This is a genomic window from Mycolicibacillus koreensis (genome assembly GCF_002104795.1).
Classification (GTDB): Bacteria; Actinomycetota; Actinomycetes; order Mycobacteriales; family Mycobacteriaceae; genus Mycobacterium; species Mycobacterium koreense.
In genome coordinates, this window is sequence record NZ_NCXO01000008.1 from 1 (window position 1) to 52,361 (window position 52,361).

Consider the following 52,361-nt stretch of genomic DNA (forward strand, 5'->3'; position numbering starts at 1 on the left):
TTGCCATGGGGACATCCTTCCAGCCCGCCCATCGTGGGCAAGCCAACTCAGATGTCACCTGATCGTGCAGCAGACCCATTGGAAACCGAAAGGCAACTCATGACTGCTGACAATCTGCGACCGGGCCGCGGTCACGTCCCGAACCTGACGCGTCTCAACGACGCCCGCCAGCTGGTCGCCACGGTTACCGACCTGGGCGGCACGGTGCCGGAAGCGCTCTCGCATCTCATCGCCGCTTCCGATGCTCTCACCGCAGCGCCGAAGCCGGTCGACCCGCTGGCCGAACTGCTGGACCACGCTGCTGCCGGCAAGCTCACTGCGAAGAAGTTCGAGGAAACAGCGAGCGCGTCGGCCCAGGCTCATGTAGCTGCCGCACACCGCAATGAGCTTGCGGCGCGGGCCGAGTCTGGTCTTGTCGAGCGGTTCGGCAAGACGCTATTGGACGGCGCCGCCGACGAGATCCTCAACTCGCTGCGACCTCAATTCGACAAGGCGGCAAAGGTCGTCACAGACACCCTGCGCGGCGTGAACTTCGACCAGGCGCACGCCGAGTTCGTCGACACCGCGACGCCTGAACAGCTGAGCGCTTTCCAAAAGTGCAAGGCCGCAACGGCGACCATCGACCGCATCGTTGATCTTGCGGGCGAGTTCGGGGTCGTCGGTCACTGGCCTCTGATCGCCAAGCCGGAAGCCGCGCTGGTGGGCGACCCGCTGCCGATCTCGGCGAAGAGCTTGTTCACCCACGACGCCGCGCCGGCCAGTCTTGAGCAGGATTCCCAGCGGCATCGCGACTTCACCCAGGCGGTCGCCAGCCAACGGTCAATACAGCCGCGGCACCTCGGGATGCGATTCAGTCGATGGTTGGTGCCCGGTCTCGAACTGGTCAGCGTCGCGAAGGCTCGCGAGAACCTGCGCGAGTGGGCCGAGCAGCGCTGGGACAGCCGCAACGTCGACTCCGTGAAAGCGCGCATGGCGAACCCATACGCGGCTGAAGAACTCACCACCGAGACTCAAAAGGGCTGAGTCACATGGTGAACTCCACTCCGCGCCGCGCGATCCTGGCGCAGCGGCGCGAGTGGCGGCTCTGGCTGCGTTGGCAGATGGCGCAGACCGGAGCGGGGCGGTGGCGTGGATGCTCGGCGGCGCTGCGCCACCGCCCACTTAGCGAGAAGAGGAGCAGGAACATGAGCCGCTGGGGTCAAGGGACTGGCGCATCACACGCCGTTCGGCGGCGCGTGCTGGAGCGTGCGAATCACCAGTGCGAGATCCGCGACAAGACTTGCGTCGGCACCGCGACGATCGCAGACCACATCATCCCCGTTGCGCGCCTCGGTGTAGAGCGTGCCGACGCCAACTCCGACAGCCTCTTCCAGGCTGCGTGCAAACCCTGTCACGACCGCAAGACTCAACGCGAGGCTGCGGAAGGTTTGCGCGCCCACCACGCTCGCCGGCGCGCACGCCTACGCCTACCGCAGCAACCGCACCCCGGCGAGTAGCAAACATGAACATCAACTCGATTGCGCTCTCCAGCAAACACCATCGAACAGATGTGCAACGCGCTGACCTGCGACGATGCAACACGCGCACATGGTCACAACCGGTCGAATCGGCACAGCAAAGCGATAAACATGCTCTGACCTGCGGGGGAGCTCTCCCAGCAACGATTTGCGCCGTACCCAAACGATATAGCGTCTACCGCTGGCTACGGGTTACAGGGCCAATTCGACTCGATTCAGCAAAGAGGAAGGTCGTCTGATGGCCTCTAAGAAACGCTCCCTCTCCGATGTCTTCGTCGGCGTGATTCCCGAGACCTCGCAGATCGCCGAACGGCTCAGCGCGGCGTTCCGTGAGGTCGACCCGAAGGCGCGCGAGGCCGGTAAGCGGTGGGGTCGCGAGATTCAGCAGGGTCTCGGTGACATCGACGTTGATCTGGACACCAGGCAGGCGCAGGCCAAGGTCGACAAGCTGTCCTCCGATGTGGAGGACCACGACCGCGAGATGCCGGTCGATGCGGACACTTCGAGTGCGCGCCGGTCGGTCGATGCTCTCGATGCCCGCATCGAGGGTCGCACCCGCACGATGCGCGTCGATGTGGATCGCACCGCATTGAGTCGTCTCGGCGGCTCCCTGGGCTCGACGGGTGCGCTGAAAACCAACGCCTACGCATTGGCCGCCGCGAGTCTGCCCGCGCTGACGACCGGCCTGACGCAGGTGCTCGGCGGTGTTCAGCAGATCGCGCAGGCGGGTCTGGCGATGCCAGGTATCTTCACCGCCGCCGCATCATCCATCGGCACCGCGGTTCTCGGATTCCAGGGTGTCGGTGACGCGATCACGACGATGTGGGACGCCGCAGCATCCGGTGACCCCAAGGACTTGGAGAAGGCGCAGGCGGCGCTACAGGGCTTGGCACCCGCCGCGCGTGAGGTTGTCGGCGCCGTTGCTGAGCTTCGACCGCAACTCATGGGACTCAAGGCCACCGCGCAGCAGCACATCTTCGCGGGCCTGTCCGATGACCTGACTCACTTCGCCAACTCGGTGCTGCCCACGGTCAACACGGGCCTGGCGAAGATGGCCGACTCGTGGAACGCGACGTTCTCGGAGATGATGCGCGTCGGCGGTCTGGATTCGACCAAGGGCATGTTCGCCCGCATCTTCGGCGACTCGGCTCAGGCGCAGCAGATCGTCAACGGTGCCATCGAGCCGCTGACCAACGCACTCGGCAAGCTCAGTGTTGCCGGCGCCGATGCGCTGCCACGGATCGCCAGCGGTGTGGTGTCCCTGTCGCAGCGGTTCTCCTCGGCCATCGACCAGTGGTCCGCGAGCGGTCAACTCGGCAAATGGATTAATGAGGGTCTGACCGGTCTGACCGAGTTGGGTAACGCGTTCATCAACGTCGGCAGGATCATCAACAGTCTCACCACTGCGGCGGGCGGCGGGAAGTTCCTGCAATGGCTGGAGACCGCGACCGACAAGCTCGCCAACTTCATGGCGCTGCCGTCGACACAAGCCACGATGCAGAACTTCTTCCGTCAGGGTGCTGATGACCTGCGCCAGTGGGGCGACCTGCTCAAGGCGCTACTGCCGGTGCTACAAGGCGTTCTCGACGGCGCGCACCGATGGGGACAGGTGCTGCTGCCGATCCTGACCGATGTCGCCAACGTGCTCGGACAGATGCCCGGACTCATCAGCGCCGTGGTGACCGCGTTCCTGGCATGGCGCACCATCTCGGGCGTCAATTCGCTGATGTCGAAGTTGACCGGAGTCGGCACCGCGTTGACCGGTCTTCCCGGTAAGGCGACGTTTGCCGCCAACGGCATCAGCAAGGCGCTGTCGCTGATCGTCGTTCCCGAGATCGGCAAGATGCTCAACGACCAACTCGACCAGTGGCTCAAGGACAACCATCCGACGCTGGACAAGCTGAACCACACCGGCACCCCCGGAAACCTCGGCAAGAGCGCCCGCGACTGGGTTAACGAGCACGCGCCGTGGATCGGCAAACATCTCCCCGGCTACAAGGCTCCCCAATCGGACTCGGATTCCTCGAATGCGCTCGACTGGTACAAGTCGATGTATCCGGGTCTGGCGGATGACAACGCGACCCCGAGCGGGTTACCGGCCCCGAACACCAAGGGCATCACCAAGTCGAATCCGCTGCCGGTGACAATCGCCGACGCGCCGGCCATCCCGCAGAGTGTCGTCACGCCCTCGGTGTCGATTCCTGCAATTCCGGCCGCTGCATCAGCGGTGACGGTTCCGGCCACGTCGGCAGTACGCGGACCGGGCATGAAAGCTGTGCCGATCCCTGGCATGGCGGGCGGCCCCGCGGTCGGCGCGGGCGACGCGATCTACTTCGCCAAGTCCCGAGGCGATGGACGGCCTTACCTGTTCGGCGGCATCGGTCCCTACTACGACTGCTCGGGCTACATCTCGGGCATCTATGCCGCCATCACAGGGAAGAACACCCATCACCGATATTTCAGCACCGACACCAACTTCGAGGCGCTGGGCTTCGAGCCCGGACTGGTTCCGGGCGGATTCAACATCGGTGTGCATCGTGGCGGTCCCGGTGGCGGTCACATGGCGGCCACCCTGCCCAACGGCGTCAACGTCGAGTCCGGTGGCGTACATGACTCCACGCTCTACGGCGGTTCGGCTGTCGGCGCGGCGAACTCTGAGTTTGAACTCAAATATCACCTGCCTAAGTCGCTGTGGCTCGGTGGCGCGAACAACAAGCGCACCGTTCATTCCAAGAACCTGATAGGCACCAAGAGCAACCCGATGTACACACTGCCCGCCGGCGCACAGGCCGCCATGGGTGGTGCTGGAACTGCCGCGACCGCCGCGACCGCCGGATCGGCCAAGGGCATGTCACAGGGCGAACAACTGGGTCGCGGCATCGGCAAGGGCCTGCTGCAGTTGTTCGGATTCGACGGCTCAGTGTTCGGCGACCCGTCTCAGTTCGGACTGACCAAGACCCTCGGCGCGATCAGCAAGGTCAAGGTTCACGTCGGCAATCAGACGTTCGGCATGTTCGGACCCCAGGGGGGCGCCGGCGGTGGCATCAGTGGCCTCGGTGGCGCGCTCAACATGATCTCAAACATCCCCAAGCCGTTCGGCGACCTGGCGATCGGCAAGCAGCAGGAAGCCCCGGCGCCGTTCATGCCTGCGCTGCCCGCGAGCACGTCGGTCAACCTGCCGTCTCCGAAGGCACCCGGCGCACCGCAGCAGCAGGCGCCGCAGCAGCGCGGAGGAAACCAGATGACCGTGAATCAGACGTTCAACGGCGTCACGCCCGACGAGGCAATGCAGCGAGGCCGCGAGAAGATGCAGGGTCCGGCGCGCGCGATGCTGAACTCGATGCCGCGATAGGGCGTCGAGATCGGCTACGGGTTGTAGGTCAAATACGGGTTGGACGGATTATGCGCCTGGTCCGATTCCCCTACGAGTACGAGAAAAGCCCCCAGCGCGAGCCGGGGGCCGTTCTCTGCCGTCGAGGGCTATTCGTTGTCGCGCTGCGCCACCGCCGGACCACGCCACGGCCCATACAGGGTCGACGGGCAGTACGTGAACGGACTCGTCCGCATCGAGCCGCCGTCCCCATTCGGGCAGAAACAGGGCACCTCGCCGCCGACCTGGCACAACGTCACGCCACCCGGGTCAGCGTGAGCAGTGGCGACCGGAGTCGCCAGCCCGATCCCCAGCACCGCAGCGACACCGGCTACCAACATCGCGATCTTGGTCATCGTGACCATCTCCTTCAATTCCAGACGTTACGAGACTGGTCTGACACGCCGCTCACTTCTCCGACTCCTGAATTGCATCCAGTTCGTCGGCGACCTCAAACAGGGCCTCGGCCACGGAGCGCGCGGTCGGGGCGATCATTTCGTCGGTGTTGTACGCGACGATCCAACGTTCCGTGACCACACCGTCGCCACGCTGGAAGCCATGGACCGACACCCCCGCATTCTGCCCGCACTCGATCAGCGTTCCCCAAAAGTGGCGCTCGGGCAGCTCGCCACCGTTGTCCTCCCAGTCATGCACCTCGCGTGCGTCAGCCGGAGGCGGTACATGCGCGTACTTGGCGTCCAGTTCGGCGTGCTCGGCGTCGGTGGCGGCGATCAGCCGATCCAGGTCCTCGTTGGGGATGGAGCCCATCGTGGGGCGGGTGGAGTCGACGGGGTGGGTGGTGTTGGCGGTCATGGCGGCAACCTTCCGTGTTGCCAGACCGTCAATCCGTCGATTGGGCATTTTTTGGGCACGAGGCCCGTTCTCTACCCCTAAAACCGCTGGTCAAACGTGGTGCGCGATACTGGGATTGAACCAGTGACCTCTTCCGTGTCAGGGAAGCGCTCTCCCACTGAGCTAATCGCGCCGGGAGACGAACGTGGAGGTGGAGACGGGAATCGAACCCGTGTGCACGGCTTTGCAGGCCGTTGCCTCACCACTCGGCCACTCCACCGTTGGGGTTGATGCCAGTTGCACCCTCCGAGCGGATGACGGGATTCGAACCCGCGACCCTCACCTTGGCAAGGTGATGCGCTACCAACTGCGCTACATCCGCGCGCCACGGTCGAGATCGTCGTCCGTCGCGAAGCACGACATTAGTCCACTCGAGCGGGCCTGCACAAATCCCGCGGTGATGGTGGCGCGGGTGTGTCGCAAGCGAGTGTCGGTGGGTGCCCATGCCGCCCGTGGTGCTGCGGCTTTCGGCTGGGTGTCCGGTTCGTGCTAACCTTCGACCTCGTTCCACCTCGGTGAAACGGTCTCGTAGCTCAGCGGGAGAGCGTCCGCCTCACACGCGGAAGGTCACTGGTTCGATCCCAGTCGGGACCACCGGAAAAGCGCAGGTCAGAGATCATTTACCGGTTTCGGCGGGAATGACCGATGACCCAGAGTGACCCATTCGGGATTTAATCGCCCACGGCCCGGCGGTGCGTGACCCACCGATGACCCACCGATGACCCACGGCCGCTACGCGCCACCGTTGGAGCGGGGCCGGTCGGTGGCGGTGCCGGTGAACGTGGCCGCTGCGGCGGCCAGGGCCTCGTTGGTGGAGTGGGCATAGGTGGCCAGTGTGAAGCGCGCGTCGGTGTGACCCAACCACGCGGCGATCACCACCGCGGGTACCCCGCGCATGTGCATCAAGGTGGCGCAGGAGTGCCGGGCGTCGTGCAGCCGCACATGGGGTAGACCGGCCGCGGCCAGAGCCTTTCCCCACGCCTTCGTCACCGTGTCCGGATAGGGCGGCTGGCCGAGTGCGTCGACGACCACCAACTCGCTTCCGGGCCACATCTCACCGAGCTGCAGCTGCACCTCGTTCTGGCGGGTGCGCTCGCGGCGCAGCGCCGCCGTCAAGTCCGGCGGCATCGGCAGCGTGCGCACGCTGCTGGGTGTCTTCGGCACTCCGGTGGTCGCCTTCCCGGCGGTGGCGACCCGCGACGCGTCGATCGTCACCGTCTCGGCGTCGAAGTCGACCGCGTCCCACCGCAGCGCCAGAATCTCTCCGCGGCGCAACCCGTAGCTGGCCAATAGCCAGGCGACGTGGAAGGGGTCGTCGCGAGTGGATTCCAGCAGCGCGGCCATGTCGTCGGCGCTCAGCGTGGTCAGTACCGGCTTCTGGCCCGGCAGGGCCTTGACCAAGGCGGCCGGGTTGCGGGCCACGACGCCCTGCGCCATGAGGTCGGCGAAGATCGACCGCGCCCGTGCCAGCATCGGGTTGATCGACGCAGGAGACCAGGGCGCGCGGGTCTTCTTCGCGGCCTTCGGCAGCTTCGTCGGCGCGTGCCAGGTGCCCATCGCCGAGGTTCCGTTCAGCAGAGCCTGCACCACGGCCTCGATGTCGGCCTTGGTGACCTTCTGCACCGGCTTGCCGCCGAGCGCGTCGACCAGCGGCCGCAGCGCGGTGATGTAGGCGCTGCGCGTCTTCGGGCGTATGCGCTGCCCGGCCAGCCAGGCGTCGGCGGCCTGCTGCAGTGTCATCTCACTGGGCGCGGCGTGGGTGCCGTGCGCCAGCTCGGAAGTCACCGTGGAGCGCCACTTCACCGCCTCGTCGACGGTGCGGAACCGCTTCTTGTGCTGGAATCGAGTGCCGTCGGGGCGAGTTCCGTGCACTCGCACCTCGTAGCGGCGACCCGCCGCGGTCTCGACGGGCTTCACCCATTCGGGCCTGCGTGCCATGGGACTATCATGGACGTTGTCACGTCCTTGCACTTCGCCGGTGCATAATTCCTTCCGGCGTGTCGTGCCGACTCGTTTGTGGCCGCCGCCAGATCAGGGCACTCTTGAAGCCATGACCTCGCCCGACACCGACGCCTTGACCGCCGCGGTGGCTGCGCTGGTAGCGGCCGTGCGCCCCGAGACGAAGGCCGCCGAGCCGACGACGCGTCGGCTGCTGACCGTTCCCGAGGCCGCTGACGCGCTGCGGGTGGGCCGCACCATGGTCTACGCCATGCTGCGCGACGGGCGACTGTCCGGGGTGAAGATCGGGAGGCGTCGCCTGGTGCCCGCCGCGGAGATCGACCGGCTGATCGCCTCGGGCGGCGTGGCCGCCTGACGACTATGGTCGCGCGACCGGCCCCGACTCAGTCGCTCCACCGCCGCCGCCCGGCCCGCCCGGCGAAGCCGTCCAACGCGGCGAGGACTTCCGGCGCGCGCCAGGCGCGGTTGCGGGTGCGGTCGGTGAACTCCACGACGATCCCGGCATCGACCAGCGGGTCGATGTAGCGGCGCGCGTTGCCGGTGGCGATACCCAGCTCGTGGCGCAGTAGCGCGGCATTGAACACCGGACGCTTGACCAGCAAGTCGACCACCTTCCAGACCGCGGAGTCGCGGCGGGCGGTCACGCGCGTGGCCCACCCGGCGCGGATGTCGCGCAGCTCGGTCACCAGACGGCGGCCGTTGGCCACTGCGAGCAAGGCCGCCTGCGACAGCTGCTCGGCGATCGGCGCGGCCTCACCGTCGCGGTAGGCGTTCAGCGCGGCGAAATAGGCGTCGGTGTTGGTGAGCAGACCAGCGGAGACCGGCACGGTGACATGGCGGGTCAGGCCCTTTCTGCGCAACATCGCCTGCACCAGGGCGCGGCCGGTGCGCCCGTTGCCGTCGGTGAACGGGTGGATGGACTCGAACTGCGCATGGGCGATGGCGATCTGCACCAGCGCGGGAACGTCGAGGCGATGGGTGAAGGCGATCAGGTCGTCGATCGCCGCGGGGACGCGGCGGTGGTGTGGGGCGATGTAGTCCGCGCCGCGGGGGCCGAACGGGCCGCCGCCGATCCACACCTGTTCGTCGCGCCATCTGCCCGCCGCTGCGGGTGTGCTGGTGTGCATGAGGGCGTGGTGCATGTCGAGAATCGCGGCGGCGTCGATGCGGTCGGCCAACGCGACGGCGGCCTGCATGGCTGCGGTGTTGGCCACGATGATCGCGGCGTTACGCCGCGTGGGGCCGCCGAGGGATTCGGCTTCGGCGATGGCACGCGCCGAGGCGGTGAGGTTTTCGATGTTGGAGCTGGCCGCCGACTCCGACCGCAGCAGCACCGCGGCGAACGGGGCGATCTCGTCGCCCAGCTCGGAGTCGAAGCGTGCGATCTCGCGGCTGGCGTCCTCGGCGGCGGCCAGCACGGCGGAGGGCAGCGCCACCTGCAGCTCGGCGATGTCGGCGGTGACGGCGGCTTGGTAGGTGCCGGACTGTCGGATCGCAACGCGCTGGTCGGCGAGACTGTATCCCGCCTGGGCGGAGGGCTCCCAGGTGAGGGTTTCAAGGCCGACGGCGGGGCTAAGTGATGCCACCACCGCACGATAGCATCACTTAGCGACACAAGTGATGTTATTGCCGCGCGCAGCTATCAGTTACGCGCTGCTGCTCGGTGCCTGGGCTCGTTCAAACTATAGTTGGCATTATCCAACTTTAGTTGCGAGTGGAGGGCGCCGCGATGCAGCTCAACCGGTCGTTCGCCACGGTGACGCCCACCCTTGACGGTGACGTGCTCGCGGTCCTGGCCAGTGCCGACGCCACGTTCACGATTCCCCAGATTCAGCGCATCCTGGCCACGGCTTCCGGCGAAGGCATCCGCAAGGTGCTCACCCGCCTCTCCGGCCAGGGTGTGGTGCTACGAGACCAGGTGGGCAGAACCAACACCTACCGGCTCAACTGCGAGCACCTGGCGTCCGAACCTATCCGGGCGCTCGCACAGTTGACGTCGACCTCCCTACGTCGCCTCGAAGACCACCTTGCGCAGTGGGGCGGTGACGTCGTCTACGCCGCGGTGTTCGGTTCAGCGGCCACAGGGAAGATGAGGCTCGACAGCGACCTCGACCTGCTGCTGGTGCGCGCTGCCGACGCGGAACCCGAGGCGTGGGAGCAGCGAGTGACCGAACTGTCCCGGCTGGTCACTGCGTGGACCGGCAACGACGCTCGCGTCGTCGAGTACACCGAGGACGAATTGCGCGCCGCGGCCGCCGCCGACGAGCCACTTCTTCGTGACGTGGCCACGCGGGGGCTGACCGTCGCGGGGGAGCGGTCCTGGCTCTACTGGCAGCTGCGCAACCACAGCGGTCTGCAGGAGCAGCGCCAACACGACCGCCGTGAACTCGCCGAACGCTTCGCATCGGCAGAGAAGACGCGGCACGCCGCCACCGACGAGATCGCCGAACTGCTCTAGTTGACCCCCGCATCGACGGTGCGGGGCCGGTGCCCGAAGAACGATCCCTACTCGCTGCCCAGCGCCGGGATGCCGAGCGCCTCGTGCGTGACGAGCGGCAGGTACCGCACGCCGCGACCCTCCAGTGCGGCCGCAGCCGCATCGCCGCGATCCACCACCGGTATCGCCGCCGACGCAACCGCCCCGGCGGCCTCCACGGCGTCCAGCGCCCGCAGCGTGGACCCGCCCGTGCTGACGACGTCATCGACCAGCAGGACACGGTCACCCGCGCCCAGCTGCGCGCCCTCGATGCTGCGGGCATGGCCGCGTCCCTTGGCCTCCTTGCGCACCGAGAACCACGGAACACCCGACGCCAGGGACACCGCGACCGCTACGGCGTCCGCGCCCATCGTGAGTCCGCCCACCGCGGTGAAGGTGACGCCCTCGCGACGGGCGAGCGCCACGATCGCGGAGCTGATCTCCTGCAAAACGGCCGGGCGGCACAGGGCGGCCTTCACGTCGACGTAGTAGTGGCTCGTCGCTCCGCTGGCGAGCTGGAACGGGCCGTCACGATAGGTGACGGCGTATTCAGTGAGAGCGCGGACGGTTACGGATGGGGTCACAAAGTGCCTCCGGGCGAGTCGAGGTGAGTGGGGCGCTCGACGTCCGAGATCAGTGAAAGTACCCGCACGCATCCACGTTCGCGGATGTGGGCCACTGGGCCACCATAGGGCGCGGCAAGCCAGCGCCGGAGAGCGCGATCTTCGGCATCTGCGAGGGGGTACCTCCACAGTGCGACACTGGAGCCATGGCTGAGCCGACACCGGAGACTATCGACCGGATCAACGACCGCGGCCCGGACGCTCCGGCCATACGGGCAGCCGCCGACGCGGTGGCCACCGCGGTGGAGAACCTGGCCGGTGAGTACGCGGCGGGCGCGCCGGAGGCGTACCCCGGTACCGCGAGTTTCACCGTGTCTATCGGCCGCATCGACGACGAGCCGGAGACGCTGACCTTCCTGTCGGGCGACCAACGCTAGCCCGACACCCTCCCGGCCGCTTCTGAACGAGGGGGTGCGGTGGCCGTCACGTGGCCACCGACTGCGCTTCCGCCTCCTCGGCGGCGGCGGCCTCGGCGATGCGCGCCACGGTGGAGCGGTGCAGCCCGGTGGCCGCCGCTGCTGCCCGGTAGCTGTCACCGGCGTCCAGAGCGGCCAGGGCGGCGGCCACCGCGCCCACCTCCGCTTTGACGCGGCCGTCGGCCACCAGCCGCCCGGCCGTCCGGCGGTGTCCGTCTCGGTGGCCACCCTGGTCGCCATGGCCGTCCACACTGTCATCGTCACTGGTCACGGCGGTGGCTGCCGGGTGACCGCCGGTGGCCGTGGCGTGGTCGTCGGCAGCCACCAGGTGCAGCGAGGTGGCCGCTGCGGGATCGGCAGCATCCCGCGGTGTGGCCGCCGAGTGGTCGCCGGTGGCTGCCGGTGTGGCTGCCGCGGCAACCGCAGTGGCCGGGTCGGCGACCAGCGCGACGGCCGCGGCCGCCGCCATCGTGTCCACGGTGACCGGCAGCAGCCACGCGATCCAGCCGCGGTGGCCAGCGGCGGCCGCCAGGGTGGCCAGCGCATCGAAGCTGAGCACGAACGCCGTGGCGGCCACCACTGCCACCGCGGCGATCACCACGGCCCGGATCGCCCCACCCAGCTGGGCAGCCACGGGCACGGAGTGCACGGCGACCGGCAGCGCGAGCGGAGCCACCGCGGCGACCGCGATCACCACCCAGGAGACCAAGTCCACGCTGTCGTGCTGGACCAGCAGCGCAGCCGTGACGTTGCCCGCGAGCGACGTGGCCGTGGCCGCGATCAGCACACCGGCGAACCAGCGGCGAGGGCTCATGCGGCGGGGTGGGGTAGCGGCCATGGTGGACCTCCTGGGTCGGGCAATGCCGTCGACGATGCCACCCGCGGCCGGACCCGGTCGCAGCCCGGCTGCTGGTTGTGCGCCGCGGGGTCGCGCCGTAGTGTTGGAGGCATAGTTCCTCGCCATCCTCCGGGATCGGCGAGGTTTTCCATTCCGAGGCCGCCCCGCGCCCGGAGAGGAGCGAAGGACCGTGCGGCTTGAAGGCAGCGGCTACGCACCCATCTGCAGGTTCGCGCCACTGCAAGGACCATCGTCTAGGACAGGGCCTGTCACGTCCTCGTCGTCGCCTTCCTCGGCCGTCTGACCTGCGAAGAAGAACCTGATGCCGCGGCCAGAACCTAACATCCGCAGGATCGAGACCCGTGACCGGCGCGGCCGGGCGGTCACCAGGTGGCGCACCCGCAAGCGTGCACCGGCCGGAGCGTCCGGGCCGCGCCAGCCCCAACGCACGTTCGACACCTACCGCGAGGCCAAGCGGTGGCGCGACACGATCACCGCCGACACCGTGACCGGCTCCTACGTCGCCCCCAACCGGCGCACCGTCAAAGATGCGGTCGACGAGTGGCTCGCCGCCAAGAGGCTGCGCACCGAGAAAACGACCACCACGACCAGCTACGGATACGCGGTCGCCCCGATCGTCGACGAACTCGGCGGTATCGAGTTGCAGCAGCTCACCGAGGCCCGCATCGAGAAGTTCCTGTCGGACCTGCGGGCCGGTGACCTGGTCAAACCCGACGGCAGGAAGCGCCCGCCGTGGAAGGCCACGACCACCGCGGTGACCCTGGCGAAGTTGCGCGACATCCTGGCCCGGCAGGTGCGGCAGAAGACGTTGCAGGCCAGCCCCGCCGAGCACATCGAGGCGATCCCCATTCCGGCCAGTGAACGCTACGTGCCCGCCACGCTGTCGCCCGATGATCTCGATGTCTTCTTCGCCCACATCACCGGCGACCGCCTGGAGCACTGCTGGTACCTCGCACTGCTGGGCCTGCGCCGCGGGGAGATCGCCGCGCTGCGGTGGGACTGCGTCGACATCGACGCCGGGATGCTGGCCGTGCGAGGCAACCGTGTGGCGGTGCCCGGCGGCACCGAGGACACGTCGACGAAGACCGCGGCCGGGCAGCGTGTGCTGCCGATGCCGCCGCAGCTGGTTTCCGCGATGCGCCGTGCGCGGGAACGCCAGAGCGCCGAGAAGCTCGCCGCCGGTGACCGCTACCGCGACGAGGGCTGGGTGGCCGCCGACAGGTTCGGCCGCCCGCACCATCCCGACACTCTCAGCGACCGGTGGGCCGCCGCGGTGGCCGCCGCCGGTGTCCCGCACGTGACTTTGCACGGCGGACGGCACACGGCGCTGACCATCTTGCACCTGGAGGGCGTCCCGCTGGCCGTGGTGGCGGCCTGGGCCGGGCACACCGACAGCGCCTTCACCTTGCGCCGCTACGCGCACTCGCAGACTCACATGCTCGGCGAGGCGGCCACCGTCTGGGATCGCATTGTGCGCCCGCGTGCGCGTGAGGGCGAACCGGCCCCGGCTGGCCAATGATGCCGATCAGCGTCTGTGCAGGTCAGCGAGGCGCTATTCGCCCGGCTGGCTGCTTGAGCGGCAATACACCGCTCGCTATATACGCGAGCGGTGAACCAGGTGATGCGTGGCCGCACGCTCCGCGGGCCGGGCTGCAGGCACACCGGCGCGACCGGCAACAGGGCGCGCGGGTGCACAGCGAAGGCGGCGAGAACATGCAACACCGCGGCCCGGATGCAGGTCGAGATTCCGGGTTGGCAGCTCGTCCGGTGGCGTTTGCCAGCCAGCACGATCAGGCGGCGGCGAACTCCTGCAGTCCCGCCACGTCGGCGATGGCCCCGGCCACGGTGTCCGGCTCCAGCTGCGGAAGCATGTGTCCGGCGCAACGCAGCCGGTGAAAGGTGCTGCCAGCGATGCGCTGTGCGAGCAGCTCGGAATGCTCGATGGGGGTCAGCGCGTCGAACTCGCCACCGAGGATCGTTGTGCGCGCCTCGATGTGAGCAAGCGACTCGGTCACGTCGAAGTCCCGCAGCGTCGGCAGGAACCCCGCGGCGGTGCGCGGGGACGAGGTGGCCAGCGCGTGCGCGGCGGTGGCCATCAAGGTCGCTCGCCTCGACGCGCCGGAGCCGAGACGCCTCAGCAGCGTGCACAGCGGCAGAGCGAACCCGCGAGCGGCGACGTCGGGAATCCGGTCGAAACTCGATGCCAGAAGGTCGATTCCGGGGATCGTGAGCAGCCGTCCCGCCCCGCTGGAGGTGAGGTTCCCCGCGGTGGTGGCCACCAGCACCAGCCCGCTGATCTCGGTCCGACGTGGCTGGCTCAGGTAGGTCAGCGCGGTCATGCCGCCGAGCGAGTGTCCGACCAGCGTTACCGGTCCGCGTACCTTGAGGGTGGCGAGCACGTCGTCGAGGTCGCTGGCGAGACGGTCGACGGTGTAGCTGGACACCGACGCGGAGTCCGAATCACCGTGGCCGCGATGGTCGTAGGCGATCACCTGGGTTCGGGGTCCGAAACCGGCCAGCGTGGAGGCGATCTGGTCGCTCCATGTTGATGAGTTCAGACACAGGCCGTGCAGGAACACGACGGTGTTGTCGACCTGGCGGCCGCGCCACTGCGTGACGGACAAGCCAGTGCCGTCGGAGGCCAGCACTCGCCTCTCGCAACGGGTTTGCGTGTACTCACCGGACCATGTCATTTCCCACCCCGTACCGAGTAGCGAACGAGCGGATCAGGTTCAAACTTCGGTGGCAGTCGCTGACGGTGCGGTGCTCGGCGCTGCCGACCAGTGCGTCGATCTCGCCATAGGCGGGCGGGTCGGTGAATCGCGCCAGTTCCATCAGGGCCGAGGCGTCGATGGTGCGGTGATTGAACACGGCGGAAGTGTGCGGCATGTGGGCACTGAGGAACGGCGCGTCGAGTGAGCGCACCGAGCTTCCCACCATCGGCACCGGACCGGCGACACCGTTCTCGGCAAGGAAGTTCGCCATCCAGGCGTCGGCGTCGGCGAGCGTGCCAGCGACGGTGAACGTGTCGGCGTCATCGGGGCAGAACCTGTGGCTGCCAAGGTGGTAATCCACCAGCATGAGGTCGTCGACGAGGCCGTTGCGTATGTGCATGGCCTGGGCCGGGCTGAGTTCATCGTCGTGGAGGAAGAACGTGTCGAAGGCCCAATCCACGGCCGCGTGGGTGGCCACGATGACTGCGCCGGAGATGACGGGCTGCAGGTGGCTGTCGAACACCACCGCGCCGACTTCGAGGATGAGATCGGTGGCGGGATCGAGTCCGGTGGTCTCGATGTCGACGGCGGCGAGCCTGCCCATGGTGATCACACCCTCTGCTTCCGATTTCCTTCGGGCGGTTGTCCTTCGGCTTCGATGAGTTCTGCGGCCCGCGTGACGTCCACCAGGCGATCCGCGGCGATGCTGGTGCACTCGCCGTCGATGTACAACCGGCAGATTCCGGTCTCGTGGGCGTTCCCGCCGCTGATCACGTAGCGGTGATCCGCACCCACAGCGCAGTGGTGGTTTCGGCCCTGCTGCACCCATTCCACCGGTAGGTCTCCTGTCGCGCGTGCCGGTGATCCGGCCCCGGTAACGTCTCTAAACCAGAGACTAACACAGTCGAGCGTCATTGTCTCTGCACTTCCACCGCCACATGGGGCTGCACCAAGTTCAGGTCGACCGTGTTGAAGCCCCCGGAGGCTTCAACGGCCAGCCGGTCCGCACTGAATCGGTGCCCGATGTACTTCGCTGCGCGCGCCGAGACGTCGCGGGCGAGCGCGGCCGGATCGGGGTATGCACCCACAAACACCGTGTCTCCATCCACATGCAAAGTGCAGTGCAACGTCATGGTGCGATCATCACGTCGGCCGCTGCGCCCTGCCGTCCGAGGCGCGCAGTGTGTCGCCTGGCACAGAAATCGCCGCCGAAGCAGTGACGGCATCCGTCGGCGCGGCGGGTGTCAGCCTCCGAGTGATCGCACCAGAAGGTTGGCGATGATCCCGCCGCGGTCGACGATCACTTCGTCGGAAAGCTCCTCGCGGTAGGCGCGCGGCAGTTGCTGCCAGGCCACCTCGATCAGTCTGTCAGCTGCTTTGTCGAGCGCGTCGTCGCTGCTATCAGCCACGTCATCAGCGCAGATGTCCTCGGCGATGGCCTCGGCGTCGATGATGGGCGGGTTCTGCGAGCTGTAGCCGCCGCGCCCGTCTGTATCTGCCATCGCGCACGCCTTCCGCTCGTCGGCCCATCTGCCTCGCGGCAACCTACCCGGCCCATCGTCGCCGATGCGGCCCCGGCGCGCGAAAACGAAACCGCCGCCGTGGTGGCGGCCTTTCGGCCACGACTACGACGGCGGCAATTCGTCACCGTGACGAAACGGTGCTCACTTCTTGACGCGCAGCGTCCCCAGCCCCATGGCGGCCAGGGCCTTCGGGGTGGCGAAGCCGGTCTCGACAAGCTCCGAGGAGGCGTCGTTGAACTCAACCGCAGCGTCGTTGACCGCGGCGACCAGCGTCGCGTTCTCCGCGTCGATCTGCTCCTGCAGCTCGGCGATGCGCGCCTTACCGACGCGGCGGCCACCCTCCAGCTCCTCGGTGGCCTGGTCGTAGAGCCCGCGCAGCTCACGCAGGCGACGCAGACCATCGGCCACCTTCTGGGCCACAGCCTCGTCAGCGTCCACCTCGTAGTTGACGTCCGTCATGGACCTGTTCCTTCCTTGTCGGGTGCGCGGGCGCACCGTCTTCCATCGAGCCCGGCCGGTTTAGTCGGCGGGCAGCCTGCTCATCACCTCGGCCGCGAGCCACACGTAGCGCAGGCGGGTCTCCTCATCCATCAGCTCGATGCTCATCGGCCCGCCCTCGCTGGCGTGCGCGTCGAACGGAACGGTGATCACCGTCATGCCGTAGGAGTTGGTGATGCTGTTGCGTTCCTTGGCGATGTCGACGTTGGTCTTGCCCGGCCGGGTCTGTGAGAGAACCACCACCGCGTTAGGCAGCAGTTCCAGGTAAGAGCCGCCGAACGCCTTCAACGTGCGGATCAGAACGTGAAGCTCGTCGATGCTGTCCTTGGTGGTGGATGCGGCCAGCACCAGCTGATCCACCGCGCCGAGACCGGCGTGGTAGGTCGGGCTGTCGATGTTGAGCCCGAAATCCAAGACGGTGAGATCGAACTGGTCGCCGATCACGCCCAGCACACGAAGCAGCGAATCGGGGTCGAGGAACTGAGACCCGTCGCAGGTCGATGCCCCCAGCACGCGCAGTCCCGAACGGTCGGTCTGCAGGTACGTGCTCACCACCGGTGCGCGACGCAGCTCCCCGTCGGGCTCGGCGGCCAGCGCCATCACCGACTGCGGGGCCTGGTTGTTCACCGCCAGGACTCGATCGCTGATGTTGCCCATCGGGTCGATGGACATGGCCACCACCTTCGCGCCGCGTTGCTTCGAGGCGATGGTGGCACCCATGTTCAGCGCGATCGAAGTCTTGCCCGACGAGCCTTTGCCCGAGAGCACACCGATCGTCTTAGAGGACCGCAGCGTGCGCTGAATCTGCGACACGCGGTGGTCGTATTCCTGCTCGTCGCTGCCTTTCGACAAGTTGGTGCGCAGCAGACGGTTCACGGTGGCACGCCACCCCCGCTGCGCGCCCTCCACGCGTCCACCGATCAGCTCACTGCGGGGTGATCCCGCGGAGTTCTCCTGGTGGTCGTCGAAGTCGGCGGGCGGCCGCTGCCGAGGCACACGCGGCGGCACAGCCTGCTTCTGCGGTGGAAACTGCGCCCGATGAGGGGCCTGCGGCAGCGGCGGCGGCATCGTGGTCTGCTGCGGCGGCTGAGCGGCCGCTGGCTGCTGCGGAATCTGCTGCGGCGGCTGAGCGGCCGCTGGCTGCGGCTGCTGTAGGTGACCCGGAATCGGGACGCGCGGCGGGTGGTTTGGCCCAGCAGGCGACCACTGCGCCGCGGCGGCCGAACGCGCGTCGGTGCCGCTGGAGTCGGCCGGGGGCGCGTCGGACAGCTCCGGGTGGCGCTCCGGCGGCGTGTCCATCAGGTCCGGCGCAGCGTTGGCGTACTTGGCACGCACATCGTCTGGTCGGCGGTTCTGGTCAGGCATCAGTGAACTCCTGTTCTCCTACGGCAGCCATGGTGGCAAGTGGGCGAGGACATGACCTCACGCGGCGCGCCCGTCACAGCGGGTCTCCGAACTCGGAATCGCGGACACGCACCACGCGCTCATCGGGGTCGGAGCTAAGCCGCAGCGACAGTCGCGTGTCGCCTGCCGGGGCGACGGCCACGACGGTGCGGCCCATCGCCGCGTTGACCAGCTCCACCTCCTCCTTCTGCACCAGAAGCTCGTCGGCGGCCAGGAAGTCGCGCATCGGGGCCATGAAGCTCGCGGGGTGGCGGTTGACCCCCGGCGCGATCCCCGACAACGGCAGCTCCGGACCCACCGATGGGGCTGTCACGTCCTCGCCAGTGGCGGAGGCGGACGCCTCGAAGCGCCACGCCGCACGGTTCCAGCGCTGCTGATCGTTGATCGGCGCGGCACTCGAACCCGATGCGGCGGGCGATGGTTCGCTGACCTCCACGCCGTCGACCACCACGACCGCCGGTCCGTGCTGCACATCGGAGGCCACGCTGATGTGATCGCCGGAGAACCCTGGAAGCGGTGAAGCCACAGCGATTGCCGACGGCGGCGGGACATGGGTGCTGAACGTGGCACCGACAGCCTGGGCTGCCGCACCCAGGTCCGCATCGGCGTAGACGTTTCCGCCCGCGGTGGATACCGCCACTGCAGTGTGCTCCAGCGACCGCGCCGGGGAACCGGCGAGAACCCCACTGTCACCGGGCGGTGACTGCGGCGGCGTCGGTGACGGCTGCTCGACCGGTGACGGGCCGGTCGGGTCAGACGGTGGGGGAGTCTCGCCCTGTGGGCTCGCGGAGAGTTGCTTCTGGCGATCCGGATACACCTCGTCGTCGTAGGTGACGTCGACCACCTCGGCGTCGATCACGCCATCGTCGACCGGATCAGGGACATAGCTGTTGTGGGTGAAGTATCCGTACACGTCGCCGATGCGGGTCACCGCCGACCAGCGGGCGATGTTCTGAATCGCGGACTGCCAGATGCGGTTGGAGTGGGCCTCCTGCGCAGCGGTGGACTGCGTCGCTGCCGAGACGGCGTCGGTCGGCACGGCGATCGCGGAGCTGCGCTGCTGCGCCACCGATTCCGCCGACGCGGACAGCTCCTTCACCGCGGTCGCGTCATCGGCGGCGATGACCTCGTTCATCGCGGCGTCCTCTGCAACAGAGCCTGAACCCTTGAGCTTCGCGTCACCTTGTGGCCCTCCTCCGCGTGATCCGGCGCTGTCCTTCTTCTCGTCGCGCAGCCAGTTGCTCTTGAAGAACTTGAAGTCGATTTCGCCGAGGTTCTTCGGTTTGAGGCCCAGCGTCGCTTCCAGCGTCTCGTTCACGTCGGCCTTCAAGACGCGGATCAGCGCGCTATTTTTGGACGACACCTTCAACAGCACCCATGTCGACGCAGCGAAGCCGATGCCGAGGGTCACCATCATCAGGAACGCGGAGTCGGCGACGGTGACCGTGCTCAGAATCCGCATCGCGAGTCCCGAGCACAGCGACGGCAGCGCCACCGCCACGGCGGTGATGATCACGGTGATCAGCATGTGGGCCGCGCCGCGGGCGAAGCATTCGGAGACTTTGTCGAATCCGCGGCGGTGATGGACCTTGATCGCCCCCACCCAGGCACTCGCCAGGAGCGCCGCCACCGACGTCGACAGGTGGATGATGAACTTCCATCCCGCCAGCGCTGAGAACACCAGCATCGGAATCGCGGGAAAAACCCACATGATGATCGCCGTGATGACCGTCAGAGGCGTGGCCTCGTTCTGGCCCTCCACGAAACAGTTGCTGTTGACGCTCAACTCCTGATTGGACGCCATGGCGTCCGACCACTGCTGGCTGCAGTCGGCGGAGAACTCGTGGCCGTAGTTGAGCACGATCGCCGGGGTGCGCACCGACTGGTTGACCAGCGCCTGCCCGGTCTCGACGGCGGTGCTGTTTCCGCTTCCGGTCAACTTCGCGGCAAAGTCGGTGGCCAGCCCGCTCGTGGTGTTGAGCACCCAGTGGATCACCTCGAACGGGTTCGACGCGAGAACCGCCACCAGAACCACCATGGCGACCGCCACGCCGATGCGGTTGAGTGACTCACTGTTGAGGATGCCGCCCTTGGTCGACGACACTTTCTTGCCGACCATCGAGGCCACGACGATCGCCAAACCCACCAGGGCGATCGCTTTCGGGGGAATCACCGCGTAGAACGGGGCGGTGATCTGCTCGTAGATGTCCGACAGCGGCTGCAGCCACGACCCTGACGACAACACCAGCCCCAGCAGCGCGTTGGCCGGGATCGCGATCACCATGTACACCACGAACGCGAACTCCGTGAGCATCCCGCACACCCACGACAACTGGTGGGATGCCACGCTGCCCAGATAGTGCAGCCGGTACTTCGCCGCCGACACCCCGTCGGAATCAGTCGCGGAGAACAGGTCGAGGAAGGAGGCCATCAGGCGGCCCCCTGGCCGTCGCGGGCGTGGCGACCCGGCGGAGCGGCAGCGAGGTCGGACTCGCGCACCATCTTCGAGCTGGTGGTGTCGGCGAAGCGCGCCAAGTCGGTCGACAGGATCGGCAAGAACTGCACACGGACGATGTTGTTGTTGCCGTCGTTCCACCAGCCCTCGCCGTAGCGCCCGGCCCGAGTCATGTTGTTGTTGTCCGGGTCTGGCGGGCTGGTCTGGGTGACCATCATGTCCACCAGTGAGTCCAGCACCGGCATCCCGGCGTGCTTGATTGCCGCGCGTGCGTTGTCGGACACCTTCTGCCCCAGCGCCGCCTTCTTCTCGATCATGGCGTAGTTGTGATCGAAGTCGTCGGCGTGCTGGCTACCGAACACACCCAGGTTCTGGTCCTTGCGCGCGGTGCGGTCGGGGTCGCGAACCAGCAGCTCGACCACGTCCTCATTGCCCTTGAGGAAGCTGATCTCGTCACCGAAGAACACGCACGTGCCGCGAATCTTGGCGAAGCGGAACGCCGTCATGCGCGCGATCGAGCCGTACACCGACGCAGCCCACTTGTTGAGGTCCGAGGCGTTCTCTCGGTTCACGCCGCGATACACCGGCAGCTGGTGGGTGCGGAACACCGTCGCATACGGCATCGCCCCGGACTCCGTTCGCGCCGCCAGGTCGGCCAGGTTGTCGAACGGGGGCAGGCCGGGGTCGTTGTGGCTGCGCGGCTCGGGGTCGATGAACGCGCGGGAGTAGGGCAGCGCCGCCCAGTGCTCCAGTGCGCGGCGGATCACCTTCGCCTCGCGCTCGCCCTGACCGGCCAGCCACTGGATCAGCCGACGGGTGCTGGTGATGCCGCGGGGCTCACGAAACGACGGGCGCAGAATCTTGGCCAGGTACCCGGCCTCGTCGGACTGGGTTCCCAGCTCCATCAGCGGCAGGTAATGGGCCATGAACGCGACCTCGGCGTCCGGCGACGGCAGACATTTGAGGAAGTCCATCGACACGAGACCGGCCGGGGTCTCCCCGGTGGCGGCGTTGACCACCTGCGTGCGCGCCAGCTGTCGGCTGAACACCGCCCACTCCCCGTGCTTGGAGTGATCCACCGCCGTCGCGTAGCGGTTGAGCGCGGTCACGTACATGAAGATGAGCTTCATCAGGTTCGACTTGCCCCGCCCCTGCGCGCCGGTGATCGCGATGGAGGCGTTACCGCGGTCGGTGGCATTGAGCAGGTCGAGCAGGATGATCTGGCCCAGGGTGTTCTCGCGGTTCACCGCGATGGGCATCCCGATCTCATCACCGGCGAAGCTGCGCCGGACCGGCATGGCACCGGAGAACCACCGCGTGGTGGTGGTCTGCAGTAGATCGCTGCCCAGGCGGGTGCGCACCGATCCCGGCATCGTCATCGTCCACAGTTCCTTCTGGCCGCCCACGGGTGTGAGCGTTGTGTATCCCTTGCTGCGGAACTTCTGCGTGATCGCGGTGACTCGCGTGTTGAGGTCGTCGAGGTTGTTGTGGCCGAACGCGAAGATGGCCGCCACTTGCATACCCACGGGGCCGGGCTCATCGCGGATGGCGCGGTGGAAGCGGCGAAGCTCCGCGCGCCGTGAGTCGTAGTCGTCGGCCTCGAACTCGTCCTCGGCGTTGGCCTGGCCTTCGGAGACGAGTTCGCGTTCGGTCTTGGAGACTGCCGCCGTCGCGATGAGGCTCTGGTCGAACCGCAGTCGCAGTGCAAAGTCGGCGTCCATGTCGATGGCCTTGTCGACCACATAGGTGAAGTCGGAGACCTCGGTGGTGTAGTTCGACGGGTAGCGGGCGATCGCGACCATCGACTGGTAGGTGGTCGGCCCGTCGGGGAACGACGCGCTGCGGCGGCCGGGGTGCGAGATCGACATGATCTTGCCGTTCTTCAACGTGCGGAACCGGCGGGTCAGCGTCGTGCGCCGTTTCGGATCAGCGATGTTCTTCGCGTAGTCGCGACCGGCGTCGAGGTCTTTGACGAACGTGCTGTATAGCGAGGTGGCCTCCGCAGCCTCGTCGAACATCACCTCGGGGTAGGCGCGTTCACTCGGCACCACGGAGGGGTTCGGCTGAGGCGGCGGAAGCATCGGCACCGACATCTTGGACAGGCCCAAGGTGGTGGAGCGGTCGAAAATCCAGTCCACCATCTCCGGGGTGGTGCGCACCGGCCGGAACTCCGGCGGGATCGACTTGAAGCAGTTCTTCTCGAAGTCGCCGAGATCGGTCCAGTTGAGCCCCTCGTGCGGGTCGGTCTCGATGACTGAGGACGCGATCCGGTCGGCCATCGTCCGCCGTGACGGCTGGCTGATCGACACCCAGTACACGCGATCGAACTCGATGAACTCACCACTGACCATCCGCTCGTAGAAGTCGTTGATCAGCTTGCCGAGATACCGGTACTTCTCCACGCCCCAGTCCGGAACTCCGCGGGTCATGCGCGTGAAGGTCTGCATGGGGTCGACGCGCACCTTGGCGCTTCGCACCAAGATGTCGTCGGTGGGAATATGCGATAGCGCGTTGAGCAAAAGCTGGTGCGAGTCCTGCGCGGCGATCGCTGTTTCGGGGCGGTAGCTGTTGACGTTGATTCCAACCAGCAGGTAGTTGCACCACACGCTGCCGTCGTCGGAGAAGATGATGTTGCCGCGCCGTTTACTCAACGGCGGAACGTACTTGCCCATGATCAGCGGCCCCTCTCGGTCAGTTCTCGAACGCGTCGTAGTTGGCGGTGTGCCGGTGACGCATGGCGCGCCAGAGCAGACCGAAGGCGGTGATGTCGGACATGGTTTCGTCCGGGTCCAGCCGTGACAGCAGCATCGACACCATCACCACGGTGATGAAGCCGGTCCCGAACACGATCGCCGCCAGCCACGGGGACTGGGACAGCACCAGTGCCAGCCCCGCTCCCATGGTCAGCAGCATCGCGACTTGGGACACGCCGCCGAGCCGGACACCGGCCACCTTCCAGATGATCGGCACCTTCGACACTCGGTTGAAGACACGGAACGGCCTCATCGCTCACGCCCTGAATTTGCTGTCACGTCCTCAGCCCATGGAGCATTCGTACGCTGCGTCACGGCTCACCCGAGTCCAGGGATGATGTCGGTTCCGCGGTTGGCGATGAGAAGAATCCCGCCCAGGAACGCCTCAATGGCGAGAATGCTGATCGCGTGGTCGCGCAGGACCGCCGTTCCGTTCGCGCCCTTCTTGTCGTTCCACTCCTTGAACGCGTGCCACCCACCCACGATGACAACGAGGACCATCAGGCCAGACAGCGCGTAGTTGGCCAGCGTGGTCAGGATTCCGTCGTCGGTGGGGTCTTGCAGTCCGGCCATGTAGATGACGTTCACGTTTACCTCCGTGATCGAGCCTCCCTGCGCGGGGGAGGGGTGTTTTCGCCGATACACACCTTCACTGACGAAAGCGCTGATCAACGACCGAGGCGCGCCTGGGTACATGCACGGAAAAGGCCACATGGGCTGGGATTGCGCCATGGTCGGCCGACTGCGCCGAAACGATACAACGCATGGTACAAACGACGGTACAAGTGGCAATACAAGGTGCAATACAACTGCCAATACAAAGAATCACACAACGAGCGGCACAGACGCGCCCCGTTCCCTGACCTGCCGTTTCCAGGGATAGCGTGCCCACCATGAACCAGGACACCGGCATCACCGTCTATGCCTTCATCCGACCCGGCACACCATCGTCGGCGGGACCGGCCGTGGTGACCCAGATCGTCGACCTCTACCGGTTCGGGGCCATCGGTCCCGGCTCGAAAGTCTGGTGCAACCTCGACATCCCGAATGCGCTGTGGGTGCTGTCCGACCGGTCCTCGTTCCTGCGCATCGTCGATGTCCCCACGGCTGGGTGGGTGCGGCTGACGAAGAACTCCGTCGCGTGGGGCCGGGTGGCAATCGAGACGTCGCGCAACCCGAGTCACTGCTTCCACACCAACGACATGCCGATGGCGTTGCAACCCAACGACACGGTGACGGTGGCGTTCCGCAACACGGACCCGAAGAAGATGCGGTCACAGTTCGGGGGAGCGAACCACGCGATGCGCGACTACGTCGCCGAACACGGTTCGATGCGTGCGATCGACCTCAAGATGGGAACGGATCAGACCAAACAGCTTCGCGCGGTGCCTACGGAATTCGACATCAACCACGCCGGTATCCGCGGCCTCGATCTGATGGCGGCGACCACAGGACCGGCCATGCACCGCATCATCCGCAACAACATCGAAGCGTTCACCACGACGATCCTCACCGACGAGTTCCGCGACATCCAGGCCGCGCAAAAACGTATCTCCGAGATCACTGAGATGATCACCGACCCAATCGTGGATCGCATCTCGAAGTTGCCTGACGTCGGACCGTTCGACGACGATGATGAAGATGAGAACGAAGCTGCTGCCGCGATCCAGGCGAGTTGAGTCGTTCCTGTGTTTGCGCCCCAAAGTAGCGGTGCACTAGTCTCCATTTAAGAGACGAACTGCAAGGTGTGTGGAGCAGCCGCACGGCACAGGATCGGAGAAACCATGTCCGCCTTCAAGTTGCTGGCTGTGCTGATCTGCATCCCCACCTTGGGCGTCACCACGGCCGAAATGGCCTTTCTGCTCGCCGACTGGGCTGGCAACGGCGGCGACGCCACCACCCTGATATATGGGCTATTTCCGTGCCTCGTGTTGGCGGCCCTCGCGTGCTGGGGGCTGGACTGGACGACTAAGCGGAAGGACGACCCGCACTCCTACAGCCGACGCACCGACTGAGGCACGTCGACGATCCCGCTCGGCTCACGTCCCAGCGCCTGGCTGACGGTCAGGGTGTACCAGTCGAAGTCCATGATGATCTGGTCGCCCTCGGCGTTGATCAGCGTGACGCGGCCGCGTTCCGGGCTTCCCGACAGTGTCAGCTCACCGCCGAACGTACCCATCTGCCGACTCACGGCAGTGGCGACGCGAGCGCGATAGGTGTCGGCCCAGTCGGACACCTCGATGCGCGCCCACTCGCCGGTCAAGATGTCACGCAGATAGACGTAACAGCGTTCGATGTCCACGCCTTTCACGGCTGACTCGTCTCACCGCCGCGGCGGTACGCAGCACCATCACTCACCGGAAACGTCACCCCACTCGATGGGGGAGTCGATTCCATCGACCAGCCACACGTTGTTGTCACTCAGCGAGACGCGCAGTGCAAGGTCCATGATCGACCAGGTCTTGATCGACGCTGAGGCTTTGACACGCACGAGCGCCTTCACCTGTGTCCCCGGCGCGGCCTTGTCGACCTGTGGGCTTCCTTCGGCCAGTTTGATCGACTCGATCTCTACCTCGCTGTAGGGGGTGTCGGCGATGGCCGACCCCCGGAAGCTCGACGACACGAACCGGCCCAACGATGTCGAATCCGCGCTCGACGTGAGGTACGCGGCAGCGAACTGTTTCAGCGAGTTGTACAGCGCGGACTTCTCGCCCACGCCCACGGTGTAGGCACTGGCCACCTTGTACGGGACCGTGTCGACGTTGACGATCGACGGCCACATCAGCAGCTGATAGTTGTGGTCGCGGTCGATCACCGTGACCGCGTATCGGTTGATCTGTGCCGCACCGGTGCCGGGGGCGACGAACGTGACCGCGAAAGTCACCCGCCATTGCGCCGCGTCGAAACCCTGCCAGCGCTCGATGTCGGACGGGTCGATGGAGCGCACCTCGAACGGAACTTCGGACAGTTCGATCGACTTCGCCGCCGACGAACGATTCAACAGCGGCTTGGACGACGAGGAGGTTCCACCCATCCACAGCAGCAGCGAATAGCGGGCAAAGTTCTGTACTCGCGTCGTGTCGGTGATCGCCTCGTAGGTGTCCACCGGCTTGGGGATGTTGCTGATCGCCTTGGCCATGATCATCAACGAGAACAGCGACACCACCAGAGACAGTGGTGCAGCCACCAGTGCCAGAGTCACCGCACGCTCGCGCGCCTTCGGCTTCCAGTTGGACAGTCTCGACATCTCTTTGGTGCGTTTGATCCAGCCCATCTGACTGCGCTCCTTCGTTACTGCGTCCGCGCCGCGCACCCTCGGCGGGCAGGCGGTGGCCGTACGGTATCGGCGACCGCCGCCGAGGCATGTGCACGGCGCGTACCAGGGAAGGGGCCGACGTGGGCGTAATGGAGGCTCTGCTCAATGCGCAACGGCGTCCTGAAAGTGAGGCCGCCAGGCTGGCCGACGCGATCGCCAAGCAGCTCGACGTCGACCACGGCGGCGGCCCCGATTCCACCGCGGCGGCAATTTCGGCCGCAGTGAACGAGTCATGTGACCAGATCAACCAGGACATCGCGTTCGAGAAGCTGCCACCCAAACAGGTGTCGAACGCCGCGATGGAGTCCTTCGGCGACGAAGCTACCGGCGACGAACACATCGCCGACGCGGTCCACGACATCGCCGCCCCGCTCGGCGCTGACGCCCACTACCGGCTTGACGACATCGACGACGACGAGAGCACCGCGGTGGGCGACGACAGCGAGTCGCCCGCCCCCGAAGAAGAAGGTGCCGACGTTCCGCGGGAGGAATACCCAGCTGGGTGGGCGGACGACACCGAACCAGAACCGGAGCCCAGCGACGACGCGGGGATCGGCGACATCCCTCCTTCGGATGGCGAACCCGGCGTCGACAGCGGTGACGGCGGCCCCGGCATCAACGTGGGCGACGAGGCTTCCGACGAGGACAGTCTGGCTGATGGTGGGGGAGCCGGAGCCTACGACGACGAGGCTGCCGACGACTCCGTCGGCGGCGGTGAGCCGTACACAGATCAGGCCGCCGCACCGGTGGTTGCGCCGTCGCCGCTGGACGCCTACGCCGCGGTCCCCAGCCCCTGGGACGGCCAGGAGGAGCTGCCCATCGACGACAGCGGCACGGACGATGATGCGCAGGAGCCGGATGCGGGCGATGACGCCGATTCCGACGGCGACACCGACGACGACATCGCCCCCGAAGCGGAAGCGACCGCACCGCCGTCAGATATCGACGCCCCGCTGCCCAGCCCCGAGGCCGGGTTCAAAGAACGCGCCACCGACACGGTGCGCTCCGTCGTGGGTTGGGTGAAGGACAACCGCAAGAAGGCCACCGTGTACGGCGGCATTGCGATCGCGCTGATCCTGGCGATCGGCGGGCTGTTGTCGGCTGTCAACGGAACTCGCGGCCGCCCACCGGTGGCCAAAAACGAGATCGAGACGCAGCCGGGGATCGACAACGCCGAAAAGTCTCCGGACCTCAAGACCCTCATCCCCGAAGAAGTCTCCGCCAGTTGCGGGAACCAGAGTGACGCGGTGGGGCCGTTCAGCTCGAACAAGACCCGCGCCTGGGTCTGCGCCCGCATCAACGGGCTCGACCTCAACGTGCTCAACATCATCTTCGCCTCACCGGTGGTGATCGAGAAAATCTGCATCGTCCCCGGCTGGGACTACGTCGCCCCCGACGGTCGCGACGAGTGGGCGCGTCACCGGCTGCTCGCCTCGGTGTCGTGGCGCATGGGCGGAAAGGTGTACCCGCAGAAGATCACACCCACACGCCCCGGTGTCTGCAAGGACTTCCCGTCGGTCATCACCAAGGAGATGTCGATGACCGTCACCGCGAGCGTGCGGCCCACGGTGGGTGAGTCCAAGAAGCACAGCAACATCGGCGACAAGGGCGACGACGACATCGACATGGAGAAGGTCGACGAGACCACCGCGGTGGGTTCCATCATCATCAAGGGCCACCCTGTGAACCCCGCGGGAGGCTGACCGTGCTGGCACGTCTTCTGTGGCGAGTCGTCACCCCGCGGCAGCTGCGCCGGGCCGCACTGGTGGTGCTGCTGGTGTGGCTCGGATTCGACTACCTGCACAGCAACGGCACCATCGACCAACTGCGCGAAGACCTGCCCAGCCAGGTCAAAGTCACCTTCCCCAGCCACATCCCGCAGAGCTACCCCAACTACCGCTGAGGCGCGCCCCGCACCGCGGCCGCGCCAGCCCGGCCGCACCATGGGGCAGTCACCCTGCATACGATGAGAAGGGATCGGAAGCTGTGATCATTCCGCAGGCCAGCGAATGCCTCCGCATGGCTGTTCAGGCCATCCACCACAACAACCACGCCGCCGCGGAACGCGAGTTCGACTTCGGCCGCGAGGAGTGGCCCGACCAATGCGACCTGCACCGCGCTGCGGCCCTGTCACGGCAGATGAAAACAGGGGAGACCACCCCGTTCGACCTGATCAAAGACATCCGCGACTCGTTGAAGAATTTCGACGAAATGGTCAGTGGAGTGCCGCTCGTGGCCGACGGCCAGACGTTCCAGGGTGACGTCGAGAAGACGTTCACCACCAACTGGACCCTGCCGCTCATCCCGATCGTGTTAAACCTGCTAACCCGCGGCTGCGTGCGAGCGGCGTACGCGGCGTCGCTGATCGAGCAGGGTCACTTCGACGAGGCGTACACCGAGCTGGACATGGCCGACCGTGAGCGGGTGGTGGTCCCAGAGAACAAAGGCACCACCGACAAGACCATCGCCGCGGTCAGGACACTGCTGTACTTCCGCACCAGCCGCTGGGAAGACCTGCTCACCGCCACGCAGCCGCTGTCGAAACCCGCCAGTACCGACGATTTCGAGCAGATTTGCTCGGCGCTGGGGAACGCGATGGCCGGTACGGCTCTGGCCCACATCGGCTCTCACAGCGCGGGCCAGGAGAAGCTGCGCTACGCCATCGAGATGAACTACTCGCAGGTCTCGGCGTGGGCCTCACTGCAGCTGGGGCTGTCCCTGCGTGCCGAGGGCAACGAGGAGGACGCGCAGACGGCGCTGGCCAAGGGGATGCAATATGCCCTGCTGCCCGAGATCAACGACGCGGTGCGCGACAAGAGCATCACCATGCGAGTCAGCGCGCCGGGCGTGACGGCCGCGCGCACCAGCTTCTGGGACGTGACAACGGAGCCCGACGTGGCCGATTTCCAGCGCCAGGCATCCCAGGACGACCGCAAGGCCGTGCTGGACGAGGCCATGGTGCACCTGGAAGACATCGACGGCATGGACGCCATCAAGGCCAAGATGCGTCAGCTCAGCGCGGCCATCATCTTCGAGAACGAGCAGCGCCGCCGCGGCATGAAGGTGTCGCCGAAGACCCGCCACCTGATCTTCAAAGGGCCGCCGGGAACCGGCAAGACGACCATCGCCAACCTGATCGTGGAGCTGTACTACGGCCTCGGTGTCATCCGCTCGCACAACCTGGTGCACGCCAACCGCGCCAAGCTGATCGGGTCGTTCGAGGGCGAGTCGGCCAAGAAGACGATGGCCAAGCTCAAAGAGGCCCGCGGCGGGGTGTTGTTCATCGACGAGGCGTACGAGCTGGTTCAGGAACGCAGCGGCCAGTCCGACCCCTACGGCTCCGAGGCGTTGACCACGCTGCTGGAGTACATGGACAACCATCGCGACGACATGGTGCTGATCATCGCCGGATACGAGGCCCCGATCGAGCGGTTCCTCGGGGAGAACCCCGGATTCAAGTCCCGGTTCGCCGACTCGATCTCGTTCAACACCTACACCGGCGACGAGATGTGGCGCATCCTCAACGGCATGGCCGCCAAAGAGGGGCGCACCATCGACCAGTCGATCGAGGACAAGTTCAAGCAGATCATCGACATCATGTGGGACACCGACCAGTCCGGGAAGCGGGTTCTCGACGTGGCCGGTAACGGCCGCTTCGCCCGCAACGTGTTCGAGCAGGCCCAGGACGCCGCCTCGCAACGGATGATGAGCGGTGACGTGGACATGTCCTCGCTGTCCGACGAGCAGTTCATGGCACTGACCGCCGAAGACGTTCTCGGCACGATGGGCACCATCCTGCAGGGGTTCGGCTTCACCAACGTCGTCTGACCCGTGCGCACGCGAAAGCGGCCCCGTCCCTCACCTGGCGGGGCCGCTTTCGCGTCGGCACCGCGCTACAGCGTGCCGCCGGAGGCAAGCTGCGCTGCGGCCTGCTCTGATTCCTCGTCGGTGGCGTCGTCGATGAACTGCTCCCACAGCCCGAGCATCTGCTCGTCGAACTGTTCCTCGCGCCTGTCCGCGGGCATGACCCGACCGTCGGCCACGGCGTAGCTGGTCGCCTCGACCAGCTCGAACACCTCACGAATCTCGTCGGAGCGCAGCTCGCTGTCAGGCTCCTGTTCCAGCTCCGGGTGCAGGATTCCGCGCTGCGTGCAGACCTCGATCACCGCGTCGGAGACGTCGGCGGCGGACTCGCTGCGCAGCACAGCGGACACTTCGTCGAAGAAGCCCTCGGGCACCGTCAGCGCTGGCGTATCCGGTGGATTCGCCGGTGGGTCCGTCTGTGAGGCTGTTGCAGTGTCGATGTGATCTGACACAATGAGCCTTCCTTCCTTGTGTTGCGGCGGCTGTGTCGGCAGCCGATGAATCGACGCTAAGGCCACGGGAAGCCGATGCGGTCTCAGCGGCGACGACACGCCGACGCAGTCGCCGCCTCCTATTGCGCGACGCTGGCGGCCAGAACCTGATCGGCAACGGCGTTGACTTCCACCGTCCCGTCGTCGGCCACCGTCGCCGACTCCACGCGGAACGTGGTGCCGGTGTCGATCACGTCGCCTCCGGTGATGGGCATCGCGTCGCCGGTGAAGTAGCGCACTCGCACCCGGCCCTTGCCGCTGCCCGAGACCCCGTCGCGGCGGCCGAGCACATACCCGCGGGTGGTGAACGCCCCGCCGGTGGGGAACACGTCGCGGATGAAGTCGGCCTCCCGGCCGCGGTAGCTGGCCGGAACCGTCTGGGTGGCGGTCACCACCCGCGGTGTGACGTCGCGGTTAACCATGCGGTAGACGTCAAAGGCCGACGCCATCTTCGCGCTGGCCACCAGAACCTCGGCGTCGCACAGCTCCGGGTTTCGCCCACGCTGGGCGATCTGGTTGGCCGCCATCACCATGCGCACGCCACCGCTGCGCACATCGGCGTGCTCAGGTGAAAGCGCCTTTCCCGGCGGCTCGGGAGACACCGACTCGGTGGAAGTCCAATCCACCATCACCTGCGCGCCGGGGTAGTCGCTGGCGACCGTGTTAGCGCGGTGACGGACCCGAAACCCGGCCCGCGCGGCGGCGTCACGGTCCTCGGCGGGCACATCACCCGCGTACCGCTTCAACGTCGCCTCCTGGGCTCGGGCGACGCGAATCTCATCGGGAACCTTGGCGTCGAGGAACTCCTTGCGCGCCGCTGTGGCGTAGCGCATGTGGCGCGACAGGTCGAACCCCTCGATGCGGGCGGTGGTCGCCTCGGCGTCGGCACCGTGGCGTGAGCTATGCGGACGCGACGCCAGCGCCGAGGCGGTGTGGGCGCGGGCCTTGCCGGGAAGCTGGTGGACCACTCCGGCCGACGACGCGGACTGGCCCATCACGGTGTCGCCGTAGAAGGTGCGCTCGATGACGCGCCGACGCGCGGCCAGGCGCATCGACTGTGCCCGCGGGCTCTTGCCCACCATCATCGACTGCACCGCGGCGTTGACGCCCGAGGCGCTGCGGTCGGCGGGCACCTCGGTCAACGAGTCGAAGTCCACCGCGGGAATGCGGCCCACCACGTCAGCGATGCGGGCGTCGGCGGAAACCGGCATCCGCAGCCCGTCCACCAGGACCGCGGGGCCGCCGGACCCGCTGACCAACGTGACTCCGTCGGCGATCTCGACCCCGGCGGTCGGATCGGAGCCTTGGAGCCCGGCCTGGGTCAGCACCGCGGACACGTCGACGGGGCGCACACTCTCGGCGCTGAGCCGCTCGACCAGCGGCGACACCGCCCGTGGGGCGGCGGCCACCTGGGCGCGCTCTGTCACGTCCTCGAACAGCTTGTCGCTGATGCGCTGCGAGACGGTGGTCAGCGCAGCCGTCTCGTCCATCGAGTGGCGTGCGTAGAACTTGCGGGTGCGCTCCGGCAGGTCGGCGAAGGCGGTACCGGCGGGCGGAGCCACCATGGCCCCCGACGCGATGGCGTCGATGCGCGCGCTGATGCGCTCCAGCTCGTCGGCGGCGGCCAGCGGGTCGCGGATGGCCCCGTTCTCCACCATGTCGCGCTCACACAGCGCCGACGCCAGCTCCACCCGTGACACCGCCTTCGGGTCGAACTTGCCGCCGTTGAGCCGCAACGCGGCCTCGTTGGATCGCTCGCGCACCTCGCTGAACACGTCGTTGTGCATACCGGGCACTCGCCGCAGCGAACCGCTGGGGGAGCGCAGAATCTCCCCGGACACGCCCGGCGTCACCGCCTCCAGACTCACCAGCAGGTTGCTCAACATCGACGGCGACAGGTTCTTCACGGCAACTGCACTGGCATCGCCGCCGAACAGACGACGCACGTTGCTGCTGGCGGTGCGCATGGTGACGCGGTTCTCCTGGCGGCGTGCAGATGCATCTGCCACCTGTTGTGCGCTCAGTGTGCAGCGTCGGCACCGACGGTTGGTGTCGGTGAACTGGGCAAGGGATACGCACATGGGCGAAACCACCTCATCTGTCTCGGCAACGTGTCACGTCCTTCGACGGTCAGTGTGCCATGCAAAGTGCCGATGCAATTCGAGTTGGTCAACACGCAACGCGTGTCGCCACGCGCCGAGACGCGGGGCCGATGCCTAGAAACAGGCGTCGCAGGTGCAGTGGTTGCGCCCACCGCTGCGGCATGAGGGCGACGCTTGATGGTTGGGCATGATCTGCACCACCGCGGTGCGGCCCCGGCAGGTCGCGCAGCCCGAATCCCAGAACACCCCGCCGGTGTGCACGTAGCGCACCAGGGGGTGGCCTGCAGCCTCATCGAGGCGCAGATGCGGCGGCAGTGCGCCGGTCCAGTCCGGCAGCGCCGCCGTCACAGCCCCGCCAGGTACGCGGTGACGGCCTCACCGTCGGCGAAGGCCACCATCTCGTCGCTGGGCTGGCGCAACTCCGGGTGGCTCGCGCAGCGCAGCGCGGTGGATCGCAGCTGGTTGATGCGGGTGGCCATGTGCATCAGCTCCGCGCCGATGGTCAGGTCGACGCTGTAGATGCGGCAGAACGGAACCGGCGCGTCCTTGGGCACCGAGGCCACCTTGGCGATCACCTTGGAGACCTGCGGCATCTTCTCCCAGCGGCTGCCATCCCACGACAGCATCATGGTGGCGTTGGCGTACTGGGCCAGCTGTACGGCGATCGCCACCCACGAGAAGTCGATGGACCCCGACGTCTTCAAGTCGCCCACGCACATCACCCCGTCGGCGTCGACGGTGGCGAAGTCCATCGTGCCCACCATCCCGGTGGCGGGAATGAACACGGTGCGCTCGACCATCCGGCCCATGAAGCTCAGCCCGTGCTTGCGCATCGCGGCGAACAGCACTTCGAGATAGCCGCGCAGCTCGTCGGGCACATCGTCCATCGTGATGACGCCCTCGATGAGGGCCTCCAGATAGGCGTGCAGCTTGGTGCCGAACAGGCTCGCGTCGTCAGTGCCCACGCTGCGGCCAGCCTTGTTGGCCAGCCGGTTGAGCATCTTCTTCGCCCCGTAGTCCAGCTCGGAGATGTGCTCGGCACCGCCGGTGCTCAACTCGTCGAGGAACTCGGGGTTGCGGGCCAGCCCCAGCACCGTGGCACGCTGCTTCCAGTCGATGAGCGCGGAGCTGTCGTCGAGCACCTTGGCGTGGGTGGTGGCGCGGGTGAACGTCTCGGTCTGCTTGATGCCGTCGAGACCCGGAACCACGTACTGCTTGCGGTCAGAGGTGTATTCCGCCTCCCACTTGCCGGGAATCTTCGGCGGGTCCGGGATCAGCGCGGCGGGCGGCTCGTAGGGCTGACGGGCGGCCATGCGGCTGGGAGCGGAGTTGATGTGCACCACTTCGGCGGCCGGAGGCGGGGCCGACACCGGGGGAGCGACCGCCACGCGCCCGCGCGGCGGGGCGAACCGGCTCACCGACGGCGCAGGTGGTGCCGGAGGGGCGGGCGGCGTCGGGGGCGGTTCGCCGATCATGGCGATGCGCGGTGCGGGGTTGCTCATGGATGCAAACCTATCCGCACTCTATGACAGTGCAGTCTGCACAATGGAGACACGCCGAAGCGGCAATGGTGGGTGACGCGCCGCTAGGCCGCGGTGGCATCGCCCAGTCGCGGCGGCAGTGACGGCTCCGGCAGCTTCGCCAGGGCGCGCTTGCGAGCGACGGTGAGCGTGAACGGCAGCGGCACACCGCCGAGATAGGCCGCACCGAGTGCAGCGGCGAACGCCGCGTCGGCGCGATCCTCCACCCTGGAGTCGCGGGCGGCGTCCGGCCAGGCCAGCGCGTAGGCCGCCACCACCTGGGACTTCTTGGCGTTGCCCTTGCCGGTGGCGATCTGCTTGATCTGTGCGGGAGACGCCTCCAGGATCGGCACCCCGGCATCCGAGAGCCCCTCGACCAGCGACCACCAGACGAAACCGCGCCGGGTCAGCGAGCTGTCCTTTCCCGACACCGAGAACGACAACCCTTCGATCACGACCAGCGCCGGATCGACCGACACCGCGGTCGACACCAGCCCGTCCACCAGCTCGCGGTGACGAGAAACGTGACACAGCAGCGTGTTCTCGGCGGGTGCGGGCGAGGAGTGGATCGCCGTCGACAGTTCCCCGGTGGCCGTGTCGATGGCGGCGATCCCGGTGCCGGTCAGCGACAGGTCGATGCCCACCACGCAGCTTCCGGCGCGGCGGGGGTCCAGCGGTGCACATGCAGACATACCCACACGGTGCCACCGATCCCGCCATGCACCACGGTCGGACGCGGCCAAGGCCGGGTCGGCGTGTCGCGCCTCCAGCAGCCGTGAACAGCCGCAAATGCCATACGTTCCTGTGCGGATACGCCCGGTAATCCGAGGAGGCATCGTGGCCGAGAACGAACCCGCACCGCTGGTGCGGCCGCGCAGTGATGCCGACGAGCCGCAGTGTGTCACCCCGCGGTCGGCGGCGGCGATCGTCGGCGTCCACGAACGCACCATCCGGCGGTGGATCGCCGACGGATTGCTTCCGGCGCGAAAACGGACCACCGGCCGCATCGCCATACGCCTAGCCGACCTGCAGAACTTCACCTGACCATCCCAACTCAACCCCGCCGAGCAGCAACCCCGCCCACCGATCAAGAAGCGAGAGAAGGTCCGACCGTGGCAGCAGAAATCCGGCTGACCCCGGAACTGATGCCGCTGGTCGGTGCCGTCACGGCGCGGCCCAAGATCGCCGTTCCCCACGCGCCCGACGAGTCACGCGACACGTTGACCGAGGCCGTCGACGCGGTCAGCTGGGCCGAGTGGATCGCCGGTGACCCGCGGCTGGCGGCCACCGGTCAGGTGGATGAGTGCGGCTGCGCGACCTGGCACTGGCACACGGCCGAAAATTCAAAGTCCGCCACCCTGCACGACGGCTGCGAGCGCGGCTATGGGACGCACGTGTGGAGTGGCACGATGCGGGCCGACCTGGGGATCGGCGAGCATGTCTCCCGCCTGCAGCTGGCCGCTGCGCTGCATGGCTGCAGCGAAGCTGAGGCCGCCGCCCAGGTAGGTGTCGAGCTGCGCCGGAGTAACGGCCTGCGCCCGATCACCCCCGACGACCTCGACGACGCCGCCGCCGAGGCCGAGGCTGCGGGCGACACCGAGCGGGCGGCCCGCAGGCGTCGGGCCGCGCAGGGTATGCGAGACAGCATCGCCCAGCTGCTGGGGACAGCACCCGCACCCACCTACCGGGTGGCCGGTGGCGGCAGCGCGGCGGCGGCGGCCAACGGCAGCGGCGGTGGCGGCGGGGATGAGCCTCCCGACGGCGGCGACAGTGGCGGCCCAGATGATGGTGACGGAGACAGCGACAGTGACGGAGACACCGCGCTGGCCAAGGCTTTCGCCGAGCTTCCCGACCCCTACGAGCTGGAGCTGGAGGAGTTGGTTTTCGATTTCCTGCCGGAGACGAAAGCGATCCGCGAAGCCGCGCGATCAGGTGCGGTGTCGCCCTGGTCCGTCCTCGGCATCACGATCGGCCGCGGCTTGCTGCGCGTGGCCCCGGAGGTGCTGCTGCCTCCGCTGGTCGGCAATAGCCCAGCTCCGCTGAATCTGCAGATCGGAGTCGTCGGCGCGTCAGGAAAAGGGAAGGGTGTTTCGGCCGAGATCGTGGACTATCGGGCTTCGGTCGATGAGGGCTGGGACCGCCCATTCCGGCCGCCGTCCGGTGCCGCGCTGGCCAACCTATACGTGCAGCTCAGCAAGGATGATGCGGGCGAGCCGTTCATCGAGCAGATTCGCGATGCCGCCTGGTGCGACTGGTCAGAGGTGGACTCACTGACCGCCACCGTCAAACGCGGCGGCAACGACTTGGGAAGCGAGCTGCGAGTGGGCATCAGCGGCGGCACGCTGGGCACCGATCCAAAAGGGGAGCGGCAGCATCCGTTGAAGGTGGCTGCTCGCAGCTACCGGTTGGTGGTGACCGTGTCGGTGCAGTACGGCGAACCGGCGTCACCGCTGATGGCCGAACGCGATGGCGGAACGCTGCAGCGGACCGTCTGGGTAGGCACCGCTGATCCACGGCGGCTGCGCAAGCGGCCGCGCGGTGCGACCGCGTGGGCGCAGCTCGACATCATGCAGCAGCTGCCGCCCGGCCAACAGCAGCTCACCGTCGATGAGGCCATCCACGATGAAGTATGGGAAGCGCAGTCCGCAAACATCGAAAGTGACTGTGCAGGAGATGAATTGGGCGGTCACCACAACCTCAACCGGTTGAAGATCGCGGCGTGGGCCGCACTCATTCAGCACCGACACCACATCGGCGCAGCCGAGTGGGAGTGGGCCGGATCGGTGATGGAACACAGCCGCCGCATCCAGGCCCGGCTGGACGCCTCGGTGAGCACGCTCAAGGCACGCTGGGCACGCGAGGACGGCCGCCTCGACCATGTTCGGCGCACCGCACAGTCCACCGCGGCGGCGGCGGCGTGGGAGAAGACCCTGGCCAGTCTGGCGCGGTGGGCCGCGGACCCGAAGAAGGGGCCGGAGCACAAAAAGGCATCCGGCCGATTCACGGTCTCCGATGTGATGCGCAGCGCGAAAAGCGGCGAGTCACGGCGCATCAACGCGGCCAAGTTGTGTTCCGAGCTGGTCGAGGGCGGCGTCTGGGGCAGTGACGGCACCCATTTCTGGGTACGCGACAGTTGACGCTTCGGCGTGTCGTGGCGGCCGGGGCCGCGGTGACGGGTTACGCGGTTACGGTGGGGGCAGCACGATCACAACTGAATAGAAACGGGCGTTGTCACGGGTAACGGTGCAGGTCAAGAAGTCTCCTCCCCGCGCAAGCGGGGGTGTTCCTGAGATCGCCCACGGCATCGACCGTGCCCACGTCTCCTCCCCGCGCAAGCGGGGGTGTTCCCGCCGAGGCGACCGACACCGGTGACGTACCGCCCTCCTCCCCGCGCAAGCGGGGGTGTTCCGGAGCGTTGCCCCCACACAGCGAGGAGCTGAAGCTCCTCCCCGCGCAAGCGGGGGTGTTCCGCGCCCGCACACCATCGTGGCTGGCTCATCCGGCTCCTCCCCGCGCAAGCGGGGGTGTTCCGTCGAAGACCTGCTGCTCCAGCTCCAACGCATACCTCCTCCCCGCGCAAGCGGGGGTGTTCCACGCAAGGCGGCGTGCGAGTTCGGGGAGCTGGACTCCTCCCCGCGTAAGCGGGGGTGTTCCCGGTGAGCCCTACATCGAGCAGATTCGTGACGCCTCCTCCCCGCGCAAGCGGGGGTGTTTCCGGCGGGAGCGCCCACATGCTGCCGTCCGGCAGCTTCCTCCCCGCTCACGCGGGGGTGTTTCGGGTGGCGGTCGCGCGACTAGCGACCGCCACCCCATCGAGGTGCGCACGTGGTGTTACGCGCGCCCATCTTCCTGTCCCGCGCACTTGTCACGTCCTGCGCTTCGGCAGCGACGCGGGCCGCCTCAATGGCCCAATCCGGCGCACACCGCGGTGTGACGATGCTGCGGAGCCCAGGCATCTTCGCAGGTCAGTGCGCCCTCGCCTGTGGCCTCCGATCGGTAAATGTCACGTCCCTGAGTCCTGGAATCGGCACTATTCTGGCCGCAATCTGACGGATTCTGATGTATTACGCTGCAATCTGCATGTGCTACGTTGCGGAAACGAACGTGCATAATGCCGGTTTCGCTCGTCAGGAGGTGCTCACATGCCGGACACGGCAACTGCCGAAGGTGTCGTCCTCATCGACCCCAACGCGCTGTACCGGCCGGGATCGGTGCCGATCATCGGTGCCGACCGGCTGGCTCAGATGCGCAAAGTCGGCACCGGGCCGCGGTATCTGCAGCCCACCGCGGGCGGACAAATCTGGTACCGCGGGCGTGACTTGCTCGAATGGATGGAGTCGGGCCTCACCGACCCGGCGGGGGAACGCCGAGACGCTTAAGGCCCGGAGGCGCTCACCTCCGGGCCTTAGCGCTGTCCATCACGAACACCAACCTCGATGTCCAACGGGCCGACAACCCACAACAAGGAGGCAAAGGCATTATGCCACAGGAAATCCGGCTGACCCCGGAACTGTTGCCGTTGGTGGGTGCCGTCACGGCGCGCGACAAGCATCGCAAACGCGACGACGACGATGACGCCGAGCACAGTGACGAGCTGACCGCAGCCATCGACGGCGTCTCCTGGAGCGCGTGGATCGCCGGTGACCCGCGAGTGGTCGGCACCGGCAGCGTCGACGAATGCGGCTGCGCGATCGCCCACTGGCACACCGCCGAGAATTCAAAATCCGTCACCCTGCACGACGGGTGTGAGCGTGGCTACGGCGCGCACATCTGGAGCGGCACCATGCGCGCCGACCTCGACGTGAACGAGCACGTCTCCCGCCTCCGTCTGTCAGCTGCGCTGCACGGAGTCAGCGAGCGCGACGCCGCCGCCGTGCACGGCATCGAACTGCGTCGGCGCAGCTCCCTGCATGTGCTCACCCCGGAGAGCGTGGAAGATTCCGCCGCCGAGCTGGAGGCCAAGGGCAACCTCGCCGCCGCGGACCACCGTCGCCGGGTCGCCGCGGAGATGCGCCGTGCAGTTGCCATGCGCAACGGAGAGGCCGCCGCACCCACCTACCGGGTCGCTGGTGGCCCTGAGTCGCACGCTGCAGGCACAGACGGCCCCAGCGGCAGTCAGACCGGCGGCCAGGACTCCGGCGACGGTGACGGCCGCAAGGAGGCCGTTCCGCTCGATGAGCTGTTCGCCGAGCTTCCCGACCCCTACGACTCCGAGCTGGAGGCGCGGGTCTTCGGCTTCCTGCCCGAGACTCAGCGCATCCGCGAGGCCGCACGGGGCGGGGCGATTTCACCCTGGTCGGTGCTGGGGATCACGATCGGCCGTGGACTGCTGCGCGTAGCCCCCGACGTGCTGATCCCGCCACTGGTGGGCAACACCCCCGCCGTGCTGAATCTGCAGATCGGCATCGTCGGGGCGTCGGGGAAGGGCAAGGGTGCCTCGGTGGGCGTGGTGGACTACTCCGCCTCCGTGGATCAGGGCTGGGACAAACGCTTCAAGCCGCCGTCTGGCCCCGCGTTGGCCAACTTGTTCGTGCAGCTCAGCCGGGATGATGCGGGCGAGCCCTATATCGAGCAGATTCGTGACGCCGCGTGGTGTGACTGGCCCGAGGTGGATTCGCTGACCGCCACGGTCAAGCGCGGAGGAAATGACTTAGGCAGCGAGCTTCGGTCGGGGATCACCGGCGAGGAGCTGGGCACCGACCCGAAAGGGGAGCGCCAGCACCCCCTCAAGGTTCCCGCCCGCAGCTACCGGCTGCTGGTGACCGTGTCGGTGCAGTATGGCGAGCCCGCCGCCCCGCTGATGGCTGAGCGCGACGGCGGCACGTTGCAGCGCACCATCTGGTTTGGGACGGCTGATCCCGGCCGCTACACGACCTGGGACGCGTCGCGGCCCACCTGGACGCAGCTGGACATCATGGCGCAGCTTCCGCCCGGCCAGCAGCAGCTCACCGTCGACGAAGACATTCGCCGCGAGGTGTGGGAGGCACAGTCGGCGTCGATCGACTCCGACTGTGCTGGCGACGAGCTGGGCGGCCACCACAACTTGAACCGGCTGAAACTCGCCGCCTGGGCCGTGCTGGTTCAGCACCGGCACCACATCGACCGCGCGGCGTGGGAGTGGGCCGGTGCGGTGATGACCCACAGCAGCCGTATCCAGGCGCGGCTGGACGCCTCGGTGAAGAACCTCCGCCGCAGTCAGGCCCGCGAGTCGGGCGAGCTGGATCACGTCAGGCGCACCGCGCAGGGGGAGGCCGCGGCCAAGCAGTGGGAGCGGCTGCTCGACAACCTCGCCCGGTGGGGCCACAAGCAGTCGGCGTGGTTCACCGTCAACGACATCAGGCGCTCGGCCAAGGGCGGCAGTGAGCGGTACCGCCGCGCCCAGGAGCTGGCCGACGAGCTGGAGGCTCGCGGCGTGTGGCGGCGCGACGGCATGAGCTACTTCCCGCTGTAGCTCGCCACCCACCGCCCGCACCCGTTGCCGCCTCCGGCCGCGGGGCCACACCTCCGGTCCGGTCAGCGCACAGCGGGATGGGTTTCGTCGATTCCGCCCAGCTCCGGCAAACTTCCGGTTTTCAGCAAACTAGGGTGGACCCGTGGACCCAAAAGGTCCACCCCTGACATCATTCAGACCCCACCTGCGGGTATTTCTCTACGTGGCGATGAGTAAAATTGTCTCTATTTTAGAGACATACCTGTTCAGAGGTGTTTTATGGTTTTTGCGGGGGGTGGACCCCCAGGGTCCACGGTCCACACCAAAGGTCCACCCCTACAGCAAACTTTTCCTCCGCCGGGAAAGTGGCGTGAAAACCCGTCGTTTCCGCAGGTCAGCCGCCATTTTTGTCTGTCCAGCGGTGGGTAGCTGGTTAAACCGGTACCGCGGCTCTGACCGGTGAAATCGCTCTGACCTGCACGTTTCCTGGCCGTGGTATGCTCGGAACCGAGTTCCGAGCACGGGTCGCTGACCCTGATTCAGCTCGATGAGACACCGGACCCGGCATCCGAACCCCTCCCGAACACGGGCGCGATGTGCGTCGGTATGGGCAGCGCGAGAGCCGGGGCCATCCAGCGAGGCGTGACCCCGCAGCGGGGACACCGCGGCGACAAATACGCCGCAGCAGCATCCCGCACATCCCACCCGCGGCGCGCGGCGGTCGCGGCCGCCGGGACACCGCAGAGCCGGACTCCCGCCGCGCGGCCGATCTACCGCCTCCCGTGACGCGCGTCGGCGTGTCCCCGCGCCGCGACCGGCCACCGTCGGCGGCCGCCGATACCGTCAGCGCCACCACCAACGTGAGGAGCGCGATCACATGGGCGACTACCGCGTCGGCTACGTCGACGCCGACGGTGAGGCGGTGGCGTTCTTCCTCGACTCCGCCGAGGACTGCAACGCCGGGCACCTGATGACGTACATGCGCGTGGGTGAGCACGACGAAGCCGCGATCGACTGGATCAACGAACAGCCGCTGGCCGCCGCGGACCTCTACGGTCCGCTGCACGAGTACCTGAGCCACCGTTACGCCACCGCGCCGGGGGAGACGCCGCTGAACCTCGTCATCGACCAGGCGGCGGTGCCGCGATGAGCGCCGAGGATGAGACCCGGTGCGGGCGGATTCGCTCAGCGGCAGTGGACGTCGGCCGCCACGCCGCCGCTGAGTCCGGTCTCGAAAGCTGCGATCCGCAGGTCCGGCACGGCGCTGCTGACGCGGCCCGGTACTGGATGGGCGATGATCTTCGCACCCGCAGCGACCGTGCGGCATTCCTCGACGGTTTCGAGGACGGATGGTTCGGGTTCTTCGGGCGGGAGCACTGATGCAGGAAGCGACGCTGGAGCAGATCGGCGTGCGCACCTGGCGTGTGGTCGACGGCGACGGCCGCGAGCTGGTCCGGCTGACCGGTCTGGTGCCGACGATCCTGGGTCCGGCCGCGGCGTCGCTGGTGGCCGACCACGGATACCCCCGCGGCGACTGGGTGCCCGACCAGCGCGGCAGCGGATTCCGCTACGTGCCCGCCGACCCCGCCCAGGGAGGCTGACCATGGCCGAGAAGTACCGGCTGCAGTTCTGCCACGACGGCCGTGACATCACCGCCGACTTCCACGCCGATACCGACGCCACCACGGTGCGGGTCTGGGACGCCGGTGACCTGGTGTGCGTCGCGGTGTCTGCGCAGCCCGGCGGGTGGGGCTACGAGGCCAGTGACTACGGCGCGGACCCCGCTTGGGACATCGACCGCCGATTCGGCAGCTGGCGCGAGGCGCTGGAGGCGTTCGGCTACGGCGACGTCGAGTAGGGGCCGGACATGGCGGAGCTGTATTACTGCCCCCCGCTGCGGGAGGCCGACGTGGTGGAACCTCGTCTGCGGTGAATTGGCATGTTCGGTCTGCGGATACTGGCGTGGTTGAGGTGCGCTCGATGGAGGTGAACTGATGCCCCTTCCCAAGTGGCATTACCGCAAGTTGAACGGATTCGCGATCGGCGGTTGGGTTTTCGGCTACGAGCGCCGCGACTACCCGGTGACGGTGAACATTCCGGTCGCCTGGCCGACCATCTACCGCGACCGTGAACGGGACTGACTGTGAGCATGGAGTACGTGCGCAGCCACTACGGTGTCCCGGCCTTTCGCGGCCAGGCCGTCGAAGTGGACGGGCGGCAGGGCGTGATCACCGGCAGCGATGGCCAGTATCTGCGGGTGCGCCTCGACGGTGAGAAGCACTCGGTGCGAGCGCACCCGACCTGGCGCGTGAGGTATCTCGACGCGGCGCAGGAGCAAGGATGCGGGAATGTGTAACGGACTCTGTGTGAGCGCAGCTGACGTCGGCGTGGGGCCGCCGACTGCGATCGCCTACCCGCACCCGTCGTGCCCGGAGCACGGCAGCCCGCATCCGTTCGATTGGAGCGGAAAGGTGCACGAAACGCACGACGGGACACTGCGCCTGTGCACGTGCGGGGCGTACGAGGATGAACACCAGGACGCAGGTGCGTCGCGATGACTGCCAACGAGTGGCTGCGCGCTCGAAGGGGCGGCCGAGGCCGCGGCAGCCGAAGCGGCGAGAGCCGACGGCTACACGGTGCGCGTCACCTGCCGCGACGGAGTGCCCCAGGTGGCAACCCGCGACTACCGGCCGAACGATCGGGTGAATCTCGTCATTGAGGGCGGAGTCGTCCAGGCGGCGACCTGCGGCTGAGGCGAGGGTGGCGGCCGACGACGCCATCCCGGCTGCCGCTAGCTGCTGGTCCGCTCCTGCAACCGGGCGAGTACCGCCGCGAGGCTGAGGCCGTCCGGCCGCTTGGCGATCGTTCCGCGGTGGGCGAGCTGCTTCACCGTGCCCAGCGTGACCCCGAGGATTTCGGCGGCGACTTTGTGCGTTACCGCTCCGAAGTGCTGCGGGCCGAGGGCGTGGGCACATGCCAGGCCCAGTGGGGTGCTCCACCACCGCGGTGCGCCGACCGTTTCTGGCGCGCCCATCGGCCACAGCGCACCCATCACGTGGGCGGCGGTCTCCGCAGCCCGGTGGGCGTCGCCTCCGCACAACCGGTGGGCCAGCCGCGGTGCTTCGCCTGCCAGGGCTGCGGGCCACTCGGTGGCCGCCGGTCCGCCCGCCACCCGCGCGAGAGCACCCACAGCTGCGCCCAGCTCGTCGGCCAGCTGGGCGGCCACCGGGTCGTCACCGGTGTCCGGGTGGTTCGTGTCGTCGATGGCACCAACCATGTCACCCATTATAGGTTGACTCCGCGCTGTCACGTCCTTCGGCGCGGCTCTGTCGTGTCTCTGCCGCCGAGACTGTGTCTCTTGCTGGTGCAGCCAAGTTGAGGTTAACCTCAACTTATGTTTGATTTGGAAGACATCGAACGCGCCGCGGGGATGGACCCCGATAGCGCGGACTACCGCTTGCGCCAGCAACTCGCCGCGGCCGATGACGCGTTGCTGGAGTCCCTGGTGCAGATGCGCAAGGACAAGGGCCTCACGCAGCAGGACGTCGCCACACGGCTGGGCCGCGACAAGGCCACGGTGTCGAACTTCGAGCGCCTCGACGTCGACCCGCACCTGTCGACGATCCGGCGCTATGCCGCCGCCATCGGGGCCTCGGTGACGCACACCGTCGCCCACTTCGACCCACAGGACAGCCCAGCGGCGGCCGCGCCCGCCCGCGGCGGCCCGCCGCCGGTGATCTACCAGCTGCGGCCGTCGTGGCGTCCCCGATTCGAGCCCGATGTGTTCGTTCCGGCCGACCTGGGTCTGCTCACCGGGCCGCTGCACGGCTCGTTCGACCCGCCGGTCAATCTGTACTGGCAGCCCGGAAGCCTCGACTTCTCCGACCCCGGCGACTTGCGGCTGTTCTACGCCTCCGCGCTGACCAGGGCCGGCACTGCCGAACAGTTCGCCACCTGGATCAACGCGCGCGCCGTGATCGCCAACTGGCCCGCGATCGCTCTACCGTCGCGGGTGCGCGCCGCTTGGGAGACCATCCATCCGATGCTTCGGGACCAGGAGACAGCCGTGAACCCACGACTGCGGATTCAGGACCATGTCCTGTCCGCCATCGCCGATGAGGGCTTCGCGTTGGCCGGGGGCTCCGCGCTCATCGACTACGACGTGGTGGCCCGCGACAGCGAGGACATCGACGCGTTCTACAACCGCCTCGACGCCGCGGCGTTCGACCGTGCGGCCGCCGCGGTGATCGAAACCTGTTCGCGCAACGGGTGGCCCGCGCGGCTGGTCTTCGACCAGGACTTGGACAAGCAGATCAAGGTGACCGTTCCCGGTGACGGCGACACGGTGGTGCAGCTGGTGTATCACCAGCGTTCCGCTGATCCGGAGCGCCGCCGCGGAGGTGGTCTGCGGTTGATCTTCGCCGACGTGGTGGGCGGAAAAGCCGCGGCGATGGCAGACGCGGCGCGCGGCCGCGACTTCGACGACATCGCCCACGTGGTGCAGACGCGAGGGTGGTCACTACGGCGGGTCGTGGAGGCGATGGAGCGCCTCGGATACCCCGACCGTGCGGCCGCCTTCTGGCACAACATCGAGCGGTTCCGCCGCGGTGAGTTCGACGCCGGGATCACCCAGGCCGGGTTCGATCCGGCGTTCAGCCACTCCGTGTTGGACGCCGGATGACACCCCATGACGAGAGGAACCGAGATGGCTACTGTCGCTGAACATCAGCGTGCCCTGGACCTGTACGCCGCGGCGGCGTACTGGCTCATGGAACTCGGCGGCGACGAGCTGGCGTCGCGGCTCGAAGCGCAGCTGCAACGGCGGGCCGTGGCCGCGGGGGCGTCGGTAGAGCAACTCCACGACGCGCGCGATTACGCCCGAGACTGCGTGTTGCTCAGGAACAGGCCCCTGATGGCGGGCGCATCATTCGAGGCGTTCGAGCGGGAGGCGTCGCGGTGACCGGCAGCTCGAAGCACGTCAACGTGGACACCCACAATGGTCAGACGTACGCCATCACCGATGTCGATTTCGCTGCTCCGGTTCGGATGGCGGCAGAGGGGCGGAGCTGGACGCTGACTACATCGACGAATGCGAGGCGACGACACCGTGAGCATTGACCCCAACGACTACTGCGAAGGATGCGCAGCTGTGGTCGACCAGGAACATCTACCCCAGTGCTCAGTGTGGCTGGAGATTCTCCGCAGCGGGCACTGATGCCGAAAACGACGACGACGACGAAGTGGTGTGCGGGCTCGGGGCGGGGAGTGCCGCTACCGCCGCGCCGCGGCCGCTGGCCGCGTCGGACGCCGCGTAGCGTCCATCACCATGATCGAGGCCGCTGAACCCGGACAGCCGGGATCGCCGATGACCAAGGACTTGGCGCGCCGCGTCGCCGCGCAGACGGACCGCACGCGCCGACAACTGGAACGGATGCACTCCGATACTGCCCGGAAAGCACACGCCGCGTCGGCCAACGGCTATGACCCGAGCAGGCCGAACCGCTTCATGCACGACAGCCTGGGCGACCCGTACACATGCACCGGCGACCACAACCACCCGCAGCACATCGGCGAGTAGAGCGCGATCGGCGACACCGCGGTGTCGCGAGAAGGGACTGGACGTGAGTCACCAGGCGACGACTACCTGCCACGAGCCCGGACCATGCCCTGACTGTTGGCGCAGCGGCAGCGAGCGGGTCGGCTGCAACTGCCTGCTCGAATCCACTCCGGCGGCGAAAGGCGATGATGGCGAATGAGACCGGCGCGGTGCTCGGGATGACCGGCACCCGCAACCCGATCACCGCAGCGCAGCAATCGTGGCTCGACGCCCAGGTGTGGGACGCCGACGTGCTGCATCACGGGGCTTGTGTGGGCGCGGACGCCGCGGCGCACCGGGCGGCGATCGACGCGGGTGTAGACATCGTGGTGCATCCGCCGGTCGACGAGCGGCTGATGATGCCGCGCGGGCTGGGGCAGTGGCTGCCCGCCAAGCCGTACCTGGACCGCAACCGCGACATCGTCGACGCCTGCGACCGGCTGATCGCGCTGCCCGACGGGCCACCGAAGCCCAAGAGCGGCACCTGGTACACCGTGCGATACGCGGTGGAGCGCGGCAAGGACGTGACAGTCTGCTTGCCCGACGGGTCGGTGCACCGCGGTGCGGACCTGCTGGCGGCGCACGAAGGCGCGGCAGGTGCCCGATGAGTGCGTGGGTTCCGATCAACGACTACCCCGGTGACCAACGCTTCGACGCCGTGCCCGGCACGCCCGAGATGTCGTACTGGGGAGAGATCGGACCAGCATCTGACGGCCGCTGGAGCTGGACCATCATCTCCACCGATGACTGGGCGAATCAGGCCGAGGTCGATGGCGGCGTGGTCGATTGCGAGGAAGATGCCAAGCGCGCCGTCGAAGCGTGGCGGCCCCGGTAGCAGTGGCGTCGCAAATGAACGAGCACGCTGGAGGGTTGTCACCGTGGACAGGTTGACCGGGACAGTGGTCCCAGGGCGCGGCTCTATGGCGGCGAAGATGGCCGTGGGTGGGCTGACGCGGCGTCTGCTTGAAGCATCGACTTGTGCCGAGTTGACACCGGGCACTCTCAACGTCAAGTTGCTGGTCCCTGTGGGATTTCCACCGAACTGTTCGCGCATCTTCCGAGGGGTCGGAGAGGTGCCTGAGCGCGACACCATCTTGTTGGCTCCGGCTCCGGTCAATGGTGTGCGCGCATGGGCCGTTCGGCATGGTGAGGTCGAGCAGCACGGCGATACCTCGGTTGTGGAACTCATCGCCGAATGTCGCCTGCGGGAACGTCTTGGCCTGTCTGATGGCGACATGGTGCGCTTGAATTTCTAGCTGAGGCCGCGCGCCGCGGCCGCTGACCACGTCCGGCGCTGCGTAGCGTCACCGCCGCACAGTTTCCGCCGCGTCCGCGGCCCACAGCGACGAGGAGCGCGAACATGGCCAGGCCCATCAACTTCGACGACATCCCCCGTACGCCGGACCCCTCCCCGGACGGGCGTCACAACCTCGACGGGGGCGATGTCCTGGTCTACGCCCACCACAGCGGAGTGCACGACGGCATCAACGTCGAGATCGACGCCCCCAAGGGAACCCGGATCACGGTGAACCTCAACGACGGCGAGCTGGTGGACGTGGTGGTGCCGTAGCACCCGGTGTGCCGATCAAGGCTCAGTCCGCGGCCTCTATGTGGTCGTCGGCAATCTCACCACGCAGCCAGTCGGCGAACGAAACTCCGACGTTGCCCGCGTCGATGAAGTCGAGGTAGCGCCGCTCCAGAGCACCGTCGTGCAGTGGGGCTTTGGTTTGGGCGTCGCGATAGTGGGCCATGCTTGCCACGGTTGCCTACTGTCGGCCTGTTCACCGCCAAGGGCGCGCCGCAGGCACATGCGGCCGCCCGGATCGGGAAGTGTGACCTGCCATGGACGATCAGAACGTCGGGGACTGCCAGGAATGCAGCCAGGAGGATCAATCGTGAGCTGGGATGCGGAGCTGGTCGACGTGGCCACGGGCGAGACGCTCGCGGAGTTCAACTACACCCACAACACCAATGTGATGGCGAATCTGGTGCTCTACCCCGACACCGACGTCTCCCGTGGTGTGGGCGAGGAGGTGTTCTTCCCGCAGAACCCGCCGTGGTGGCAGCATCTGGACGGCTGCGGCGGCCCGTCCGGGGCGCAGCTGCTCGATCGGCTCATCGCCGCCTTGAAGGCTGACCCCGCATGGTTCCGGCAGCTGAACCCACCCAACGGCTGGGGAAGCTACGACAGCTTCCTGGGCAAGTTGGAGGAGATGCGCCTGGCGATCCCGGCGTCGGGGGCGGTGCGTTGGACTGTGACAGGCTGAGCAGAAGCCGGGAGTGTGGAGGCGGATATGGGCGCGATCGAGTGGCGCGAGAACAGCGCTGGGTACCTCAGCGGGGTCGGTGCGGTCACTGACCTGGTCTTCGAGATCAAGACGGCCAAGCCCCAGGTGATCGACGATGCGGACTACCACTACCTCGGCGTGATGAAGGCCGGGAGTCTGCCGTACTGCGTGGGCGCGTACCGGGAGCTGGATGCCGCGAAGGTCGCCGCCGAGCAGATCGACGCAGGACAGCACGACCGGGTGCGCTTCGATCCGAACGCCCCGAGCGGGGTGGTGGTCGCAGCCGAGTACGCGTCAAGGCAGGATGCGCAGATGGCCTACGGCGGCCGCCTCTATTTCTGACTCGACAGCCGCATCCGATGTGCTACCGTCTCGGTATTAGAGACGATTTGAGGAGGGCGGCATCGTGAGCGGATGGCAGGACGACTACCGCAGCGCGTTGCGGGACTTCGTGGCCGCCAAGGGACGCCCGGTGCGGTTCACCGACCCGGACAACGAGTTTCCCGAACACCGCGTCTCTACCTACGGCTGGGTGGATTACGAGGCGATGGAGCACGTGCGCGAAGACCGATGTTCGTGGCTGGTCGCCGAAGGTGCTGAGGTCGAGGAGACCACGTACTCGGAGTTCCAAAACACCTTCTCGGGCAACCGGGAGGTCGTCGGGACGAACGTCACCCCCGCCAGCTGCGTGTGCGGCCGCTACACCGACGTCACCCTGCGGGTGGAGTGCACCTTCGGCGAGATGCTGAAAGGCGTGCTGCCGGAGAACCCGATACACCTGTAGCGCCGCGCCCCGCAGCTTGCGACGTCGCCGTCTGCGCGACGCTGGCACCGCAAGCAACATCTGTCCTGAAACTCTGCCGCACCTGGAGGTAACTGTGACCGCAGCATTGGCCGATCTGGAGAAGGTGTTCGCCAACGGCTACACCCCCGACCACATCGACAGCGTCCTCGGAGACATCTTCGACCGCACCGGGGTGAGCCTGGTGTGCGTCTGGGAGTTCATCGACGGCGACGGCTGCGGCGGGGACTCGCAGCTCTACGTTCTCGACGATGACGGAGAAAACCTCTACGAGCTGGTCGGTGACCTGTGGCCTTGGCTGCTCGACGGCAAGTCCGAGGCCCCCGGAGGACCAGGGGAGCCGCCGCAGTGGAAGGGCAAGAAGGTGGCCATGGACCTCGATGCCATGGGCGGTGAGGGGCAGCGAAACCTGGCCATCGAGACTGTCGAGGACTAGCGGTGACACGAGTGGGGACACCGCTGAACGACCAGGAGCTGCGGGAGCTGGACGTGAGGATGCCGGACGGGGCGACCGCCGTGTGGGGGGCCACTCTCGACGGCGAGCCGGTTGTCCGCGCGGCCACCGCCGAGTCCAGGCTGGCGCTGATCGGGGAGTACGCCACCGGATTCGACGCCGGTGGCCCGTCGGCGACGCTGTGCCGCGAGTGCAGTCGGTTGCTCTACGCCGACACCGCCGGTGACCTGTCCTCGCTGCAATCGCGGCACCTGTCCGTCGAACACGGCATCAGTGCACCGATGCTGCCCTAGAAGCTCTGGCCAGGAGGCAGGATGGACCCCGCGTACTTGCTCGACCCGGACGCCTGGGTGGACCGGCTCGTCCACGACGGTGCCGCTACGACAGAGGAGGAAGCACGATGACCGACGAGACCCCACGCGGATACAGCCGCGAGGTGCGTATCGCCGCCGCCAAAGTAGCCGTCGCCGCCAGCGAGCAGACTGGCGACCACATTCCCGATGAGGTCCGCGAGCTGGCCACGGAGGAATCGCGATGATGAGCGCCTACGACTCCTGGCTGCAGTCCGGTGACCCCGGCGCTGGTGTGGTGCTCTGCGCCGAGCACGGTGACACCTTCGAGACCGGTCAAGTGCGTGATGAGCCGTCGCCGGATGCGCCTCCCGGCAGCTACCCGGTGAAGGTCGAGATGCACTGCGGTTGCTGGATGACTGAGACGCGGGTGAACGACCCCGACCTCGGCTGGCTGTGATGGCGGCGGTCACGGTGGTCAGCCACCAGCGGTGGCGTGCCGATGACCTGCGCGGCGTCACCGACGTCGTGAGCGACCTCGGACTGGACACTTCGGCCGCTGCGGACGCCGGGGCGGTGCTGTGGTGTCCGGGTGCCTGGGCCGCGGCCGCGGTGAGCAGATACCCACATCTGCGGCTGTCGTCGGCGGGGCCGCGGTGGCTCGACGGGCTGGCGGTCAGGGTGACCGGACGCCGTGTTGTCACGTCCTCGGCCGGCCGAATCCGGGGCACCGGACGCCGCCGCGGCTGGCGCACCTTCGCCAAGCTGCCCGAGACCAAACACGAGGTCTTCGAGGCTCGCGTGCGCACCCACGCCGAGCTGATCTTGGACCTCGACAGGCTGCCCGACGACGAGCCGGTGCAGTTGCAGCGCCCGGTCACATTCACCGACGAGGTGCGCTGCTGGGTGCTGCGTGGCGAGGTCGTGGCCCGCGCCCCGTATTTCGCCGATGTTGCCCGTGAGGACTGGGCGGAGCTTGCCGACCCCGAACGCGTGGCGCAAGCCGCGGCGTGGCTCGGAACGGTGATCGGCCGCGCCGACGCTCCCGCCGCGTTCGTGGTGGATGTGGGCTGGTGCGCTGACCCCGACACCGGCGAGCCGGGGTGGCGCATCGTCGAGGCCAACGCGGCGTGGAGCGCGGACTGGTACGCCGCCGACAACATGACCGCGGTGGTGGAGGTGATCGCGGCTTCGCAGCGTGAGGTGGAGCCGCAGTGGCGCTGGCAGCCCAGCCCACTGCTGCGCGGCCGGTCGCGTGCTCTGGCGCTGCGCTGACGTCATCTGGGCGCGGACGTGACAACCGCGCTTCCGTGCGTTATTCCGCTACCGCCGCGCGACATCGTCGGCCGCTACGACTTCGACATCTGGTGGGCGCTGTCGTCGCAGGAGGCCGAGAAGCTGATCGCGGGGCTGTCTGGCTAGTCGTCGAGGTCGTAGGGGATGTGGTCGCCGTCGGCGTCGTAGTCGCGCTCTCCGTCGGCGTAGAGGTGGCAGGCCGCCCCGGAGGTGTCGATGAAGAAGTCTTCGCCGCACTCGTGGCAGGCGTACACGTCATAGCTGGTGGCCATGGGTGGATTGTGCCGACTCTCCGGTGGTGCCGCCCATCGAGGCGCGCGCCGCGCACCGGCCGCCGTCGCGTCACGGGGGACGATTCGGCCATGAAGCACATCGACGTGACGGTCCGCACCGTCGAGGAGAACACCTTCCGGGTAGCGGTCGACGACGACTTCGACCCCCGCGCTGAGGATGCGCTGGTCGGCTATGACGTGGAGGAATATCCGCGTGTCGA

66 protein-coding genes, 4 tRNA genes and 1 CRISPR repeat array (1 of these 71 running past the window's edge) are annotated in these 52,361 nt (G+C 67.4%); of the genes, 39 read left to right on the forward strand and 31 right to left on the reverse strand.

The window, feature by feature from the left end; translation table 11 throughout:
• On the forward strand, positions 1-1,023 hold a 1,023-nt coding region (locus B8W67_RS05240; protein WP_207567696.1), incomplete at its 5' end, for a hypothetical protein.
• Positions 1,024-1,214: 191 nt separating this feature from the next.
• On the opposite strand, the gene B8W67_RS21240 is transcribed toward B8W67_RS05240, so the two are convergent.
• The gene (locus tag B8W67_RS21240) at positions 1,215-1,439 is read right to left on the reverse strand and encodes a hypothetical protein (RefSeq protein WP_234806666.1); all 225 of its coding nucleotides are present in this window, start codon (positions 1,437-1,439) and stop codon (positions 1,215-1,217) included.
• A gap of 316 nt (positions 1,440-1,755) precedes the next feature.
• Here B8W67_RS21240 and B8W67_RS05250 point away from each other — a divergent pair, with 316 nt between their 5' ends.
• Positions 1,756-4,869 carry an NlpC/P60 family protein gene (locus B8W67_RS05250; protein ID WP_133056042.1) on the forward strand — a complete coding sequence of 1,038 codons (3,114 nt, stop codon included), beginning with the start codon at positions 1,756-1,758 and terminating at the stop codon, positions 4,867-4,869.
• A 128-nt stretch (positions 4,870-4,997) separates the two neighbouring features.
• Here B8W67_RS05250 and B8W67_RS05255 read toward each other — a convergent pair whose 3' ends face one another.
• The 5 genes from B8W67_RS05255 to B8W67_RS05275 all read right to left on the reverse strand — a co-directional run bounded on the left by B8W67_RS05255 (position 4,998) and on the right by B8W67_RS05275 (position 6,061).
• Positions 4,998-5,243 carry a hypothetical protein gene (locus B8W67_RS05255; RefSeq protein ID WP_133056043.1) on the reverse strand — a complete coding sequence of 82 codons (246 nt, stop codon included), beginning with the start codon at positions 5,241-5,243 and terminating at the stop codon, positions 4,998-5,000.
• Between the two features lie 52 nt (positions 5,244-5,295).
• Positions 5,296-5,700 (reverse strand): hypothetical protein, encoded by a 405-nt coding sequence (locus B8W67_RS05260; RefSeq protein WP_085302614.1) that lies wholly within the window; start codon positions 5,698-5,700, stop codon positions 5,296-5,298.
• Positions 5,701-5,797: 97 nt separating this feature from the next.
• Positions 5,798-5,872, reverse strand: a tRNA-Val gene (locus B8W67_RS05265).
• A 13-nt stretch (positions 5,873-5,885) separates the two neighbouring features.
• Positions 5,886-5,959, reverse strand: a tRNA-Cys gene (locus B8W67_RS05270).
• Positions 5,960-5,988: 29 nt separating this feature from the next.
• Positions 5,989-6,061 (reverse strand) — tRNA-Gly (locus B8W67_RS05275).
• A gap of 200 nt (positions 6,062-6,261) precedes the next feature.
• Here B8W67_RS05275 and B8W67_RS05280 point away from each other — a divergent pair.
• A tRNA-Val gene (locus B8W67_RS05280) sits at positions 6,262-6,333 on the forward strand.
• Between the two features lie 138 nt (positions 6,334-6,471).
• Here B8W67_RS05280 and B8W67_RS05285 read toward each other — a convergent pair.
• On the reverse strand, positions 6,472-7,677 hold the full coding sequence (locus tag B8W67_RS05285) for a site-specific integrase (protein WP_109561714.1): 1,206 nt from the start codon (positions 7,675-7,677) through the stop codon (positions 6,472-6,474).
• 112 nt (positions 7,678-7,789) lie between these two features.
• Here B8W67_RS05285 and B8W67_RS05290 point away from each other — a divergent pair, with 112 nt between their 5' ends.
• Positions 7,790-8,053: a helix-turn-helix domain-containing protein gene (locus B8W67_RS05290; RefSeq protein WP_085302616.1), complete on the forward strand. Its 264-nt coding sequence runs from the start codon at positions 7,790-7,792 to the stop codon at positions 8,051-8,053.
• A gap of 28 nt (positions 8,054-8,081) precedes the next feature.
• On the opposite strand, the gene B8W67_RS05295 is transcribed toward B8W67_RS05290, so the two are convergent.
• A complete protein-coding gene (locus B8W67_RS05295; RefSeq protein ID WP_085302893.1) occupies positions 8,082-9,284 on the reverse strand; it encodes a Fic family protein in 1,203 nt (400 codons plus the stop codon).
• Positions 9,285-9,427: 143 nt separating this feature from the next.
• Here B8W67_RS05295 and B8W67_RS05300 point away from each other — a divergent pair, with 143 nt between their 5' ends.
• Positions 9,428-10,156: a nucleotidyltransferase domain-containing protein gene (locus B8W67_RS05300; protein WP_085302895.1), complete on the forward strand. Its 729-nt coding sequence runs from the start codon at positions 9,428-9,430 to the stop codon at positions 10,154-10,156.
• Between the two features lie 47 nt (positions 10,157-10,203).
• On the opposite strand, the gene pyrE is transcribed toward B8W67_RS05300, so the two are convergent.
• A complete protein-coding gene (gene pyrE, locus B8W67_RS05305; RefSeq protein ID WP_163797129.1) occupies positions 10,204-10,758 on the reverse strand; it encodes an orotate phosphoribosyltransferase in 555 nt (184 codons plus the stop codon).
• A gap of 185 nt (positions 10,759-10,943) precedes the next feature.
• Here pyrE and B8W67_RS05310 point away from each other — a divergent pair, with 185 nt between their 5' ends.
• The gene (locus B8W67_RS05310) at positions 10,944-11,174 is read left to right on the forward strand and encodes a hypothetical protein (RefSeq protein WP_085302620.1); all 231 of its coding nucleotides are present in this window, start codon (positions 10,944-10,946) and stop codon (positions 11,172-11,174) included.
• A gap of 46 nt (positions 11,175-11,220) precedes the next feature.
• On the opposite strand, the gene B8W67_RS05315 is transcribed toward B8W67_RS05310, so the two are convergent.
• The gene (locus B8W67_RS05315; protein ID WP_085302622.1) at positions 11,221-12,027 is read right to left on the reverse strand and encodes a DUF2637 domain-containing protein; all 807 of its coding nucleotides are present in this window, start codon (positions 12,025-12,027) and stop codon (positions 11,221-11,223) included.
• A gap of 346 nt (positions 12,028-12,373) precedes the next feature.
• On the opposite strand from B8W67_RS05315, the gene B8W67_RS05320 reads away from it, so the two are divergent.
• Positions 12,374-13,591 carry a site-specific integrase gene (locus tag B8W67_RS05320; RefSeq protein WP_085302624.1) on the forward strand — a complete coding sequence of 406 codons (1,218 nt, stop codon included), beginning with the start codon at positions 12,374-12,376 and terminating at the stop codon, positions 13,589-13,591.
• A gap of 271 nt (positions 13,592-13,862) precedes the next feature.
• On the opposite strand, the gene B8W67_RS05325 is transcribed toward B8W67_RS05320, so the two are convergent.
• The 11 genes from B8W67_RS05325 to B8W67_RS05375 all read right to left on the reverse strand — a co-directional run bounded on the left by B8W67_RS05325 (position 13,863) and on the right by B8W67_RS05375 (position 24,007).
• Positions 13,863-14,696 carry an alpha/beta fold hydrolase gene (locus B8W67_RS05325; RefSeq protein WP_163797126.1) on the reverse strand — a complete coding sequence of 278 codons (834 nt, stop codon included), beginning with the start codon at positions 14,694-14,696 and terminating at the stop codon, positions 13,863-13,865.
• A 52-nt stretch (positions 14,697-14,748) separates the two neighbouring features.
• On the reverse strand, positions 14,749-15,390 hold the full coding sequence (locus B8W67_RS05330; protein WP_085302897.1) for a 3'-5' exonuclease family protein: 642 nt from the start codon (positions 15,388-15,390) through the stop codon (positions 14,749-14,751).
• A gap of 5 nt (positions 15,391-15,395) precedes the next feature.
• Complete coding sequence (locus B8W67_RS05335; protein WP_133056044.1) at positions 15,396-15,620, reverse strand: hypothetical protein; 225 nt, start codon at positions 15,618-15,620, stop codon at positions 15,396-15,398.
• Positions 15,621-15,697: 77 nt separating this feature from the next.
• Positions 15,698-15,919: a hypothetical protein gene (locus B8W67_RS05340; protein ID WP_085302629.1), complete on the reverse strand. Its 222-nt coding sequence runs from the start codon at positions 15,917-15,919 to the stop codon at positions 15,698-15,700.
• Positions 15,920-16,030: 111 nt separating this feature from the next.
• Positions 16,031-16,288 (reverse strand): hypothetical protein, encoded by a 258-nt coding sequence (locus tag B8W67_RS05345; protein ID WP_085302631.1) that lies wholly within the window; start codon positions 16,286-16,288, stop codon positions 16,031-16,033.
• 162 nt (positions 16,289-16,450) lie between these two features.
• Positions 16,451-16,768, reverse strand: coding sequence for a hypothetical protein (locus tag B8W67_RS05350; RefSeq protein WP_085302633.1), 318 nt, complete (start codon positions 16,766-16,768; stop codon positions 16,451-16,453).
• A gap of 60 nt (positions 16,769-16,828) precedes the next feature.
• Positions 16,829-18,172 (reverse strand): MinD/ParA family ATP-binding protein, encoded by a 1,344-nt coding sequence (locus tag B8W67_RS05355; protein WP_085302635.1) that lies wholly within the window; start codon positions 18,170-18,172, stop codon positions 16,829-16,831.
• Positions 18,173-18,245: 73 nt separating this feature from the next.
• Entirely contained in the window at positions 18,246-20,642 is a 2,397-nt protein-coding gene (locus B8W67_RS05360) for a hypothetical protein (RefSeq protein WP_085302636.1), read from the reverse strand.
• Complete coding sequence (locus B8W67_RS05365) at positions 20,642-23,338, reverse strand: AAA family ATPase (RefSeq protein WP_085302638.1); 2,697 nt, start codon at positions 23,336-23,338, stop codon at positions 20,642-20,644. The genes B8W67_RS05360 and B8W67_RS05365 overlap by 1 nt, the downstream gene beginning before the upstream one ends.
• 19 nt (positions 23,339-23,357) lie before the next feature.
• Positions 23,358-23,672 (reverse strand): hypothetical protein, encoded by a 315-nt coding sequence (locus B8W67_RS05370; RefSeq protein WP_085302640.1) that lies wholly within the window; start codon positions 23,670-23,672, stop codon positions 23,358-23,360.
• Positions 23,673-23,737: 65 nt separating this feature from the next.
• The gene (locus B8W67_RS05375; RefSeq protein ID WP_085302642.1) at positions 23,738-24,007 is read right to left on the reverse strand and encodes a hypothetical protein; all 270 of its coding nucleotides are present in this window, start codon (positions 24,005-24,007) and stop codon (positions 23,738-23,740) included.
• A gap of 305 nt (positions 24,008-24,312) precedes the next feature.
• Here B8W67_RS05375 and B8W67_RS05380 point away from each other — a divergent pair, with 305 nt between their 5' ends.
• Together B8W67_RS05380 and B8W67_RS05385 are read left to right on the forward strand one after the other, a co-directional pair.
• Entirely contained in the window at positions 24,313-25,098 is a 786-nt protein-coding gene (locus tag B8W67_RS05380) for a hypothetical protein (RefSeq protein ID WP_085302644.1), read from the forward strand.
• Between the two features lie 105 nt (positions 25,099-25,203).
• Complete coding sequence (locus B8W67_RS05385; protein ID WP_085302646.1) at positions 25,204-25,434, forward strand: hypothetical protein; 231 nt, start codon at positions 25,204-25,206, stop codon at positions 25,432-25,434.
• Here the strand turns inward: B8W67_RS05385 and B8W67_RS05390 are convergent.
• Positions 25,413-25,730 (reverse strand): hypothetical protein, encoded by a 318-nt coding sequence (locus tag B8W67_RS05390; protein WP_133056046.1) that lies wholly within the window; start codon positions 25,728-25,730, stop codon positions 25,413-25,415. The genes B8W67_RS05385 and B8W67_RS05390 overlap by 22 nt on opposite strands.
• 39 nt (positions 25,731-25,769) lie before the next feature.
• The gene (locus B8W67_RS05395; RefSeq protein ID WP_234806667.1) at positions 25,770-26,732 is read right to left on the reverse strand and encodes a conjugal transfer protein; all 963 of its coding nucleotides are present in this window, start codon (positions 26,730-26,732) and stop codon (positions 25,770-25,772) included.
• A gap of 83 nt (positions 26,733-26,815) precedes the next feature.
• Here B8W67_RS05395 and B8W67_RS05400 point away from each other — a divergent pair, with 83 nt between their 5' ends.
• From B8W67_RS05400 to B8W67_RS05410, 3 genes are all read left to right on the forward strand, one after another.
• Positions 26,816-28,438, forward strand: a complete 1,623-nt coding sequence (locus B8W67_RS05400; protein WP_133056047.1) for an ICP22 family protein — start codon at positions 26,816-26,818, stop codon at positions 28,436-28,438.
• A gap of 2 nt (positions 28,439-28,440) precedes the next feature.
• The gene (locus B8W67_RS05405) at positions 28,441-28,638 is read left to right on the forward strand and encodes a hypothetical protein (RefSeq protein WP_085302653.1); all 198 of its coding nucleotides are present in this window, start codon (positions 28,441-28,443) and stop codon (positions 28,636-28,638) included.
• A gap of 116 nt (positions 28,639-28,754) precedes the next feature.
• Entirely contained in the window at positions 28,755-30,563 is a 1,809-nt protein-coding gene (locus tag B8W67_RS05410; RefSeq protein WP_234806668.1) for an AAA family ATPase, read from the forward strand.
• Positions 30,564-30,628: 65 nt separating this feature from the next.
• Here the strand turns inward: B8W67_RS05410 and B8W67_RS05415 are convergent, their stop codons facing one another.
• From B8W67_RS05415 to B8W67_RS05435, 5 genes are all read right to left on the reverse strand, one after another.
• Positions 30,629-30,973: a hypothetical protein gene (locus B8W67_RS05415; protein WP_085302657.1), complete on the reverse strand. Its 345-nt coding sequence runs from the start codon at positions 30,971-30,973 to the stop codon at positions 30,629-30,631.
• Positions 30,974-31,170: 197 nt separating this feature from the next.
• Complete coding sequence (locus tag B8W67_RS05420; protein WP_234806669.1) at positions 31,171-33,099, reverse strand: hypothetical protein; 1,929 nt, start codon at positions 33,097-33,099, stop codon at positions 31,171-31,173.
• Between the two features lie 207 nt (positions 33,100-33,306).
• A complete protein-coding gene (locus B8W67_RS05425; RefSeq protein WP_085302661.1) occupies positions 33,307-33,540 on the reverse strand; it encodes a hypothetical protein in 234 nt (77 codons plus the stop codon).
• Positions 33,537-34,694 carry a hypothetical protein gene (locus B8W67_RS05430; protein WP_133056048.1) on the reverse strand — a complete coding sequence of 386 codons (1,158 nt, stop codon included), beginning with the start codon at positions 34,692-34,694 and terminating at the stop codon, positions 33,537-33,539. Before B8W67_RS05430 ends, B8W67_RS05425 begins: the two co-directional genes overlap by 4 nt.
• A gap of 83 nt (positions 34,695-34,777) precedes the next feature.
• On the reverse strand, positions 34,778-35,404 hold the full coding sequence (locus tag B8W67_RS05435; protein ID WP_085302664.1) for a crossover junction endodeoxyribonuclease RuvC: 627 nt from the start codon (positions 35,402-35,404) through the stop codon (positions 34,778-34,780).
• Between the two features lie 145 nt (positions 35,405-35,549).
• Between B8W67_RS05435 and B8W67_RS20690 the strand changes: the two genes are divergently transcribed.
• From B8W67_RS20690 to B8W67_RS05480, 10 genes are all read left to right on the forward strand, one after another.
• Positions 35,550-35,756, forward strand: coding sequence for a helix-turn-helix domain-containing protein (locus B8W67_RS20690; RefSeq protein ID WP_085302666.1), 207 nt, complete (start codon positions 35,550-35,552; stop codon positions 35,754-35,756).
• A complete protein-coding gene (locus B8W67_RS05445; RefSeq protein ID WP_133056049.1) occupies positions 35,669-37,849 on the forward strand; it encodes a hypothetical protein in 2,181 nt (726 codons plus the stop codon). Before B8W67_RS20690 ends, B8W67_RS05445 begins: the two co-directional genes overlap by 88 nt.
• A gap of 122 nt (positions 37,850-37,971) precedes the next feature.
• A CRISPR array of direct repeats spans positions 37,972-38,489; the repeat unit is 28 nt; unit sequence CTCCTCCCCGCGCAAGCGGGGGTGTTCC.
• A gap of 365 nt (positions 38,490-38,854) precedes the next feature.
• Entirely contained in the window at positions 38,855-39,091 is a 237-nt protein-coding gene (locus B8W67_RS05450; RefSeq protein ID WP_085302670.1) for a hypothetical protein, read from the forward strand.
• Between the two features lie 101 nt (positions 39,092-39,192).
• Positions 39,193-41,163 (forward strand): hypothetical protein, encoded by a 1,971-nt coding sequence (locus B8W67_RS05455; protein ID WP_085302672.1) that lies wholly within the window; start codon positions 39,193-39,195, stop codon positions 41,161-41,163.
• A gap of 856 nt (positions 41,164-42,019) precedes the next feature.
• A complete protein-coding gene (locus tag B8W67_RS05460) occupies positions 42,020-42,292 on the forward strand; it encodes a hypothetical protein (protein WP_085302673.1) in 273 nt (90 codons plus the stop codon).
• Entirely contained in the window at positions 42,289-42,522 is a 234-nt protein-coding gene (locus tag B8W67_RS05465; RefSeq protein WP_133056050.1) for a hypothetical protein, read from the forward strand. Before B8W67_RS05460 ends, B8W67_RS05465 begins: the two co-directional genes overlap by 4 nt.
• A complete protein-coding gene (locus B8W67_RS05470) occupies positions 42,522-42,743 on the forward strand; it encodes a hypothetical protein (protein WP_085302677.1) in 222 nt (73 codons plus the stop codon). The genes B8W67_RS05465 and B8W67_RS05470 overlap by 1 nt, the downstream gene beginning before the upstream one ends.
• 2 nt (positions 42,744-42,745) lie before the next feature.
• Complete coding sequence (locus B8W67_RS05475) at positions 42,746-43,000, forward strand: hypothetical protein (RefSeq protein WP_085302679.1); 255 nt, start codon at positions 42,746-42,748, stop codon at positions 42,998-43,000.
• Between the two features lie 136 nt (positions 43,001-43,136).
• Complete coding sequence (locus tag B8W67_RS20695; protein ID WP_163797124.1) at positions 43,137-43,283, forward strand: hypothetical protein; 147 nt, start codon at positions 43,137-43,139, stop codon at positions 43,281-43,283.
• An 8-nt stretch (positions 43,284-43,291) separates the two neighbouring features.
• Positions 43,292-43,498: a hypothetical protein gene (locus tag B8W67_RS05480; protein WP_197747585.1), complete on the forward strand. Its 207-nt coding sequence runs from the start codon at positions 43,292-43,294 to the stop codon at positions 43,496-43,498.
• A 435-nt stretch (positions 43,499-43,933) separates the two neighbouring features.
• Here the strand turns inward: B8W67_RS05480 and B8W67_RS05485 are convergent, their stop codons facing one another.
• A complete protein-coding gene (locus B8W67_RS05485) occupies positions 43,934-44,419 on the reverse strand; it encodes a hypothetical protein (protein ID WP_133056051.1) in 486 nt (161 codons plus the stop codon).
• Between the two features lie 117 nt (positions 44,420-44,536).
• On the opposite strand from B8W67_RS05485, the gene B8W67_RS05490 reads away from it, so the two are divergent.
• From B8W67_RS05490 to B8W67_RS05515, 7 genes are all read left to right on the forward strand, one after another.
• Positions 44,537-45,823, forward strand: a complete 1,287-nt coding sequence (locus B8W67_RS05490; protein WP_085302685.1) for a type II toxin-antitoxin system RelB family anti-toxin — start codon at positions 44,537-44,539, stop codon at positions 45,821-45,823.
• A 24-nt stretch (positions 45,824-45,847) separates the two neighbouring features.
• On the forward strand, positions 45,848-46,102 hold the full coding sequence (locus B8W67_RS05495; RefSeq protein ID WP_085302687.1) for a hypothetical protein: 255 nt from the start codon (positions 45,848-45,850) through the stop codon (positions 46,100-46,102).
• Between the two features lie 366 nt (positions 46,103-46,468).
• Complete coding sequence (locus B8W67_RS05500) at positions 46,469-46,720, forward strand: hypothetical protein (protein WP_085302689.1); 252 nt, start codon at positions 46,469-46,471, stop codon at positions 46,718-46,720.
• Between the two features lie 167 nt (positions 46,721-46,887).
• A complete protein-coding gene (locus tag B8W67_RS05505) occupies positions 46,888-47,346 on the forward strand; it encodes a hypothetical protein (RefSeq protein WP_133056052.1) in 459 nt (152 codons plus the stop codon).
• Positions 47,343-47,573, forward strand: coding sequence for a hypothetical protein (locus B8W67_RS20490; protein ID WP_085302692.1), 231 nt, complete (start codon positions 47,343-47,345; stop codon positions 47,571-47,573). The genes B8W67_RS05505 and B8W67_RS20490 overlap by 4 nt, the downstream gene beginning before the upstream one ends.
• An 85-nt stretch (positions 47,574-47,658) precedes the next feature.
• On the forward strand, positions 47,659-47,994 hold the full coding sequence (locus B8W67_RS20230; RefSeq protein WP_163797121.1) for a DUF120 domain-containing protein: 336 nt from the start codon (positions 47,659-47,661) through the stop codon (positions 47,992-47,994).
• A 104-nt stretch (positions 47,995-48,098) separates the two neighbouring features.
• Positions 48,099-48,308: a hypothetical protein gene (locus B8W67_RS05515; protein WP_085302693.1), complete on the forward strand. Its 210-nt coding sequence runs from the start codon at positions 48,099-48,101 to the stop codon at positions 48,306-48,308.
• 22 nt (positions 48,309-48,330) lie between these two features.
• On the opposite strand, the gene B8W67_RS20700 is transcribed toward B8W67_RS05515, so the two are convergent.
• A complete protein-coding gene (locus B8W67_RS20700; RefSeq protein WP_163797120.1) occupies positions 48,331-48,489 on the reverse strand; it encodes a hypothetical protein in 159 nt (52 codons plus the stop codon).
• Between the two features lie 144 nt (positions 48,490-48,633).
• Between B8W67_RS20700 and B8W67_RS05520 the strand changes: the two genes are divergently transcribed.
• The 9 genes from B8W67_RS05520 to B8W67_RS21500 all read left to right on the forward strand — a co-directional run bounded on the left by B8W67_RS05520 (position 48,634) and on the right by B8W67_RS21500 (position 51,994).
• Positions 48,634-49,005, forward strand: a complete 372-nt coding sequence (locus B8W67_RS05520; RefSeq protein ID WP_085302694.1) for a hypothetical protein — start codon at positions 48,634-48,636, stop codon at positions 49,003-49,005.
• Between the two features lie 27 nt (positions 49,006-49,032).
• Positions 49,033-49,368 carry a hypothetical protein gene (locus B8W67_RS05525; protein WP_085302695.1) on the forward strand — a complete coding sequence of 112 codons (336 nt, stop codon included), beginning with the start codon at positions 49,033-49,035 and terminating at the stop codon, positions 49,366-49,368.
• 64 nt (positions 49,369-49,432) lie between these two features.
• Positions 49,433-49,810 carry a hypothetical protein gene (locus B8W67_RS05530; RefSeq protein WP_085302696.1) on the forward strand — a complete coding sequence of 126 codons (378 nt, stop codon included), beginning with the start codon at positions 49,433-49,435 and terminating at the stop codon, positions 49,808-49,810.
• 94 nt (positions 49,811-49,904) lie between these two features.
• Positions 49,905-50,264, forward strand: coding sequence for a hypothetical protein (locus B8W67_RS05535; protein WP_085302698.1), 360 nt, complete (start codon positions 49,905-49,907; stop codon positions 50,262-50,264).
• Between the two features lie 11 nt (positions 50,265-50,275).
• Positions 50,276-50,575 carry a hypothetical protein gene (locus B8W67_RS05540; RefSeq protein WP_085302700.1) on the forward strand — a complete coding sequence of 100 codons (300 nt, stop codon included), beginning with the start codon at positions 50,276-50,278 and terminating at the stop codon, positions 50,573-50,575.
• A gap of 107 nt (positions 50,576-50,682) precedes the next feature.
• Complete coding sequence (locus tag B8W67_RS20705) at positions 50,683-50,820, forward strand: hypothetical protein (protein ID WP_163797118.1); 138 nt, start codon at positions 50,683-50,685, stop codon at positions 50,818-50,820.
• Complete coding sequence (locus B8W67_RS05545; protein ID WP_085302702.1) at positions 50,820-51,032, forward strand: hypothetical protein; 213 nt, start codon at positions 50,820-50,822, stop codon at positions 51,030-51,032. Before B8W67_RS20705 ends, B8W67_RS05545 begins: the two co-directional genes overlap by 1 nt.
• Positions 51,032-51,847 carry an ATP-grasp domain-containing protein gene (locus tag B8W67_RS05550; protein WP_085302704.1) on the forward strand — a complete coding sequence of 272 codons (816 nt, stop codon included), beginning with the start codon at positions 51,032-51,034 and terminating at the stop codon, positions 51,845-51,847. Before B8W67_RS05545 ends, B8W67_RS05550 begins: the two co-directional genes overlap by 1 nt.
• A gap of 18 nt (positions 51,848-51,865) precedes the next feature.
• A complete protein-coding gene (locus tag B8W67_RS21500) occupies positions 51,866-51,994 on the forward strand; it encodes a hypothetical protein (protein WP_264033398.1) in 129 nt (42 codons plus the stop codon).
• Here the strand turns inward: B8W67_RS21500 and B8W67_RS20710 are convergent.
• On the reverse strand, positions 51,991-52,140 hold the full coding sequence (locus B8W67_RS20710; protein ID WP_163797116.1) for a hypothetical protein: 150 nt from the start codon (positions 52,138-52,140) through the stop codon (positions 51,991-51,993). The genes B8W67_RS21500 and B8W67_RS20710 overlap by 4 nt on opposite strands.
• 90 nt (positions 52,141-52,230) lie before the next feature.
• Between B8W67_RS20710 and B8W67_RS20715 the strand changes: the two genes are divergently transcribed.
• On the forward strand, positions 52,231-52,361 hold the 5' portion of the coding sequence (locus B8W67_RS20715; protein WP_163797114.1) for a hypothetical protein. Its footprint extends 46 nt past the window's final position; only the first 131 of its 177 coding nucleotides appear in the window; its start codon is at positions 52,231-52,233; the stop codon falls past the right edge of the window.

What these genes read in the sequence shown, in the direction of transcription:
- B8W67_RS05250 (WP_133056042.1), top strand. Translation starts at nt 1,756, where the DNA reads ATGGCCTCTAAGAAACGCTCCCTCTCCGATGTCTTCGTCGGCGTGATT.
- B8W67_RS05255 (WP_133056043.1), bottom strand. Translation starts at nt 5,243, where the DNA reads ATGACCAAGATCGCGATGTTGGTAGCCGGTGTCGCTGCGGTGCTGGGG.
- B8W67_RS05260 (WP_085302614.1), bottom strand. Translation starts at nt 5,700, where the DNA reads ATGACCGCCAACACCACCCACCCCGTCGACTCCACCCGCCCCACGATG.
- B8W67_RS05285 (WP_109561714.1), bottom strand. Translation starts at nt 7,677, where the DNA reads ATGGCACGCAGGCCCGAATGGGTGAAGCCCGTCGAGACCGCGGCGGGT.
- B8W67_RS05290 (WP_085302616.1), top strand. Translation starts at nt 7,790, where the DNA reads ATGACCTCGCCCGACACCGACGCCTTGACCGCCGCGGTGGCTGCGCTG.
- B8W67_RS05300 (WP_085302895.1), top strand. Translation starts at nt 9,428, where the DNA reads ATGCAGCTCAACCGGTCGTTCGCCACGGTGACGCCCACCCTTGACGGT.
- B8W67_RS05310 (WP_085302620.1), top strand. Translation starts at nt 10,944, where the DNA reads ATGGCTGAGCCGACACCGGAGACTATCGACCGGATCAACGACCGCGGC.
- B8W67_RS05315 (WP_085302622.1), bottom strand. Translation starts at nt 12,027, where the DNA reads ATGAGCCCTCGCCGCTGGTTCGCCGGTGTGCTGATCGCGGCCACGGCC.
- B8W67_RS05320 (WP_085302624.1), top strand. Translation starts at nt 12,374, where the DNA reads ATGCCGCGGCCAGAACCTAACATCCGCAGGATCGAGACCCGTGACCGG.
- B8W67_RS05330 (WP_085302897.1), bottom strand. Translation starts at nt 15,390, where the DNA reads ATGGGCAGGCTCGCCGCCGTCGACATCGAGACCACCGGACTCGATCCC.
- B8W67_RS05340 (WP_085302629.1), bottom strand. Translation starts at nt 15,919, where the DNA reads ATGACGTTGCACTGCACTTTGCATGTGGATGGAGACACGGTGTTTGTG.
- B8W67_RS05345 (WP_085302631.1), bottom strand. Translation starts at nt 16,288, where the DNA reads ATGGCAGATACAGACGGGCGCGGCGGCTACAGCTCGCAGAACCCGCCC.
- B8W67_RS05350 (WP_085302633.1), bottom strand. Translation starts at nt 16,768, where the DNA reads ATGACGGACGTCAACTACGAGGTGGACGCTGACGAGGCTGTGGCCCAG.
- B8W67_RS05355 (WP_085302635.1), bottom strand. Translation starts at nt 18,172, where the DNA reads ATGCCTGACCAGAACCGCCGACCAGACGATGTGCGTGCCAAGTACGCC.
- B8W67_RS05360 (WP_085302636.1), bottom strand. Translation starts at nt 20,642, where the DNA reads ATGGCCTCCTTCCTCGACCTGTTCTCCGCGACTGATTCCGACGGGGTG.
- B8W67_RS05365 (WP_085302638.1), bottom strand. Translation starts at nt 23,338, where the DNA reads ATGGGCAAGTACGTTCCGCCGTTGAGTAAACGGCGCGGCAACATCATC.
- B8W67_RS05370 (WP_085302640.1), bottom strand. Translation starts at nt 23,672, where the DNA reads ATGAGGCCGTTCCGTGTCTTCAACCGAGTGTCGAAGGTGCCGATCATC.
- B8W67_RS05380 (WP_085302644.1), top strand. Translation starts at nt 24,313, where the DNA reads ATGAACCAGGACACCGGCATCACCGTCTATGCCTTCATCCGACCCGGC.
- B8W67_RS05385 (WP_085302646.1), top strand. Translation starts at nt 25,204, where the DNA reads ATGTCCGCCTTCAAGTTGCTGGCTGTGCTGATCTGCATCCCCACCTTG.
- B8W67_RS05410 (WP_234806668.1), top strand. Translation starts at nt 28,755, where the DNA reads ATGGCTGTTCAGGCCATCCACCACAACAACCACGCCGCCGCGGAACGC.
- B8W67_RS05430 (WP_133056048.1), bottom strand. Translation starts at nt 34,694, where the DNA reads ATGAGCAACCCCGCACCGCGCATCGCCATGATCGGCGAACCGCCCCCG.
- B8W67_RS05435 (WP_085302664.1), bottom strand. Translation starts at nt 35,404, where the DNA reads ATGTCTGCATGTGCACCGCTGGACCCCCGCCGCGCCGGAAGCTGCGTG.
- B8W67_RS05450 (WP_085302670.1), top strand. Translation starts at nt 38,855, where the DNA reads ATGCCGGACACGGCAACTGCCGAAGGTGTCGTCCTCATCGACCCCAAC.
- B8W67_RS05455 (WP_085302672.1), top strand. Translation starts at nt 39,193, where the DNA reads ATGCCACAGGAAATCCGGCTGACCCCGGAACTGTTGCCGTTGGTGGGT.
- B8W67_RS05460 (WP_085302673.1), top strand. Translation starts at nt 42,020, where the DNA reads ATGGGCGACTACCGCGTCGGCTACGTCGACGCCGACGGTGAGGCGGTG.
- B8W67_RS05465 (WP_133056050.1), top strand. Translation starts at nt 42,289, where the DNA reads ATGAGCGCCGAGGATGAGACCCGGTGCGGGCGGATTCGCTCAGCGGCA.
- B8W67_RS05470 (WP_085302677.1), top strand. Translation starts at nt 42,522, where the DNA reads ATGCAGGAAGCGACGCTGGAGCAGATCGGCGTGCGCACCTGGCGTGTG.
- B8W67_RS05475 (WP_085302679.1), top strand. Translation starts at nt 42,746, where the DNA reads ATGGCCGAGAAGTACCGGCTGCAGTTCTGCCACGACGGCCGTGACATC.
- B8W67_RS20695 (WP_163797124.1), top strand. Translation starts at nt 43,137, where the DNA reads ATGCCCCTTCCCAAGTGGCATTACCGCAAGTTGAACGGATTCGCGATC.
- B8W67_RS05480 (WP_197747585.1), top strand. Translation starts at nt 43,292, where the DNA reads ATGGAGTACGTGCGCAGCCACTACGGTGTCCCGGCCTTTCGCGGCCAG.
- B8W67_RS05485 (WP_133056051.1), bottom strand. Translation starts at nt 44,419, where the DNA reads ATGGTTGGTGCCATCGACGACACGAACCACCCGGACACCGGTGACGAC.
- B8W67_RS05490 (WP_085302685.1), top strand. Translation starts at nt 44,537, where the DNA reads ATGTTTGATTTGGAAGACATCGAACGCGCCGCGGGGATGGACCCCGAT.
- B8W67_RS05495 (WP_085302687.1), top strand. Translation starts at nt 45,848, where the DNA reads ATGGCTACTGTCGCTGAACATCAGCGTGCCCTGGACCTGTACGCCGCG.
- B8W67_RS05500 (WP_085302689.1), top strand. Translation starts at nt 46,469, where the DNA reads ATGATCGAGGCCGCTGAACCCGGACAGCCGGGATCGCCGATGACCAAG.
- B8W67_RS05505 (WP_133056052.1), top strand. Translation starts at nt 46,888, where the DNA reads ATGGCGAATGAGACCGGCGCGGTGCTCGGGATGACCGGCACCCGCAAC.
- B8W67_RS20490 (WP_085302692.1), top strand. Translation starts at nt 47,343, where the DNA reads ATGAGTGCGTGGGTTCCGATCAACGACTACCCCGGTGACCAACGCTTC.
- B8W67_RS20230 (WP_163797121.1), top strand. Translation starts at nt 47,659, where the DNA reads ATGGCGGCGAAGATGGCCGTGGGTGGGCTGACGCGGCGTCTGCTTGAA.
- B8W67_RS05515 (WP_085302693.1), top strand. Translation starts at nt 48,099, where the DNA reads ATGGCCAGGCCCATCAACTTCGACGACATCCCCCGTACGCCGGACCCC.
- B8W67_RS20700 (WP_163797120.1), bottom strand. Translation starts at nt 48,489, where the DNA reads ATGGCCCACTATCGCGACGCCCAAACCAAAGCCCCACTGCACGACGGT.
- B8W67_RS05525 (WP_085302695.1), top strand. Translation starts at nt 49,033, where the DNA reads ATGGGCGCGATCGAGTGGCGCGAGAACAGCGCTGGGTACCTCAGCGGG.
- B8W67_RS20705 (WP_163797118.1), top strand. Translation starts at nt 50,683, where the DNA reads ATGACCGACGAGACCCCACGCGGATACAGCCGCGAGGTGCGTATCGCC.
- B8W67_RS05545 (WP_085302702.1), top strand. Translation starts at nt 50,820, where the DNA reads ATGAGCGCCTACGACTCCTGGCTGCAGTCCGGTGACCCCGGCGCTGGT.
- B8W67_RS05550 (WP_085302704.1), top strand. Translation starts at nt 51,032, where the DNA reads ATGGCGGCGGTCACGGTGGTCAGCCACCAGCGGTGGCGTGCCGATGAC.
- B8W67_RS20710 (WP_163797116.1), bottom strand. Translation starts at nt 52,140, where the DNA reads ATGGCCACCAGCTATGACGTGTACGCCTGCCACGAGTGCGGCGAAGAC.